Here is a 57,671-nt window from a genome sequence, read left to right on the forward strand (position 1 = left end):
TGCTGCCAGTCCAATAGCAGCCAGAAAGACCAAAATACTTTCTCCCCAAAACTGAAAGAAAAGCTGAGACTTGCCAGCGCCCAGGGTTTTTCTCATCCCTACTTCGCGAAGGCGCTGAGTACTTTTTGCTATGCTCATATTTACAAAATTCACCCCGGCAATTAAAATGATGAGTAGAGAAATTCCCAGTACCATATAAGGCCACATTTTTTTCGCAGTGATATCTCCATCACGTTCTCTCGCGAAGTGGACATCGTTAAAAGGAAATAGTCTAATTTCCTTGAAGTTTCCTGCAGCATCGGGTTGTGCCCCGTCACGCTCAAACCTGGCTATTTCATCTTTATAATGATTATTAGTAAAAGCATCAGTAGTCTGTTGAAATTTTTGCGGACTCAACCCAGAATTAAGCTGCATATAAACCTCATGGTTTTCTTTATCCCATCGGTCTACATTATCTGCATAGGAAAAGTCAGCCTGATTGGTGAAATCCAGAGCCAGGTCAAATTGGATACTACTGTTACTGGGCATATCTCGGACAATAGCTAATATTGTAAAAGGACGCTCTTCACCCTCTGTAATTACGGTGATTGATTTTCCCACAACATCTGAACTTCCGAATATCCTGTTGGCTGCATATTCTGAAACTGCCACACCAGACTTTTCTCCAATAGGATTGACTTTCTTCCCTTCTACCACGGGGAAGCTGAAAATAGAAAAGAAATCAGGATCTACATATGCGGCAGTCATTCGTAATTCCTTATCCTCATTTATTACCAGCACACCTTTTCCATTAAATCGGGTAATTTTTTTAACTCCTGGCACCTCTTCACGCAAGGCGTCAGCAAACGGAATAGGCTTGGAAGTGCTTGCTTGTGGCCCATCGGGCAATTGTTCGGTAGAATAAACCTGGTAAATACTATTCTTGTTTTCGTGAAAATCATCGTAAGAAAGCTCAAACAAAGCATACATACTCAAAAGAATAGCTACACTAAAAGCTACAGTAAGCCCAAGGATATTTAGAAACGTGAAGGTTCTATCCTTCCAAAGATTTCTAAGAGCGATTTTAAAATAGTTCTTTATCATCTCAATAGGAATTATTCGGTTCTTATATTCTTTACTGGATTGGCCATAGCAGCCCTTATAGATTGTAAACTAACAGTAATCAAAGCGATGATGAAGATTGACACACCAGAACCAGCAAAAATCCACCAATTCATCGTAGTTCTATAAATAAAGTTTTGTAACCAAAATTGCATTAAATACCAGGCTAAGGGTATAGCCGCAATACTGGAAATAAAAACCAGCTTCATAAAATCTTTAGACAAAAGCTTTGATATTTGAAGAATGGAGGCGCCCAAAACCTTGCGTATTCCAATTTCCCTTTTCTTCAATTGTGCTGAATAAGTGGTAAGCCCAAACAGTCCCAGGCAAGAAACAAAAATGGCTAAAATTGAAAATATCCTGAACAATTTACCGGTCCTAATATCATCACGATACATTTGTTCATAACGTTCATCTAGAAAAGAAAAGTTAAATGGATAGCCTTCATTATAATTACTCCATACTTTTTCTAAACCGGCAATACTTTCAGTCACGTCGCCGTTTGCAGTTTTAATATACATCACGTAAGGCTCTGGATCATAGAAGAGAACTGCAGGTTCTATTTTTTGCTTCAGGGATTCAAAATTAAAGTCTTTAACTACTCCTATAATGGTTCCTTTAGTTTCCCAGAGTTCAAAAGTTTTACCTAAAGGATTCTTTAATCCCATTTTTTCAACCGCAGTTTCATTTAAAATATAATGGCTGGAATCTGATGCTATTCCTGTAAAATTTTGTCCCTCTAGAAGTTCCATTTTCAGCATAGGAAGAAAGTCTTCATCAACACCTAAAGGAGCAACAATAAAACTGCTTTGTGGATTTTTACCTTCCCAATTGGTGTCTCCTGTAGTCCATCCATTATTAATTAGATTATTATTGGAAAAAGATACTTCTTGAATTCCAGGTAGCTTCTTAATTTGATTTTCAACGGCTTCACGATGTTCAATCATGGCATCGGTCATCGCGAAGCTAAGTACCTGCGCCCTGTCATAACCAGGATTCATGGTGTTTAAGAAATCTAGCTGTTTTCCAATTACTATAGTGCAGATTATTAAAATCACCGAAAACATAAATTGAATACATACTAAGACCTTCCTGAAATTAACCGCTCCAATACCCGGAGCAATATTTCCCTTAATCGCTTCTAAAGGTTTAAAGGAAGAAAGAAGAATTGCTGGATAGATGGAAGAAGCTGCAAGGGTTGCCACAAAGACTGTAAAAATGAGTTTCCATAAACCGATATCTAAAAGATTAAATGAAATTTCTTTTCCCGATATTGTATTATAAGAAGGCACTAAGATAAAAATGAGTGCTATGGACAAGGCAAGAGCAATTATAAAAAATATGCAAGACTCTATTATAAATTGTAAAAACAAATGTTTACGTTCTGCACCAATTAGTTTTCTCAAGCTAACTTCTTTTGCTCGTTGTATTGCCCTTGCGGTGTTTAGATTCACATAGTTTATACAGGCTATAGCAAGGATAAGAATGAGAACCAAACCAAAAATCCGTACAGTTTTTATATTGGTTGGATCTCCATTATAACCGTAAAGATTCATCTTTTTTATAGGCTGTAGGTAATATGCCGCTTTGCTTGAAGTTAATTCTCTATTTGGGTCGTTATCTTGATTTATCCTGGTTAATTTTTCGATGACTTTTTCGGAGGAAGCATTTTCTGCCAATTCCAGGTAAGTCACATAATTAAAGTTTCCCCAGTCGCTATCTATAGAATCCCAATAGGGATTATCTGTGTATCCACTCTCCAGCATTGACACCGGAAAGAAAAAATCAAAATCAATACTTGAGTTTTGAGGAAGATCTTTTAGTACCCCGACTATAGCGTAGCGATCCTCATGATCCCCAATAATTGTTTCTCCTAAAATATCGGTAGAACCAAAATATTTATTTGCAGCAGTTTCGGTTAAAACAATGGAGTTATTGCCAGAAAAAGGCTTGCTTTTATCTCCATGTAAAAATTCCGTATTAAAAATATCAAAAAACTCAGGATCAACATAAGCAGAAGAACCGGCTTCCAAATCTTTATCTTCAGTAGAATAAATACGGTAAGAATAATTATCCCTAACCCTGGTAGCATTCTTAACTTCAGGTACCTCCTTCTTTGCAAAATAGGCCACCGGTCCAACAGATCCACCCCAGGTCTGTTTGGAATCGCCGTCTCCAATAATACTCGAAACACGATAAATATTACCCGAATTATTTGAAACCTGGTTAAAACTTAATTCTGAATCAATCCATACGGCTATAAAAATCGCTACCGTTAGCCCCAGGGAAAGTCCTAATAAGCTTATCCCATTATAAAACTTTGTTTTCCAAAGATTTCGCCAGGCTGTTTTTAAAAGTATTCTGAACATAATTTTCGATTGATGAATGAAACTTATTGGTTATAATAATTACTCTGTTCTTAAACTTTTTACCGGGTTTACGATGGCAGCTTTAATGGCCTGGAAGCTTACGGTTAGTAAGGCAATTATTATGGCGCTTCCTCCGGCAAATACAAATATCCACGCTGAAATAGTTATTCTGTAAGCATAATCTTGTAGCCAGGTATGCATAATAAACCAAGCTAGTGGTATCGCAAAAAGAAGTGCAATAATTACTAATATTAAAAAATCTTTAGACAGTAATTTGACGATATTTAGAACACTAGAGCCTAAAACCTTACGTACACCTATTTCTTTTCTTCTTTGCTCAGCCATATAAGCAGAAAGTCCAAAAAGCCCCATGCACGAGATAATTATCGCTATTAAAGCAAAAATCTGAGATAAATTTCCTACTAGCTGTTCACTTTTAAATTTGGCATTAAAAGCATCATCAACAAACCTGTACTCGAAAGGAAAACCAGGATTCTGTGTTTTAAGAACTTCTTCCACGTTTTCTAAAACTTGGGTTGTTGATATACCTGGTTTTGGTTTTACATACATATAATCCGCACCTTCAGCTTGATGATAGAACATCACGGGATCGCTACTTCCATACATATCATCATATAAATAATCTTCAACTATTCCAGTAATAGTAAATTCTTCTTCCTGCCATTGTATTTTATTACCTATTGGGTTTTCAGTAATCATTAGTTTGGCGAAAGTTTCAGATATTAAAACATTATTACTATCAGCTGCCTGGGAATTACCAAACCCCCTTCCTTCTTTTAATTTCATTCCGGTAGCTTTTAAAAATTCAGGGGTAATAGTTCTAAAAGAGATCAGGATATCTTTATCATCAGGTCGTCCAGGCCAACTTACACTTGAAGTATTATTTCCGCCAGATAAAATTTGAGAATTCATAAGACCAGCGCTTTCAACCGTACCAGAAGACTTTAATTCTTGTACAATCGATTCAAAATTTTTGATGATTCCACCACCAGCAGCTGGAATTTCTATCAAATTTTCTTTTTGTAAACCTATATTTCGGTTTTTCACATGGTGAACTTGCTCATAAACTACGATCGTACTCACTATTAAAATTACAGAAATCGCAAACTGTCCCACAACCAGACATTTACGTATTAGGGAAGCACTTCCCGCTTTTTTGCGAGTCCCTTTCAAAACATCAATTGGTTTGAAGCTAGAAAGATAGAAAGCCGGATACAAACCCGCCAGTATCCCACAGGCAAGTGATATGCATAGCAATGAAAGAATATGTGAAGGAAGAATGAGGTTTAAACTTAGATTCTTATCTACCAGAGAATTAAATTCTGGAAATAATATGATAATCGCTACGATACTTAAAATTCCCGCTAGTACTGCGTTCAAAATAGCCTCGGTAGTAAATTGAAAAATTAACTGTTTTCTTCCTGAGCCAAGGGCTTTGCGCATACCCACTTCGCCAGCACGTTTTTCACTCCTGGCGGTTGCCAAATTCATGAAGTTGACACAGGCTATGATTAAAATGATTAGTGAAATAAAGCTAAACAAGCGTACATACTCAATTCGTCCGCCAGCTATTTTACCGTCTTTAAAATAGCCCCGCAGGTGCCAGTCTTTCGCCGAGAACAAAATTGCTTCAGTTTCTTTGTCACCAGTTTTAGCTGGAAGAACAGCCCTTACTTTTTTATCTACCTTTTCGACATTTGCTGTTGGATCTAATTTTACAAAAGTGTCCGTGAAATTGCTTCCATAATCCTGGGTCCATTCTTTACCATCGGTAAAATTTCTAAAAGGAACTAACCATGAAAATGAATAAGTAGTATTTTCAGGGAGATCTTCAATAATTCCAGTTATTGTATAATTAGTTTTTTGATCAACCTGTATTGTTTTACCCAGGACTTTTTCGCTACTTCCAAAAAGGATAGTTGCAAGCATTTGTGTTAATACAATTCCATTTTTATTTTTAAAGGCTTCATTTGGATTGCCCGTAATAAAATTAAGATCGAATATTTCGAGGAGATCCTCATCGGTATAAGCTCCTTTACTTTTTATGGCTTTATCCTCTACGCTAAAAAGAAAGTTTTCATCGCGAAGTCGGGCAGATTTTTTTATTTCCGGGATTTCCTCTTTTAAAACTGAAGCTAAGGGTCCCGGGGTTGCCATAAAAAAAGTACGCCACGCTCCATCATATTTCTGATTGGTAGGAACATTAAAGACTAAATTTTTATCTTTAATTCCCTCATCGAAATTTACCTCATCTTCTACCCAAAGCAAAATAAGACTTGCACAAGTTATTCCTATAGCTAATCCAAAAATATTTAGGGCACTATAGCCTTTATTTCTATAGATATTCCGCCATGCGATTTTAAAATAGTTCTTGATCATTTTAAAGATTTATTCTGTTCTTAAACTTTTTACCGGGTTTGCTATTGCGGCTTTAATGGCCTGGAAGCTTACAGTAACGATAGCAATAAAAATGACTAGCAGCGCTGAAAAGCCCAGGATTTTCCAGCCGATCTGGATGCGATATGAAAAGTCCTGAAGCCATATGCTCATAAAATACCATCCTAGAGGCAGGGAAAAAAGGGTCGAGATAATTACCAACTTAAGAAAGTCGGTAGTGAGACCTAAAGTGATCTGACTCACACTGGCACCTAAAACCTTTCGCACGCCAATTTCTTTTGTTCTTCTCTGAGCATTGAATGTTGCCAGAGCAAAAAGACCCAAACAGGCAATAAAAATGGAAAGACAGGTAAACACCATAAAAATGCTGCCCAGTCGACGTTCTTCCTTATAGGACGTTTCAAAAGCAGCGTCCATAAAACGATAATCGAAAGGCTGACCAGGCCCCATCTTTGCCCAAATATTTTCTATACTTGCAATCACGTCAGTAAGGTCGGCTGTCTTCAACTTGACAGCCATAGAGCCTGTAGATCGATCCATAAATAACCCCAGCGCACCTATTTCTTCCCTTAGCGATTCATAGTGAAAGTCTTTAACCACCCCTATTATATTATAATATAAAGGTTCACCCAATTCTACTTCCTGGGTGATTCTAACCCCTAATGCTTCTTCTGCATTCAAACCAAGGGTTGTGAGTGTGGATTCATTAATAATGACTGCCGTGGAGTCTGCAATGGAATGTCCATTGAAATTGCGACCACTGATAAGCTCAAGGTCAAGCGTATTGAGGTAATGATCATCCACTTTCCAAATCTGCGTTTGTATGGCATATTGTTGATCCATTTTTCCTTCCTGAAAAAAGGAAGTGCTGGACCGTGAAGATGGCACTGGCATAAAGCTACTTATGGTCGCATTTTGAACCGAACTTAAATTAAGTATTTCCTGTCTCAGTGCATCTATTTGCTCCCCGGCAGCGTAAGTATCATTGATAATTAGTACCTGTTCCTTATCAAATCCTAAATCTTTACTTTGTATAAATTGTAACTGTTGGAAAACTACTAGCGTCCCTACTATTAGGAATACAGCTACGCTGAATTGAAAAACTACTAAAAAACTACGGATGTTCCATTTACTAGTGCCTTGCGCTCTTATTCCTTTTAAGGTATCTACGGGAACAAATTTGGAAATAACAAATGCCGGGTAACTGCCCGAGATTAACCCTAGAATGATCGTTATCAAAATTAACCAGGCATAAAATATAGGTTCGTCAAAGGGAATGGATATACTACGACCAGCCAGGTCATTAAAAAATGGCATTGTTATGTAAGCCACGATCACAGCCAGTATCATAGATGCAAAAACCACTAGGCCAGACTCTGTCAAAAATTGAATAATTAGTTGTCTTCGACTGGAGCCAAGCGTTTTGCGTATCCCAACCTCTTTAGCTCTTTTGAGAGAGTTGGCCGTAGAGAGATTCATAAAATTTACACTGGCTAGAAAAATCAGGAAGAAACCTATGAACGATAGGATGTAAACGTTCTGTATGTTTCCTTTCTGAGACATCTCGATCTTATTATCAGAATGCAGGTGAATATCAGTTAGCGGTATGGTGTGGAATCTTATATAGTTTCCAGATGCGGCAAAGGATTCCGCAGTCATACCCGGAAAGGTTTTGACAGCCCAGGGAAGAACATATTTCTCTAATAATCCGTCCAGTTGAATTTGGAAGTTATCCAGGTTAGTACCTGACGATAGCTTTATAAATGTGAAGTAATTATGTCCACCCCAAATATCTTCGCGGGAAGCCACGTTACCCGCCATGGCCATGAATATGGAGTAATCCTTAAGAAAGGAATTTAAGGGCAAATCTTCCATAACACCAGTTACTAAATAAGTTTCTTTATTATTTAGGAGGAGTTTTTTACCCACAACGTCTACGCTACCAAAATGATTTTCTGCAGCCGTTCTGGTCATGACCAATGTGTTGGGTTTTTGTAGTGCAGACTCTTTATTGCCCTGAATGAGGTCTAAACCGAACATTTCAAAAAATGTGGAATCAGCATAAGTGGTATGGAGTTCCTTGATATTGTCTGTTTTTTTGACGTCTCTAAAAAGATTGCTCCCCAGTATTCTAAATCGGGTTGTATTCTCAACTTCAGGAAAATCGCGTTTTACCGCGCCAGCCAAAGGTGGAGCCGTTTCAGCGGATTTAATCTCTGCTCCACCAAATTTGATTTCCATATCGATTCTATGGATACGGTCAGAATCGGCAAACATCTTATCATAATTGAGTTCCTCATAAATGTAAAGTGCAATCAATAGTCCACCTGCCATTCCTATGGCAAGCCCTAAGGTATTGATAAGAGTAAAAAAGGTTTGGTTTTTTAAACCTCTTAATCCCATTTTAATATAATTCCGAATCATAATTGTCCGTTTATTGATTGATGAACTTCTACATTCATTTCTTTTCCCGCTTCAGGGGAGTTAGAGAGAGCTTTTTACACCAACACATTCTCTGTTACTTTCTCACCATCCAGCATCCTGATGATTCGATGGCTGAATTTAGCGTCGTGTTCGCTGTGTGTTACCATGATGATGGTGGTTCCCGCTTCGTTGAGTTCGGTTAGCAAATCCATCACTTCGTTCCCGTTGCTACTGTCCAGGTTTCCGGTAGGTTCATCTGCCAGGATCAGTTTAGGATTGTTAACCACAGCCCGGGCAACAGCCACCCTTTGCTGCTGTCCGCCCGATAGTTGCTGTGGAAAATGTTTCCTTCGGTGCATAATGCCCATTTTCTCCAAAACCTGGTGTACTCTTTCTTTGCGTTCTGTTGGTTTTACCCCAGTATAAATCAGCGGAAGTTCCACATTTTCAAAAACGCTTAGTTCGTCAATCAGATTAAAACTCTGGAATACAAACCCGATATTATGCTTTCTAAGTTGTGCCCTCTTTCTTTCGTTATAACCGGCCACTTCTATTCCATTAAACAAATAACTGCCGCCATCTGGATCGTCTAAAAGACCAAGGATATTTAAAAGGGTAGATTTCCCACAACCCGAAGGTCCCATTATGGCCGCGAACTCCCCTTCTTTTACTTCAAATGAAAGTTTATTAAGCGCTATGGTTTGAACCTCTTCGGTTTGATAGTATTTCTCGAGGTTAGTAATTTTTATCATTTTGATCAGATTTATCTTTTAATTTTATTTTTAATATTCTTACTCCAAAATCAATTCTTCAATATCACCAAAATTAGAATAACTGGAAGTAATTACCTTATCACCAGGTTCAATCCCTTCAAGGACTTCATAGTATTCGGTATTCTGACTCCCTAATTGAATGGGAGCTTTATACGCAGTTTTTCCATCCTCGCTCAATTTAAAAACCCAGTTCCCACCAGTTTGCTGGAAAAATCCTCCCTTAGGAATTAATATCGCTTCTTTTTCCTGGCTAAGCGCCAGCCTAATTTGAAACGTTTGTCCGCGGCGCAGTCCGTTCGGTTCTTCTTCCTTAAATTCCATATCTACCTGGAACCTGCCATTATTTACCTGGGTATATACTTTTTTGATCTCCAGTAGGGCTTCTTTACCGTTGCTCGTGAATGTTCCCTCCTGCCCGGTTACAATTCTTGAAATATAATGCTCGTCAATTTCAGCCCTAATTTTATACCCGCTTAGTACATCCAATTGCCCCAGGCGTTCTCCTTTAGTTTTAGATTCTCCAATTTCAGCATCTAATGATGTAAGCTGGCCATCTATTGGCGCTCTAACTACCAAATCCTCTACTTTTTTACGCATCAATTCGAGCGCCTTTTGGGTACGCTGGTAAGATTCCCTGCTTTGGTTAATTTCTTGTTTTGTAGCAATCGAATCTTGCTCCATAACCTCTTTTGCTAATTTCATCCTTTCTTTTTGATAGGTGTAATTATTTTGCGATTCCAGGTATTCCTGTTTTCCTATAGCTCCTTTTTCAAGTAAACGCGTATTTAATTTATAAACCCTTTCGGCCTCCTTTAAGCTATTTTCAACATCGGTCAATTGGTTTAATCGGTTAATAGTGTTTTGCCTGGCAGCGGTTTGCGAAATTTGCATTTGGGTAAGTAAATCATACACCGAAGTTTCTTGATTGACCAGGCTTAATTCCAAATCGGTATTCGAAAGCCTTAGAATGGGCTCTCCCTCCTTCATCATTGCTCCATCTTCCACAAATTTTTCTTCTACACGACCACCTTCAACGGCATCTAGATAAATGGTTTTTATTGGCAGTACAGCTCCGTTCACTGGTATATTTTCCTGGAAATTTCCTTTCTTTACTTCACTAATGCTTATCCTTTCTTTTTCAACATTCAATTTGGAATTTCCTGTAGAAGAAATTAATACGAACACGATTAGTGCAACGATTAAAACCGATCCTCCTATAATGGCGAACTTTTTAGTGGTAAAGCGTTTCTTTTTAAGCGGTATATCCATAAAATAATTTGTTTCCTCTTAGTTTATAGACAATACAGTGCCATAATTTTAAGCGATTGTAAATCATATATTTAGCGTTTTTCAATGAATAAAAAGTGTTCATTTTCGAACACCTTCTGTTCGCTTATAATACAATTTTGTTGTGGTGGTTTTTTGTCTTGTTGAAATTCTGAAGCTTTCTGATTAAATTGTAATATTGTAGCTATGCAACTTAAGAATGCCAAAATACTTATTATTGACGATGATCAGGACGTACTGACCGCGCTTCGCCTTTTGTTAAAACCTTTTGTTGCTCAAATTACTGTTGAAAAACAACCCGGAAATATAAATTCCCTTCTCACCTCATCCAGTTTTGATGTGGTGATTTTGGATATGAATTTCAACGGACTCGTAAATACGGGAAATGAAGGTATTTTTTGGCTTAAGCGAATTAAGGAAATTACTCCCGATACCGATGTTATTCTAATTACCGCATACGGTGATATTGATCTTGCCATACGATCTTTAAAAGAAGGCGCTTCAGATTTTATAGTTAAACCCTGGCAGAATAAAAAGGTAATCGAATCTTTGCAGGAAATGCTTCAAAACAGGAAAAGCAAAGGAAAATCGATAAAAACTAAAAGCGAAGGGTCTAAAATAGTTGGGGAAAGCGCAGAAATTCGTGAGGTTTTTCAGAAAATACAGAAAGTAGCGCCGACTGATGCAAATATTTTAATTCTAGGAGAAAACGGTACTGGAAAAGACCTCGTGGCTAGAGCCATTCACGACAACTCAAACAGAAAGAATAAAGCTTTTGTAAAAGTTGATGTGGGCGCGCTTACTTCCACCCTATTTGAAAGTGAATTGTTCGGATATAAAAAGGGTGCTTTTACCGATGCCAGAGAAGACCGGAAAGGTAGATTTGAAGCTGCTCAGGGCGGTACACTTTTTCTTGATGAAATAGGGAATATAAGTCTTAGCCAGCAAGCTAGGTTATTAACTGTACTTCAAAACCGGCAAATTAGTCCGCTTGGATCTAATGAAGTGATCCCGATAGATATTCGGCTGATTTGCGCCACCAACCTGGATATTTCAGAATTATCTAATGAAGCTAAATTCAGAAAAGATTTAATTTACCGCATAAATACGGTAGATATTATTGTGCCACCCCTAAGATTGCGCGGTACCGACATCACCTTACTCACCAAACATTTTTTGGAAGTTTATGCTGAAAAATATGCGAAAGGTCCGTTTAAATTAGACGCGGGGTTTTTGAGTAAATTGAAAAATCACAACTTCCCTGGTAACATCCGGGAATTGCAATTTGTAATTGAGCGTGCGGTTATCATGGCTGAAGGCACTTTGCTTGGTGCAAACGACCTTTCTTTTTCAGCAATAGAAAGTAAAATTGAGAATAGCGAAATTGAAGATACCCGCCTGGAAACTGTCGAAAAAAATACCATTTTAAAGGTTATCGATAAAAACAGGGGAAATATTTCCAAATCGGCTAAAGAACTGGGAATTACACGTGCCGCACTTTATAGAAGACTGGAGAAATATGACCTTTAAAACCTATCATACCGGGGTGTTTATTCGGATTTTTCTTTTGATTATCGTCATTGGGATTTTAGCATTTTCTGCTTTGGAAACCAATTATATGCTAGCCACAGCATCATTGGTTGTATTGATCCTGATTACTTATGAATTTTTCCGTTTCCTGAGTCGGCGTTTCAATATTATTGAAGATTTTTTTGAATCAATTAAATACCGTGATTTTTCCAGGCATTATCTAGAAAAGAACAAATTAGCAGATATCCAATCTTTATATCAAGGTTTTAATACCGTGAATAAAGTGGTACGGGAAATAAATTCAGAAAAAGAAACGCAATATCTGTATTTGCAAAAAATACTGGAACTTATTGATATTGGGATTATCGCTTACAATACAAAAAATGGCGAAGTCTTGTGGGCGAATGAAGCTTTTCAGGCTTCTTTAGATTTTCCTTCTTTTAAAAATATCAGTTTTGTTAAAAGTAGAAATAAAGAATTACACCAACTCCTTTTTGAAAATTTTTATTCCAAAGCAAACACCCTGGAAATGCCGATTAAAAAAGAGACCATTAAAGTCTTAATATCGAATGCCCTTTTCAATGTTGGAGAAAAATCATTTAAATTAATTGTGCTTCATAATATTGAAGATACGTTGAATAAAACTGAATCTGAAGCCTGGAAAAAGTTGCTGAGTGTAATGACGCACGAAATTATGAATTCCATCGCCCCAATTTCTTCATTGGCTGGTACACTGAAGTTTCAGGCAGAGATGCATGAGCAAAATCCGAAGGAAAATAGCCTGAATATTGAAGATCTTAATGCAGGCTTATCCAGCATTGAAAAACGAAGCGAAGGTTTGCTGAAATTTGCAAAAACCTATCGCAGTTTGAGTAAAGTAACCAAGATTGATAAAGAGCAAATTCAAATAAGTGAATTATTCAAAAATTTAGAAAACCTTTTAAAACCAGGAAAGGACAAAAATATTCTATTGGATTTTGAATTAAAAGACCCCAATTTGGAGGTGGAAGCTGATGCTTATTTGTTGGAACAGGTATTAATAAACCTTGTCTTGAACGCCATGGAAGCTTGTGAGAATATCCCAAATCCAAAAGTGAAGGTTTTTGCTGAAAAGAAATTTGACGGGCAGGTAGTGATTTCGGTCACCGATAATGGACCGGGAATTCCTGAGGAAATTAAAGACCAGATTTTCGTTCCTTTCTTCACTACAAAAAAAGAAGGCAGCGGCATTGGATTAAGTCTTTCCAAACAGATTATGACCCTACACGGCGGGAAAATTCAAGTTACCAGTAAGGAAAATAAAGGAACTTTAATTAGTTTGATATTTAAGTGGAATTCGTCTTAAACGAAATTATTCGGAAATAGATAGTTTGCTCAAATTTTTTAATAGAAATGGGATCTTGAACTTTTTTATTCAACTACTTTTAAAGCGTAGAAATTTAACAAAGATATTTTTCTAATTCATTCGATTTTAACCGATGACTTCTTTGGAGTAAAACTGGATAAAAATTAAAGAAAAATTAATTGCTATCGTCATTATAGCAATTTGAAAATGTCCCTATATCATTTTTAATATTACTAGCATTTGAATGGTGATCAATGATTAAAGATGCACGAATTCTGACTGTAAAATTATCTAACTCAAGTTTTGTTCCGTCAAAATATTTTGACCTGTTTTCTTTTGGCCCCAAAATAGAAATAAAAGTAATTTCTTGAAGTATTCAAATTTTTTACTATTTCGTAAGATCTATAGCTTAAGAATATCGAAATCATCTGAAATAAAATTTTCTTTGCCATTTTCTCTTATCTGATTTAAAGCTATATATCCACAATTCCCAATTGTATAAACTTCTATAATTGGTATTGTGGATACTTATTAATTGAAAAAAAAATGTGAGTTGAGGAATAAAAAAGCAACCACATTTTTGAGTCACAATGAATCATATATTATTATAAGCTGTAAGTAAATTTTACTCTTTATATAGAGAATTGGTTTTATATCAGAGAAAACAGGAAGTTACAGGTTTTGTACAATGCATTATAATAATTTTCTGGATCAAGATTATTATTTTTAAACCCAGAGAATTTTGAAATTAATACGAAAATTTCCTAGAAAACTAATCCTTCTTTATCGGCACCATAAAAACCGGCACTTCAGTTTTTTCTAAAACATTTGAAGCGACAGTTCCCATTAAAAGTTTTTCAAAAACAGAATGGCTATGGGTACCCATAACCACCAAATCGGCATTCCAGGTTTTTGAATATTCCAGGATAGCTGTTGCCGCATCGCCTTCAGATAAATGGGTTTCTACGTTCTCATCTTCAAGATTTTTCGCGGCAGTTTCCAGGAAATCTTCCACTACTTCCCTCATTTCCCTGGCGATATCAAGATTTACCGCCATTTCATCGTAACCGGAATAGCCCATAAAAGTAGGATAATCAATCCCGTAATAACTTAAATTTGCCATGACGTGAAGTAAACAAACTTTAGCATTCAACTGTTTTGCCAGCTTGTAACCAGCTTCAGCTACTTTCTCTGAAACTGGATGATAATCTATTGCAATTAATATACGCTTCATAAGAATGGATTTCTTATAAAGTTATTAAATGAATTTTAAAATGTAGAAATTAAATAAGGAATACTTTTATAAGTGAAAGTTGTTTTAAACTATTCCTTTACAACAATTAAACTGGCTTTGGCTCCTGTTAAAAGGTTCCATTCTTTGGAAGCTACAAGATTACCGTTCTCCTCTAAAACTTTTAACTGGGCCGTATTGGGACCAGAAGACCCCTGGTTTATTGCTTCAAATTCAATATTATTGAATCCGCTTTCAAGCGTAACTAATATAGGATGAAAACTACCACCAAGTACTACCCGTTCCACAAATTTACCATTTACGTAAACATTTACCTGGTCGCCATCTACAAATTGATGATCCCGACAATAAAGTTCAACAAATTTTCCAGTAGTTTTAAAATCGCCTAAGTATTGGTCTTCTCTATACTTTTCCAGAGCTTCTTTATCCTTTGTCCATTTTTCTTTTACAGCATCGCCCGCGGTTTTTAAGTTATTAGGCTTCTCTCTAAAATCTATTTCTTTAGGTTTTTCACGAAGATATTTACTTTCTTCATTAGATTCTTCAGCACGAAGTATAGGAAAGCCCGAGGAATTTGTTTCAGACTCAGCTTTTAAAATTCCTCCTGTCTTATTGGTAGCAGGTAGATCTATCTGTCCATAACTTAATATAGAAAAGCAAAAGAACAAAAATGTATAGATAAACTTCATAGAATGAATTCTTTAACCCAATTAATATCAAAAATACAGCCAAATTATCATATTGAAAAATATTTTGAGTATTAAACCTCAAATGTAATTTAATCCCAAAGGCATTCGAAAAACATTTACTTATCTTTACTTTACCAAGCGAGATAAAAAATCAAACATTAGTATGCAGATACATCATCTCTTAGAAGAAAATTCTATCGCCGGTAAATTTGTGGCGCAACTCAGGGATACTGAAATTCAAAAAGACCGAATGCGTTTCCGTAGGAATATTGAGCGCCTGGGTGAAATTTTAGGTTACGAACTGAGTAAAAAATTAAAATTTTCGGCTAAAAATATCAATACTCCCCTGGGCAATGCTGAAGTACAATTACCAGAAAATGAAATTGTGGTTTGCTCTATTTTACGTGCCGGACTTCCTTTACATAATGGATTACTGAATTATTTTGACGATGCTGAAAATTCATTTATTTCTGCTTATCGCCATCATCCAGATAACGATGAAAATTTTGAAATTGTAGTAGAATACCTTGCCTCTCCTTCTCTTGAAGGAAAAACACTAATTCTTGCCGATCCTATGCTTGCCACAGGCGGTTCTTTTGTAAATGTGATGAAGGCTTTAGAAAAAATGGGGAAACCCAAAGAAATTCATTTGGTTGCAGTAATTGGTGCCGAAGAAGGAATTGCTAATATAACCGCAGAGTTTCCGGAAGATGCTAAACTTTGGATCGCTACCATAGATAAAGAGTTAGACAGTCGCGGTTATATTCTACCTGGTCTTGGCGATGCCGGAGATCTTTGTTATGGCGGCAAATTGCAGCACTAATTAGCAAATACTATTATAATTTTCTTAAGTGCTGGGTGCAGGCTTCAATATTTCTTAAATTGAAATTTAAATATTCTCAAATTTAAAAATCAATTTATGAAGGCCATAGGAATAAAAAAATCACTCCCAATAGATCAGGAACATAGTTTTATTGAATTCAATACTGAAGAACCAAAACCGGGCGATTCAGACCTATTGGTGCGCATTAAAGCGATTTCAGTAAATCCCGTAGATTTTAAAGTGAGGCAAAATGCCGCAAAGGATAAGGAATTAGATAAGCCGAAGATCCTTGGCTGGGATGCTGCCGGAATTGTTGAAAGAGTTGGCAATAAAGTCACCAAATTTAAACAGGGAGACGAAGTCTTTTATGCCGGCGAAATAGATAGGCCCGGTTGTAATGCTGAATTTCAATTGGTAAATGAAAATATCACCGGCCACAAACCTAAAAACCTAAGCTTTGAAGAAGCTGCAGCGCTGCCGCTTACTTCCCTCACAGCCTGGGAATGTATTTTTGAACGCTTAAAGATCGAGGAGAATTCGGGTGAAAATCAGGATATTCTAATTATTGGTGGTGCCGGTGGGGTTGGTTCTATTGCGATCCAGCTTTTAAAGAAATTAACCAAATTTAATGTGATAGCAACAGCTTCCAGAAATGAAACCGAAGAATGGTGCCGAAATATGGGAGCCGATGTGATTATAAATCATAAAAACCTGGAAGAAGAAATGAAATCTAAAGGCTATGGTCAAGTTGATTTTATCCTGAATTTTGCTGATACCGATATGCATTGGGATGCCATGGCTGAACTCATAAAACCACAGGGAAATATTTGTTCCATTGTGGAAACAAAAAATCCGGTAGATCTAAATAAACTAAAAAATAAAAGTGCGGCTTTTCACTGGGAATTAATGTTTACCCGTGCAAAATTTCAAACCCCAGATTTGCACAAACAGCACGAGATCCTTGAGAGAATTTCGAAACTTTTAGAGGAAAAAACTATTGAAACCACCCTAAATAAAACTTTCAGCGGACTTAAAGCTGAAACATTTAAAGAAGTTCACAGTTTCCAGGAATCGGGGAAATCTATTGGTAAAAATGTGATTTCGCTTTAAGGAATAAAAAAGAGGTTGTTTGGAAAGTTTTTTTTCTCGTCACCCTGAACTGGTTTCAGGGTCTAACATGTTTAAAATCATAAACAAATTAGATGCTGGAACGAGTTCAGCATGACACGTGACAAGAAAATATTAACTCCAAACAACCTCTCAAACATTGCAATTAAACAGAATCTTTTAAGCTTCCTGCTTTCTTGCTTTAGCTTCATAATCTATATAACCTTTCTTGCCAGGAACATAGAAAGTATCTGAATCCCAGTCTGAAAGTGGAATATCTTCAGCAAAACGTTCTACTAAATCTGGATTTGAAATATACGGTTTCCCAAAAGCAACTAAATCGGCATTGCCTTCTTCAATAACTTTATTTCCAGATTCTTTATCGAAACCTGCATTAATCATTAGTGTCCCATTATACATTGGGCGGTATCTTTTTGCGATTTCAGCGACTGCATGCGGCACCTCGGAAACATCGTTAAATGGCTCAGATAAATGTAAATATGCAAGATCATATTCATTTAACTTCTTAATTATATAATCGAATGTTGGGATGGTTTCTTCATCCATCGTCATTCCAAAAATACCGTGAAGTGAAGGATTCAACCTTAACCCTATTTTATTTTCTGGCATTACTTCTTTTATCGCGTCTATAGTTTCAAAAAGAATTTTAGCACGATTTTCTATACTTCCGCCATATTCATCACTTCTTTTATTAGAAGTTCCATTAAAAAACTGGTGAAATAAATAACCATTTGAAGAGTGAATTTCAATCCCATCAAAATCGGCTTCCATAGCATTCTTTGCGCCATTTTTAAAATCCTGAATAGTTCTCTTTATATCTTCAATACTCATTTCCTTTGGTGTCACCGTGTCTTTAAAACCATCAGGAGTATAAGATTGTGCTTCAGGATTTATTGCTGAAGCAGATAAAGGTAAATCACCGTTATGAAAATCTGGATGAGACATTCTTCCTACGTGCCAAAGCTGAATGAACATTCGGCCATTGGCTTCGTGTACTTTTTTATTGACCATTCTCCACCCTTCAACCTGTTCCTTAGTGAAAATTCCCGGAGTATTTACGTAGCCTACAGCTTCTTTAGAAACCTGGGAACCTTCTGTAATGATAAGTCCGGCAGAAGCTCTTTGGGTGTAATAAACATCGTGAAGTCCTTCAGTAGGTTTGTTTTCAGGATTATCGGCGCGACTTCTTGTCATTGGTGCCATCACCACTCTATTTGGAAGTTCTAATCCGTTTAAATTATATGACTTTAATAAATTTTGTTCTTTGCTCATAAATATAATAGCTTAATATTATTAATCTTTCTCTTAGCAATTTTTTCAGAGTAAAATTAGAAGAACAGAAAGAGAAATTACTTGATGTATGTTAGTAAAGCCTGTTAAATATTGTTAAGCTAGAAGCTCTTTTCTAAGCCTACTTAAGCTTTCTGGTTTTATTCCAAGGTAATTTGCGATATGGTAATTAGCGACACGTTTTTCAATTTCGGGATAGGTATAACAAAATTCAAGATAACGTTCCTTATTACTTTTTTGAAGTGAAGAAAGAATTCTACTTCTAAGAGCTACAAAAGCATTGGTAGTTTTTATTCTGAAAAAACGTTCAAATTTAGGAATTCGTTTATATAAAGTTTCCAGGGTATCACGATGAATTCCCAACAGGACGGAATCTTCTATGGCCTCAACATATAATTGCGCGGGATTATTTCCAAAGAAAGCTTCAAAATCGCTTATCCACCAATCTTCTACAGCAAATTGGATTATGTGTTTATTGCCATCTTCATCTAAATAGAAAGCCTCTAAACAGCCTTTAACCACGTAATATTCACAGTCTACAGGCTGCCCAGGTTCAATTAAATATTGTTTTTTTGAAATCCTTTTCTCAGTAAGAATTCCCGTAAATTCCAACTGTTCATCTTTAGAAAGATCGATTTTTGAAGTAACGTGGTTTAGAATTTCAGCGTGCATATTTCAATAATAAATCAAGAACCCCGGAGCAAACCCACGAGGTATGAATCAGAAAATTTTTTCATTCGAGTCATCCCTAATCATCGGGACAGAAAATCAAATCCTCGGGACGGATTAAAACGGATATCCAATAGCAAAATTAAGCACAGGATTTGCATAATCAAACTCCCAACGCTGCCCTTCTTGTAATGAAGGATCATGCACCGGGGCGGCAAGATCTACACGAATTACAAAACTCTGTATATCTACTCTCAAGCCAAAGCCTGTACCAATACCTAATTCATTCATAAAATCATTGCTGAACTCCCCTCCGTCTAAATTACTGTTTTCTCCTGTATTCCAAACATTTCCTGCATCGGCAAAAACAGCACCGTATAAATATGGGAAAAGTGGGAATCGATATTCCAGGTTTGCTTCTAAACGAACATTACCCGCTTGGTCAAAAAATGCTCCTGTATCATCTTCCGGTGTATAAGTTCCCGGGCCAAGAGAGCGCGTGTTAAAAGCTCTGACACTATAAGGCCCTCCCGCAAAATATTGCTTGGTGAATGGTAATACGGTAGAATTTCCATAAGGCAATCCATAACCAGCAAATACTCTACTGGCAATTTTAGAATCATCGCCTACTTTTAGGTGATACCTAAAATCTACATCGGCTTTAGCATATTGCGCATATTCCAAGCCTAAAAATGTTTGTGGATCTTCTTCTCCATTACCACTAACAGCATCTATTAAATTACCCGCAATATCTAAGGTAGAATTCACAAAAAACTGGTGCCGTAGATTTTGATCTATCATCCCATTATAAGTAAAAGAATAGGTTAAACCAGCAATAAATTCCTGGTTAAAACTGCTTCTTAGAAAAGCATTATCTTCTAATATCGTATCAAACTCTGCACTGGTATTTGCCAGGTTTACATAATTTAAAGAAATTGGGTTAAACTCATGAGTTATAAAGCGATTAGCCCTCCAGGTATATCCAAATCTTGCAGATATTGAGGCCAGACTGAATAACTGACTTCTTTTTAAATAATTAACTCCTAAACTGGTTCTTGTTTTTGGAATAGAATAAGAAAACCAGTCTTCGTTTATGTCTATTGGAAATAATACCCTGGGGAAAATTAGCTCCCCTTCTGCTCCAATTTGAATACTATTTAAACCAGCTTGTGTGCCACCACCTGCCTGCACTTCATATCCAAAATCTCCTGTTAGGTTTAAAATTTCACCTCCCCGGAATAAATTTCGGTTGGTATAGCTAAGCGCCAAACTTGGTCCTGTAAAACCATTAGATTTCGTGACAGCCTGTAACTCTGCCCTTACTGATCTTTTCTTTAGAGGAGATAAATAAATATTTGTCTCCAAAACCCCCAAACTATCTGTAGATAGACTGTCTATTTCTTTGTAACTAATATTAATAAATTTATAGGCTCCAATTCCTCCTAATCTTCGGGAAGTATTGCTTGAAATTTGTGGATTATATAAATCTCCTTCGTTAATAAGCACGTAAGGTTCTAAATGTTTTGGTTTAAAAAACTCTTCATCCTGGTAAAAATTCTTTTCGGCATACCTGGTGTTAGTTGAAGAACTATCGGTACCTACCTCATAATTAGGATAAACGTTTACCTCCTGAATTCTATATGGAATAATACTTTCCTGGGGGACATCTTTTTTTAATCTCAAAAACAGATCAAATTTTTTCTGATCATATTGATTGGTATCGGCCTCAAAAACCAGGAAACCACTATTAAAGTTATAATATCCCTGTCTTTTTAAATTCTGATCAATTCGCTCTCTTTCTAATTTTAAAGCTGAAAGGTCAAACCGCATTCCTTTATTTATAGGTGATTCCGGTATTTGTACCTTTATATCTTTATAAACCTGCAATGAATCTGTATCCAGTTTATAGTTTTCAAGCAAATATGGCGTAGGAACATCTGCTGTATAACCTATGCTCATTTCCTTCTTCTCTTCCTTTCTATTTACCGAGGCTATAACACTACTATAGAAAAATCCCCTATTTTCTAATCGGTTTTTAAGTAAATCTTCAGTGCGAATTGGATCTACATCGCTACCATATACGGGCTCCTCACCTATTTGCTTATTAAGAAATTTATTGATAAATCCCGGTTTCTCCCGCTGGGCTTTATAATGAAAATAAAGTCCCGGCTGCATTCCTAAAAACTTACTATTTGGCTGCGGCCTTAATACCGAATTTAATTCGGTTTCTAAACCTGATTTGTTTTTTATGGTCGTGTCACTTTTTATTTCAATGCTAGCACCGGTATAGAGCAATTCATCTTCTGGCACAAACTTTTTTACATTACAGGATTGAGCTAAAACCAAGCCTATTAAGAGTAATATATATTTAAAATAGCTTTTCATTCCTTAATTTTCTTCTTCATTATTTTCAGCTGAAGTTTCCTCTTCTTTCAAAAAGAAGTTATCCCATAGCTCCTGAAATTCATTAAATTCCCGGGTGAAAATAAAGGCAATTCCACTTACTATAAGCTGGCCGTCTATAATATTTTCAAATTCATTTCTTCGAAAACCTTTTAACCTGAAACGTCCATTTTCAGTAAGTAAATATTCAATACTCACATTACCTATCACCGGGCTTGCTTCTTCATTTGGCCTTCTATCTCCCTGCACATCTACTTCACTACCCACACTAACAATTAATCTATCGTCTAATAATTTCTTTTGCGCTTCAATATCTACCTGGGTTCGCTCTGTAGCCGAATTTCCCTGATAATCGGTGTAGCTGTCCACCCCAAAATTAAGTTCAATCCCGGTGTCTCCCAATAATTTATCAGAAAACATATTTAGTTGGTCTGAAAGTGCCTGGTTTAAATTATCTCTGGCAATTGCCAGGTTTCCGCCGGCGCTACCATCACTTCCTGAAGTGGGATAAAAACGGTTAAGTACCAGTAGCGAAAACACCTGCTTGTTTAATTCAGCTTCCTGTGAATTCAATTGCTGAATCCTTCCATAAACCTGCCCCCCGGCAGCACCTTGTTCTTCATCGGGCATTTGTAGTCCAAAAGATAATTTGGGTTGCATAAGTTCCCCATCTACATTTAGATAAACTAAAAATGGTAGTTCCCGTCTAAACTGGTTAGTACCATCCTGGGCCATAAGTGAAGACGGTGAAGTCTCTACCCGGTAAATTGCACTAACGTCCAGGCTGGCATCAAAAGGATCGCCAGACCAGGTAATACGGCTTCCTTCTGCGATTTCAAAACGTCTTTTCACCAGGTTATATAAACTCATTTCATAATGGCCACTACTCATAGTGTAAGCTCCAGAAAGGTTCATCCTACCGTTAGGATTCATTTTAAAGTCAAGATCTCCTTCTCCTTTCACCCTGAAGTTATCTCCCGTTTGCTCGTCTATAATGATATTAAATGCGGCCGATTCCTCAATTTTGATTCGTGCGCTAATATCGTACCCGGCAAGGTTTGTAGATTCTTCTTCCTCGCCCCCGGTTAAAATATCATCGGGATTTTCTCTATTTGTAAAGATCACAATTCCATCCCTTTCTTGCATCGCCAATTCTTCTTCGGGCAGTACATAAGTAAAATCGGTTTTGGAGCCTATACTAATCTCCATATCCATTTTTGGGATATTTAGATCTCCGGTTAAAGTAGCATCAGCATCAAAAACGGCTGTCCCGTAAAACAACTCATTATCCTCTTTTGAAGCATTTAAAACCTGAAAATTTCTTGCCTTAAAGCTAAGATCGAATTCGGGATTTAGATAACTTTCGGTTAGCACTTCCCCATCTACAACAAAGCTATTTGAATTCTCATCTTCTACCTTAAATTGATTAAAATAGAGACCTTCATTATCAAATTTTAAAGTTTCTGAAGGGAAAGTAAACGGGGCATTTAGCATTGCTAAATTAAATTTAGCCTCATCAAACTGAAGCTCGCCAGAATATTCGGGGTTTGCTGTATCCCCTCCTAAACTTAAATTTCCGGATAAACTGCCTTCCCCGTTAGTAATTGCACCGGCAGAAAAAGCTTCCATGGTTTTCATATTAATTCTATTAATATTCATCTCCATATTTAAAGCGGTTGTAGAATCTAAGGCTTTAAAATCTCCGGTCAAATCCAGGTCTACATTTTCGCCTTTAATGGCCATTCCCACATCATATTGAAAATCGTCTTTAGGAGTAGAGTTTAAAGTAAGTTTTCCAAGTTCAACTTCCATAGCGTGTAGATCGTTAATTTCTAAACCAGCCAAAATTCCTATTTTTTGAAGCGGATCTTCTAAAATTAAATATCCATTTAGCTGGCCTGAAGCAAGTTTTTCTTCAGGATTAAGATAATTCACTAACGAAGCCAGTCTAAAATTGCTGAATTCCAGACCTACATGATTATCATTAGAATTAGGCAAATCACTGCTTATCCTTACTTCCTGATTGTTACGATTAAGTGAGAAGTTATTTGCTGTTATATTTTCTCCAGCAATTATAATTTCGTTTTCAGGAGAAAGCGACCATTCATTTTTATTTAAAATTAGATCTTCCGGATTTATATGAAAACGAAGACTATCGCCGGGTTTGCTTATTTCTGAAGCAATATGGATCAAACGTTCTTCTCCCTGGGTCGATGTAAAATCTAAAAATAATTTATCTTCAGATAGACTCCCATTAAAATCTGTTTCCTGGATTGCCAATGGACCTGAGTTTATGGCTTTAAAACCGAGATTAAAATCAAAATTTTCAGGATCTGAATTTAAGCTGAATTCAAGACTATCAATCTCACTACCCGCATAATTTATATAGGGAAGGCTTACTAAAGCGTTTAGTTTTCGCTCTTTCTCTATAAAATCGGCTTCAATATGAATGGTGTCTAATTGCTCAAGACTCGATAAAAACACTTCATTTAAAACCGGGGCATCTATTATTGTTCCGCGAAGCTTAAGATTTACCGGTTTTTGCACGGTATCCAGTGGATCTACATCTGTAAAATAAGATTCATAGTGCCGGTTAAGCGCCCTGGAGAAATCTACAGGATCGGCATTAGATTTTAGATCCAGCTCTAATATTTTATTACTTATTTGCAAAGAAGTAGAATCGGTTCTTACAAATGCGTGTGCATTTAAATCGCCGGGGAGATAAGTGTCATCATCGTATACCACCACCGCCTTGGTAAAATCGGCATAAGTTTCATATTCTTCAGCATTTCCTTCAAACCGGGCATTTAATTTAAAACCAAGTCGAATATCCCGGGAAGACAGCCCCATTTCCTGCAATCTTATCCCTTTTAAATCCAGGTTAAGATTTGCTTTTGGCTTAACTGAATCAAGTTCAACCTGGGAGTTTAGCGCTAAATCTATATTCTCATCTTTATAACTTGAACTTATATTACCGGTTCCGTTTTCTATATCACCATTTATATTAAGATCGGTAATTTCATAATCATTGTAGGAAAAAGAATTTATGGTAGCGTCTAATTTAGCATTTAGCGTATTTACAGTGCTTCCCCTACCTGAAGTTTTAATTTCAAGATTTAAAGCGCCCAGGCTTTCATTTTGCAAAAGATTTCCAAGTTGAAGTTCTTCAGAAGTCATATTGCCCTGAAACACAATCTCCTCCTGGTTGGCAAAATTCCCTTCCAAACGAATATTACCTTCAGAAGTTTGTAAAAAGGCTTTCGTGGTAATATCTTCAGCACTACCCTTAAGATTTCCGCTTAACTGAATATTCTTCGGAATACTTATTCCAAGGTCTTTTTCGCTTACAAAGCCGGTAAGATCAAATTTTCTTGATTTTGCATTAAATCGGGGAATATTAAATCGAATATTATCGGGATCGGTGGCGTTGTAAATATTTCCGTTAGCGGAAAATGACGTGTTTTTCCAATTAAAGTTAGCCCTGGAAATAGCAATCGCAGAAAGTTTTCCGGATGCTTGAAAGTTACCAGTAACCTTATTTTTGCTTAACTCCAACATATAAGGATTGGATTTTAGATCTGGTTGAAACCTAAAAGCATCTCTAACATCTACCGAGATTGTTGGAAAATTTAATGATACTTGAGCCGATTCAGCATTATCAATTAATTCCTGGATAGAATTATATTTCAAACTCGCTTCTCCTCCTAATTGATTCTCGTTGAGTGCCAGAGCCACATTTGAAAGATCAAGTTGTGTGTTTTCAAGATTAAGGTTAAAATTCAACTTTTTCAACTTAAGCCCGGAAGCTTCCTTAAAGTTTAGTGCTGCAATTTCAGCACCGGCCTTTTCGTCTTTTAAAAATAAAATATTCGCTTTAAAATCTAGAGAGTCAATCACAACGGAATTGGGATTAAACGCTCCTTTTTTAGGAGTTGCCCCGTCTACGAAATAACTTAGTTGATTATCAGAAAGGTCAATTTTATTCACATTAACTTTCCATTCGGGCCAGGAAAAAGGTTGAGTTTCGGTAGTTGTAGTATCCTGATCCTTTTCTAAAGTTTTCATCTCAACCTTAATATCAGATTTTTGAAGAGCAATTTTATTCACTTCTATTTCCTGGTTTTTTAGATCCATAAGTGGAACTTCAGCCAAAAATTCCCTGATATCCATATCTGCTTTAATTCCATCTGGACTGGAATTATAAGTAACCTGTACATTATCCAGATTAAAATTATCTATTACCAAATATGGCATTGGTGGCGGGTCTTCATTTTCCAGCTCAGGGAAAGCTTTGTTTTGAATGTATTTTATTCTTGTATTGGAGATACTTGCATTTTCAACCCTAAAGTCCATTTCCTCAAGATTGGTCTTTTGGAATTCCAGGTTAAGCTTACCGAGGGATACTTCGGTATCTATACCCATAACATCATCTTTAAAATTTATGTCAAAATCTTTAAAGTTGATATTACCTATATTTATTTCCTGTGTTGCACTAGTATCTTGAGAAGTTTGTTCCGGAGGGGCTTGTTGTGTAGAATCTGTAGCGAAAGCTTTCATTAAAAATTCGTAATTGAAACCTTCAACCGAATCTTTTCTTACAATATTTGCCTTTAAACCTTCCCAATCCAGTTGATCTACGCTTATTGCGTTCCCCTGAATAATTGGCCAAATAGGAATATCGGCCTCCAGCGATTTTGAATAAACCAGCGTATCACCGTGTTCATCTTCCAGGTAAAGCCCATCAAGTTGGATATTTCCTGAGAAGGTGATAAAAAGTTTGTCAAGGCTGATTTCAGTATCGGTTTTACTGGAAATATTCTTTACTACCTGGTTTTTAATAATATCCTGTCCCCAGGGACTTCTTATAAAAAGCAGCAATAATATTATAAAAATAAAGAGCCCCGCAAAGAATTTTGCGAGGATCTTTAATATTCGGTATTTATTTTTTTTCGTCTTCTTTTCTTTTTCCAAATCCCGTATTCGCTAGAAATTCAAATTTATTGCATTCCATAGATATTTTAAAGTATTTAAGCCTAAGATTAAGTTAATTAAGCTTAATCTGCGCTGTTCAATTCAATATTAGGAATAGTTGAAGGGGGTACGGTATCTTCTGGTTCAGAAGACGATTCCGGAATCGGAGCATTGGTAAATAAGTGTAATTCCAGAGCTTCAACATCCTCCAGATCCAGAATTCTTATATTCACCGAAGGAAGGTCTGAGGATGATCCAGCAGTCCTTTCGGCTACACTTAAAACTTCAAAAGCTACCAAGCCCAGGTTTTCTCCTTGTAAATTACCTTCAATAGGATCGTAATTAATACTAATATCACTGTCAAAAACTACGGCAATAATTGTTTGTCCTGTTAACATTGAAAGACCGGTAGCTCGCAGTGGTACTACATCAGGAACTTCGTCTAAAAGATCATCGCTTTCATTTTGTCCAAGTCCTGGTCCAGCCTGGAGGAAATTCCTTGCACCGCTTTCTGTCGGGCCGTCATCATACCAGGAAGCAAGAATACCGGTTAAGGCAAACCAACCTTCATCTCCGGTTTGACCCGTGTAAAGCGTTATTTCTTCTCCAGGATTCGTATTAAAAAATTCGAGCACCTGACGCTGCCCAACTTCAGAAATATTATCGTTCACATCAGACTCAGAAAAATCGTTGGGTTCATTTCCATTATCAATGCTTTCTTCATCTATTAAGATAAAAACGGCCAGGGCATCTGGGTCTGGTGTCCCATTACCGTCTCCATTTCCATTTGCATTATCCTCATCGTCACCATCGTCGTCAGATCCTCCATTTATATCATCGGTAAGATCGTCGGTAACGTCATCAATATCGTCTACATCATCATCATTACTACAAGCCGATAAACTAAAGACCAATAGCAAAGAAAAAAACAATAGGTAAAAAGCTTTTAAATTTTTCATAAGTCCCCTTTTAATAATTAGCATAGAAAATTACAAAAAAATTATACTTATAATACTGATATATAGTTATTTAACTTTTTATGTTTTATATTCATTTTGAATACAAATCAGTAATAAAGTGTGCATTTTTGCCACAGTTTTTCTAAAATTCCACAAAATTTAATTTCAAAAAATTTATTCCACAGTAATTATTTTAAAAATTAAATCTATGCTTTAAAATGTGCTAAAATGCATAGTATGAGCTGCTAAAAGATACCATAACATACAAAATACTTTAAATACAGAATTGAAATAATATGCCTTGGTACGATTCTCGCCCAGTTTAGGAAAGCCTTGCAACAACCAAATCTTAAAAATAAATAACAAAGGCTTAATTTAAAAATCCGAAATATGAAAAGAACAATCGCCGTAACTGTTTTAGCTGCAACAATGCTAAGCTCATGTGTTTCTAAGAAAAAATATGTGGCATTAGAGGACGAGTTAGATGATACTCAAAGCACATTGCAAAAAACTCAGGTAGAGAAAGAAGAAATTGAAGAAAAATATGCTCGTATAGAAGAGCGAGTAGCAGACTATAATTCTAAGATCAATTCTTTACGCCAGGAGAACGATAGCAAAATGGAAATGAACGATCTTACCGTAATGTCTAACAATAATAAGGACAAAATGCGGGCTACAATTGCAAAAATGGATCAGGATAAAGTGGCAGGTGCTGAAACTTTAGAAGATTCTATTAACCTCGCAATTTCTCACAATATAAAGAACAATATTTCTGAAGGAGCTGAAGACGAGGACATAAATATTACTGTTGATGAGACTGTAGTAATGATTAATGTTTCAGATAAATTATTATTTGGAACTGGAAGTTACAGAGTTTCCAGAGATGCACAGCCACTATTGAAAAAGCTTGCTGAAGTAATTAACTCTGAGCCAGCAATGGAAGTAATGATTGAAGGTCATACTGACGATCGTACTATGGTTGAAGGTTCATACATCCAGGATAACTGGGATTTAAGTGTAAGAAGAGCAACCTCAATCGTTCGTTTGCTTCAGGATAAGTACGATGTTGCACCAGAGAAACTTATTGCAGCAGGAAGAAGTAGCTACCAGCCTTTAGTAGATAATACTAATAATGATAACCGTGCAAAAAACAGAAGAACCAGAATTGTAATTATTCCAAATCTGGATAAATTTTTCGCTATGCTGGAATCAGAATAACCAACTAAATTCCAATTATTCTAAAAGGCCTGAAAGGATTAAAATCTTTTCAGGCCTTTTTATTTAACCAGATTTTAACCTGAAATTTCCGCTATTTTTTAAGCTATTTTTTAATTTGAAGAAAAATAATATTATGAGTAAAGAAGAAAAAAAGAAGAAATATAATCCTGATATTACTGCTGAAGACAAACAAGCCTTAAATAAAAAAGGACGAAGTATGAATAAAGGTCACGATAAGCAACTGGATAGAGATAAACCTGTAGATTTTACAGCAGATAATATGGATATTCCAGGTAGCAATCAAACTTCAAAAAATGATAAAGAAAAGTTGGTTGATGAAGAAAATTATCAGTTTAATAAAAAGGGAACTTCTAAAGAAAAGAAAAACTTAGATGATATCACTGATCCTGACACAAAGCAAGATAACTGATCTCTAATAAATAATAACTTAAATAAGCCTCCCGGATAAGATATAATATTTTTAGGAGGTTTTTTATTCTATTTCTTTATTCATTTCAGTGAATCTATTTCCGGCTTTTTCTATAAGTTTTTCTAAATTTATTCCTGTCAATTTTCCATCGTACTTCAGGATTTTCCCCTTAACCATGACCAGGTCTATATTTTCTGGTAAAGCAGACTCTATTAATAAATGATACGGTTTATTACCTGTAGAAAAATTAATATCATTCTTCTTTAACAAAACCAAATCGGCACTTTTCCCCGGGGTAAGAGAGCCTGTTTCTTTTTCTATTCCAAGATTTTTGGCCGCATTAATTGTAGCCATCTTTAAAACCTCTTTTGGATTAATGTAGAATTCATCTTTAGCATTAGCATTTCCCAAATTTTGCAGCATTTTCAAGGAATCCAATAAATGCGCGTTCCCTGTCAAAGCTGTTGTATCTATTCCTACACAACAATTTATAGTAGATTCGTTAAGTTCATTTATTTTAGGCAATCCATACCCAATACGCATTTCAGAATAAGGAGTCATGGTTAAACTCGCACCGGTACTTTCCAGAAATTTAATTTCTTCAGGGGTTATGGCATTTCCGTGGATAATGTTTACATCACTGTCTAAAAGATTTTTTCTAAAAAGTGAGGCTATCTGCCCTTTTTGACCTTCGTTGGAACTTGCGTGTATGGTAACTCTCAATCCTAAATCGCGGGCACGTTTCCAGTCTTCACTTATATTCTTGTAGTTAGCATAGCGAGAACCAAGACCTAAACTTATGCTATCGTATTTTGAATCTGATTCAATTAGCTTTTTTAAGCTTTTTATTCCTTTAAAATCTTTAGGATCATCTTCCGGCATATCCCGGTAAGTACCGTAACTAACGTGGCCGCGAATACCCATTTTGGCCATAGCATCAAAACTGGCTTTTACAAATTCCCAGTTTCTCGCATTATGATTGTAATCGCTAATACAGGTTATTCCGGAATGAACCGCTTCGGCAATAGCATAAGTTGCTGCCAGTTCCATATCTGCCGGGGAATAAAGTTTAGCAAACCTTGCAGTCATTTTAAAATAACCTTCATCAGGACTATCGCCAGACATACTTCTTAATAGGGAAGTCCATAAATGCCAATGGCAATCTATAAGGCCCGGAATTAAAATCCCACCTTCCGCATCAATGACCTCTATTCCCTGCGGAATATCAATATTTTCTCCTACCTCAGAAATTTTTCCACTTTCTACCAAAAGACTACCGGAAGTGAAATCGCCAATTTCTTCATCCATGCTCAAGATTTCGGCATTTTTAATCAGAAAGGTTTCCTGTTGAAAGTCTATAGCTTTCTCTTCTGAAAATATCGCAAACGGACTGATAAAACCGCCCAGACCTATGAGTCCACTTTTCTTTAGAAATTCCCGCCGATCTTTAGACATTATTTTTTATTTAATAAAAAGTAATCTAGTGAGTATCTGCCTGCACCCGCAAAATATAAAAGAAGATATCCACTCATATATAATAAAGGTAATTCCTGTCTTCCAAAGCCATCCGTCCAATGCACAATTAGTGCTGCAACAGCCATGGTAGCTACTAAAGGTAACACGGCTAATCTGGTACCTAAACCTAGGATCACTAAAATGGAACAGATAAATTCCGCGAATACGGCAAACCCAAGAGAAAACACCATTCCAAGTCCTATAGGGTCAGCAAATTGAATTTCATCACTGGTAAAGAAGGTAATTAGTTTAGGAATCCCGTGGGTTAGCATCAATCCAGAAATAGCTAACCGAAAAAGTAATAATCCGAAATCGGTTTTTTCAAGATTTAAAATTGTAGTGTAAGTATTCTTCATACGGCTTAAAAATTAGTTTGTTTCTTTTAATGAAGGCAAAGTAAGTTTATTCTTTTAAAAACTAACAATTATCCGCTTCGAAATAGGACCATAGTGTTTAGGTTATGTCAAACTTAACTAAAATCATTAAAAAATTGATTTACAATATAGTAGATCGAAAAACCATAAATGCAAAATCCAATCCTAAAATTAAATAGTGTATTTCATCGAATTTATTTGCCTTTTGGCGATTATATGAATAAAACTTTTGTAAATTTAAACTATGATAACAATGCAGAAGCAGTTGAGCGATGATAAAAAAATTCCTTTTTCTGATTTTCACTTTATTTTTAGGGATTAATCCGCTTTTTTCCCAGGCATCTGCTACAGCAAACTTTACTGCTTCTGCCAAAATCATTCAGCCAATAGGTATCACCACTACTAATAATATGCAGTTTGCCAATATAGATGCAAAAAATGGAGGCGCTGTAATTTTAACACCGGAAAATACCAGGATTACAAATGGAGACCTGGAGTTAGCCGAAGGAGGAAATATTTCTGCAGCCACTTTTGAGGTTACCGGGCAAACCGGTTTTGCTTTTGGAATTAGCCTACCTAAAGGAAGTCATCGTTTAACCAATGGTGGAGAAAGTATGCTAATCCAGGATTTCACCACTAATTACGACGGCAGTTCGCTTGCCGGAGATGGTAAAACAATTCGTGTGGGTGCCAGCCTAATAGTTAATCCAAACCAGGAGCCAGGGGACTATAAAACAAATAGTGATTTACAGGTTACCGTGAACTACAATTGAAAATTCTTCAATAAAAACTACTATATCGTTGTAGTTTTATCATAAATTTATCCAAACGTGCATTTCAACGAGTATTTTATTTTGGTTATCGAATAGTTTTCATTTGTATAGGGGTTTACCCCCATATTTGCACTGTTAAACTTTTGAACCCAAATCAAAACTAAAAATAATCAAAATGAAAAAAATTACTTTTATCCTACTTACAAGTCTTATTTCAGCAACTGCTTTTGCACAAGTTTCCGAATCTACGGCATCTGCTACAGCTAATGCAGCCGCAGATATTGTTAGTCCAATTGCAATTGAATCTAGCCAAGATTTAAACTTCGGAAAAGTTGCTAATAATGCTGCTGGAACAGTAGTTGTTGACACAGATAGTGATGTTAGTACATCCACTTTATCGCAGATTGGATCTATCACCCCGACAGCGGCAACATTTGATGTAACCGCAGCTGATGGTTTTAGTTATTCAATTGCATTACCAGAAACTGTTGATCTTTCAAACGGAACTGAAGAAATTACAGTAGATAATTTTAATCATAATGCTGAAGGAAATACTACGGGGTCAGGAAGTGCGCAGACTGTCGGTGTAGGAGCTACTTTAAATGTTGCAGCAAATCAAGCAACTGGAAACTACACTGGAACTTTTGAGGTAACTGTCACTTACGAATAGTAAAAATCAATTATATAATATAAAAAAACGCCGCCCCTTGTGGCGGCGTTTTTTAGTTTTGACCAGTATTTGTCTAACTGCTTTTACAAAAATCTCAATGAGAAATTATCTTTTCATTATATTTTTTAGCTTGATCGGGTTTAGTGCTTTGGCGCAAAATTCGGCCTCGGCTACCGTAAATAGCAGGGCTACGGTAATAGATCCCATCCAAATTGATAAAACGGTAGACTTAGATTTTGGCAATATTATTAGTGCCTACAATCCGGGTCAGGTAATTTTATCGCCAGATGGCTCCAGGGTTGCGTACGGGGTGCAAGTCTCCAATGCTATTCCCGGGACGGTAAATCCGGCAGAAGCCATAGTTACTCACGGGAATAATAATTATTCTATTACCTTACCAGACCAATTCACTTTATATAACCAGGAGAATCCTAACCAGGTTTTAATAATAGATCGTTTTACCGTACAACCACAGCAAGGGAATATTACCGATATTATAAAGATAGGGGGAACATTAAATCTTGAAGCTAATCAGACTTCCGGATTTTATACAAATTCCTCTGGTTTTAATGTGACCGTTTCTTATAATTAAATTTAGATTTCCTTAACAGGTAAATTCTTATTCATTATCTTTGAAACCAACGAAATAACAAAAATCCAGCCCCAAGGATATGATAAAAAAACTACTTAGCCCCCTACTCCTATTTTTCATTTTTATTTTCTCAGGACTTTCAACTTACGCACAGGGTGATCTTATGATTATGCCCAAACGTTTGGTATTTGACGGTTCTGAACGTTCTCAGGAAATAAATCTCGCCAATACCGGTAGCGATACTGCCGTTTATGCAATTTCTTTTGTGAACTACAAAATGACTGAAAAAGGGAATTTTGAACAGGTAGATGAACCTGAAAATGGACAGCGTTTTGCAGAAAATTTCCTAAGATATTTCCCAAGAAGGGTTGCTTTGGCTCCTAATGAAGCTCAAACTATTCGTGTTCAATTAACAAGAACCGGGAACCTGGAACAGGGTGAATATCGCTCGCATATGTATTTTCGCGCTGTAGAAGAGCAAACTGCTCTTGGCGCCGAAGAGACTGAAGAAAGCGAAGGAATTTCTATTAATATTAAAACAGTATTCGGGATAAGTATTCCAATAATTGTTCGCGAAGGAGAATCTACTACTAACATTGATCTAACCGATTTATCCTTAAATACCGCAGGTGAGAATCCAAAGCTATCCTTAGTGATTAATCGCTCTGGAAACATGTCGGTTTACGGAAATTTAAAAGCTACTCATATTGCCAAAAACGGCACCGAAACCGAGATTGGAATGGTAAAAGGAGTTTCAGTCTATACCCCAAATTCAAAAAGAAGTTTCAGCTTTGAGCTTAGAAATGCCTCTCAAGTAGATTTGAGCCAGGGAAAACTTAAGCTCCAATATTCTGAAGATAAAGGAGAAACTTTGGCTACCAAAGAAATCGATCTTTAAGTATTTCTAGTTTATGGAAATAAAATACCCGGGGATTTCTTCTTGCCTTAAACCAGGTTTATTTCTGGTGGTTTTTTTGTTTTTCGGGTTTAACGGGGAAGCGCAGCAAATATTAAATGTAGAGCCTAACTCAAATTCAGTCTGCCAGGGAGGGGATATTAATTTTCAATTTCTTGTTCGAAATGGACAGGGAGGAACAGTTGGCTTTGATACCGAAACAATATATACCGTTCAGATTGTTTATACTTTTCAATCAGGAAATACACTGTATTATACTCCGGTTAATTCCTTTGATTTCACCAACAAACCGGGTCCTCCAAAAAGAGTTTTTGAAGAAAGAATTATTAGTCATACCATTTCTATAGGTAGAGATATACCACCAAGAAATGATTATCAACTTTTAATTACTTCTACCAATCCTGGAGTTCCAGTAAGAACTGAAGGAATTTCTGCTCAAAACTTTCAAGTTAATACTAACTCTAATATAGTTTATACCGAAACAGAATCTGGCAACAACTCCTGGATAGGTCACGTTTACGACGGAACAAACCAAAACACAACTTTTGATCAAAATTTTAATAATTATATAGGAGGATATACAGAAAATCTAAGTTTTGATCAAAGCTTTGGCGGCAACACGAACAATTTTCAGTTAGGAACCGGTAGTTGTGCTCCTTCAGTTTACACCGAAACATTTGCTGTAAAATATAGAATGAATAGCAACCTTGAGGGTTTATATGCTTTAAATATAGGTTCCGATGATGGTAGTAGGTTAAGTGTAGATGGCGAACTAATTTATAATGACTGGAGTGATCACGCTTATAGAAGTAATAATATTCTATTAAGTTTATCAGGTAATAATGAATTAATTCTGGACTATTACGAAAATAGTGGAGGAAATCGTATTAGTGTGGGACAACCACAACTTCTTATAGAAAACATTTTATCTAACAATCTCAATCAAATACTTAATTCACAAAATTCTGGCCAGGCAATCACGGGAGACGAATTTAATAATCTTCCAAACGGGATGAGTCGATTTGGTAATGGTTATCAATGGGTTTATAGTAACATGGAAAATGGAGAAACCAACGAAATCCCGGGAGCTACAAATTCAAGTTTTACTCCAAATAGAAATCTAGCCCCATTTAATACTGAAGGTACTTACTATATTTATAGAATAGCTACTCTAACCAGTAGTAATAACCGACTGGGAAATGCCTATAGGGCTAGCATTACTTCTAATCCCGCTACTGTTATAATAGAAGAACCGATCAATATTATTGAACAACCTGGAAATATTACAACGTGCCAGGGTAATCAGGTTAATTTCATTGTAAATGCTGAAGGACAAAACCTTACCTACCAATGGCAAAGAAATGATGGAGGAAGCTCAGATAATTTTTTTAATATAGAGGCCAATAGTAGTTTCCAGAATGCTAGAACTTCAAGCTTGCAGGTTAACGCGAACGAAATTTGGTTGGATAATAAGAGGTTTAGAGTTGTAATTACTGATCAAAATGGAAATTCTATTATATCCAATTCAGCTTTATTACGGGTTAATCAAAGTCCTCGAGGCGTAAATACACAGCCTACCAATCAAGTGGTATGTGCAGGAAATGATGCATCCTTTCAAACCTATACTTCAAACGATAACCGGCAATGGCAGGTTAGTGAAGATAATGGCAATTCCTGGGTCGATCTTTCTAATAATGAATTCTATCGCAATGTGAATGAGCAAAGATTAGATATCATAAATGCGCCAGTAAGTTTTGATCAGAATTTATACCGAATAAAGATCTCCAATCAAAATTGTAGCGTATTTAGTAATCCTGCGAATTTGAAAGTCTATTTAGATCCTATTACAGAACAGCCCAGCGATGTTAGTGCTGAGTTTGGCAATAATGCAGTAATTGAAGCCGGTGTAAATGGAAACAATCTCTCCTACCAATGGCAAACATTCAGCTCTAATTGGTATAATATAGATAACAATGAAAACTATAGTGGTACCAGGACAAACAGATTAGAGCTTATAAATGTTGGCTATTTTCCAATAGATGGGTCACGTTATAGATTATTAGTTACAAACGAAAATGGGTGTGTTTCTGTTTCAGATACAGCTTTTCTCAACGTAGGAGAAAATCAGTGTCCTGAAGAACCTACAGTAGATTTAAATGTACCAACCATTGTTTGCAATGGACAGGTAAATATTAATGGAAATTTTACTGGTACAGGCCCCTGGAATATCCAGGCTTCGATTAATGGACAACCATTTAACTTAAGTATAAATGAAAGGGATTTTAATTACCCAATAAATATTCAGGAATCAACTACTATTGAGATATTAAATATTACCGATGGTAATGGATGTCAAAACAATTCGCCCAACACCTCAGTATCAATTAGCCTTATTGATGAAATAGAAAATAATACAATTGCCGGAAATCAAGAATCCTGTGGCAACTTTAACCCTAATTCGCTTACAGGTTCAGACTTAGGAAACGAGTATTCTTATACCTGGGAAGCCAGTACTACGAATGCAACTTCAGGATTTAGTCCCGCCCCTGGCAATAATGATCAATCAAATTATGATCCTGGCACGTCAGATCAGACTACATGGTACCGTAGAAAAGTAAATGTTCAAAATTGTACGGAAGCTGTTTCTAATGTTGTTGAGGTAACCGTCAATTCTGAAATCACAGACAATAATATTTCACTTTTCAACGGAAATACAAATACACTTCAAGCAACAGCAAATGAAAATGGAGATGTAAATCTAGAGGCGCCAGAAGGAACAGTTTTTACTTATGTAAATTTTGCCAGCTATGGAACTCCCGTTAATAACGTCGGGAACTTTAATATTAATGAAAATTGCCACGCCAACACCAGTCAGGCTGTTACAGAATCTTATTTATTAGGAGAAAATTCGGCTACTATTCCGGCGACTAACGGTGTTTTTACCGATCCCTGTGTAGGTACCGTTAAACAACTTTATATTAGCGCGACCTATTCTGAAGCATTTTGTACAGGAATTGATCCCGGCACCGTAACCGGTACAGAAATAGCTGGAAATAATATTTCCTATACCTGGCAATTGAGTACAGATGGGCCTGCTTCCGGTTTTGCTCCGGCCCCGGGCAATAATAATCAACAACATTATAATCCAGGAATTTTATACCAGGATATTTGGTTAAAACGAATTGTAAACTCCGGTAGTTGTACTAAAGAATCCCCTGTATTATATATTCCCGTAAAGGGAAAAAACACCTGGACAGGGACCGAAAACACTAACTGGAACAATACCGCTAATTGGAGTTGCAATACTTTACCAACCCTGGAAACCGATGTCTTGATTCCAGATAATTTAGCTTCCGGAAATTATCCTGAAATAAACACCGGAGCTAACGCCTTTGCTAAAGATCTTGTCATTGAAAATAATGCTTCAGTTAAAGTAAACGATAACTGGTTACGAATAGCAGGTAATCTTAACAATAACGGAATTCTAAATACTGAAACCGGAAGTATTTCATTCCAGGGTGCTTCAGCTCAAATAATTCCTGATGCGGCTTTTCAGAATAATCGTATTAGAAATTTGAGAATCGATAATACTTCGGGAGTAACTTCAGAAGCGATAATTGAAATTACCGGCACCTTAAAGGTAGAAAACGGAAATTTCAATACCGGAGATTACCTAACATTAATTTCTAATGAAAATCAAACCGCACTTATCGACGGTACAGGTAAAGGTGAAGTTATCGGTCTGGTAAATATGCAACGATATTTAGATAGAGCCTTTGGCTATAAATATTTCAGTTCTCCGTTTCAAAATTCAGTAGTTGAGGATTTTGCTCCCTATATGGATTTTCAGGATCCTGTAACCCAATTCCCAAACTTTTATCGTTATGATGAAAACCGAAATGTTGCTATAAACGATACGGTTCGAGATGCTACAGGTTGGACAGTTTATACAAATCCTGATAATATTCTGAATATAGCAGAAGGTTATGCACTTAATTTCGGAACTTTTACTGTTGCCCAAACCATAGAATTAATAGGTGAAGTAAATAATGGGGAAATTCCAGCAAAACAGTTATCAAATAATCATCGTGACTATACCCGCGGCTTCCATCTGGTAGGAAACCCCTACCCGTCTCCAATAGATTGGAATGCTTACCAGGGATGGACAAAAACCAATATTGATGACGGTATTTATTTTTTTACTGCCAGTGATAGCGATCAGTACACCGGAACTTATACTGCCTATGTAAACAATATTTCTACCGAAAATTTAATGGTAGACGGTCGGTCTTCTAACATTATTCCTTCTATGCAGGGCTTTTTTATAAAAGTAAGCGATTCGGAAACTCAGGATTTGGTCAACGGAAGTTTTGGAATGAATAATAATGTAAGGGTTACCGATTTCGAGCAAGAATTCTTCAGAACTCAAATGCCCGATCAAAAATCGTTAATTCGATTAGAGGCAGGATTTAAGGGAGCTAATAAAAAAGATCCTATGGTGATCTATTTCTCATCTTATGCCACGCCTAATTTTGAAAAAGAAATGGATGCGCATAAATTGATGAATACCGATCCAGCGGTACCAAGTTTTTACAATTTAACCGAAGACAAAAAAGAACTCTCTATTAATGCGATTCCATTTCCTGAAACCAGGAGTTATAAAAAAATTCCTTTAGGAATTAAAGCTGAAAAAAGCGGTGAAATGAAAATAAACCTCTCAGCAATAGATAATTTAAGTCCAAATTTCAATATTTATTTAATAGATCACACCAAAAGTATTGGTCAAAACCTGAGTAGAAGACCTGAGTACACATTCAATATTAAAGAAGGAACCCATAACTCACGATTTGAATTAATGTTTTCTGAAGAAGAGGTTACAAATCCTGCAATAGCATTTAATGAACCATTTGATGTTGAAGTAAGAGATGGCGAGGTAATCGTAAAAATGAATTTAGAAGAAGGTCAGCAAGGAGTTTTACGTGCCAGCACTATGACAGGGCAAATACTTCAGGTAAAACCAGGTGGCGGTAATGATACAGTGACTTTTGAAGGAATAACCAGCGATGGGGTTTATATTATTAATCTCCAGCTTGGGAAAGCCCAACACTCTAAAAAAATAGTAATCAAAAAATAAAAAACAATATGCATAATTTCGGTTTTTTCAGAAAATATATTTGGCTATTGTTATTTATATTTTCGACAGTAGAAATTAGCGCTCAGGAGAATCCTCCTATCCCAATAGAAGTTGAAGTTAGAACCTCCAGAAACCTTAATTTTGGCTCGTTTACTGCTGGAAACAGTGGTGGAAATGTTACGGTAAGTTTTGATGACCAACGAACCGTAGATGGTGATATTTTTGAATTGAATTTTGGCCAACCTGTATCTGCAGCACTATTTGATGTTTACGCAAATCCCGGTACAATTATTCAAATTGAAGATATGGGTTCATATCCATTAATAAATCAGGATACTGGTCTGGAAATTCGACTGCTGATTAACAGTTTTAGTACTGGGCAGCGCACCTTCGTAACCCAGGCGCCCAATTCACAAACCCCTAATGAAGTTTTTGTTGGCGGAACATTACAAATTCCTTCAGATAATTCTGGAAATCTTCCAGGCAACTATCTTGGTACCTTTACCCTTAATTTTATTCATCAATAGTAAGAAAGCTCGGCTTAATGCAAACCCTACTTCGCTTTTTTTCTATGGAGATTAATATAAAGCTATTTCCGGTAATTATAGTGATGCTCATTTCTCTTCAAGGAATGGCCCAGGAAGATTTTCCAGAATACGATGAATTAAGCGTAGAAATGAATGTGCCCGACCTTGGAACTATAGAAATCCCAATTGCTATAAAAGGTCAGGATGCTTTTATTCCAGTAAAAGAACTTTTCGATTATTTAAAGATAAAAAACGAAGAAACTACAAATGGAATAGCAGGTTTTATTATTAACCCCGATTCTACATACCAGATAAATCCTTCTGAAAACAGGATAATTTATAAAAATGAAGAATTTCCACTTTCTGAAGAGCAATACATACAAACCCCACTCAATCTTTATCTAAAATCGAATCTCTTTGGAGAAATCTTCGGTCTAAATACTAATTTTTCCTTTAGAAGTCTCTCGGTAACCATGAAAACTGAGAAAGATCTCCCTGTTATAAAGGAAATGCGACTTAAAAAAGTGAGGGAAAACCTGAATCGTGTAAGAGGTATTGTAGAGCCTGACACTAGCCTTGCCAGAAGTTATCCTTTTTTTAAAGGCGGTGCGTTAGATTGGGGCGTAGTCACCACACAACAAAGTGAATTCGAAAATGACAACCGCTTATCTTTAGGCCTTGGTACGATTTTTCTTGGAGGCGAAACCAATTTAATGCTAAATTACTCCACTCGGGTTCCCTTCGATTCCCGAAACCAGTTTTATCAATGGCGCTATGTAAATAATGAAAGCCGATTGTTTAAACAGGTTACCGCCGGTAGAATTTTCACGAGAGCCACTTCTTCCCTATTTGCCCCTGTAAGTGGTGTACAGGTAAGTAACAGTCCGTTTCAAAATCGAAGATCTTTTGGTACTTATTTGCTTAATGATTATACCGAACCCCGTTGGACGGTAGAGTTATACGTAAATAATATTTTAGTTGAATTTACCCAGGCTGATGCTTCAGGTTTTTACACTTTTGAGGTGCCGCTTATGTATGGTAATACAGCTGTAAGTTTAAGATTTTATGGTCCTTACGGCGAAGAACGTATAGAACAGCGGGTGATAAATATTCCCTACAATTTTGTTCCAAAAAATGAATTGGAATACACCCTTAGCGCGGGAATTGTAGAAAATGAAGATCTGGACCGCTTTTCACGCTTAAATTTTAACTACGGACTCAGCAATTCTATTACTATTGGGGGTGGTGCCGAGTATTTTACCGGGGTTTTAGACCAGGAAGTTATGCCATTTGTAAATTCCTCTATTCGTTTTGCTTCAAATTTTCTCTTTACGGGAGAATATATGCACGGGGTTAAAGGAGAAGGAATATTGAGTTATCGCACCCCAGGAAATATCCAGGTAGATCTTAATTATATAAAATACGATGAAGATCAAACCGCCATCAATTTTAATTATTTAGAGGAAAGAAAAGTGAGTTTTTCTGCACCAATTCGGTCTAAGAATTTCTCTATGTTCAGCAGGTTTAGTGTGAACCAGATCATTATGCCAACTACCGAATTTACTACTGCGCAATTATTACTTTCAGGGGCAATTATGGGCATTAGCACTAACCTAACTACTTATGGAATTTATAATGATAGGGTAAAACAGCCCACAATTTATACCTCGCTTTCTCAGAATTACCGACTTCCGAATAAATTTTTATTTTCTCCCCAGGTACAATATGATTTCAGCCGAAATCAATTCAATAACATTATCCTGGAAGTAGAACGCCCGATTTTTGAAAACGGATTTCTAAATGTCGCCTATGAAAATAATATGCTTAGAAATGCCCACATTTTTGAAGTTGGTCTAAGATATGCCTTCAATTTTGCGCAAACCTCGGTAACCTCTAGAATTGGAAACAGAAATAATTCCTTTGTACAATCTGCTCGTGGTAGTTTGTTGTTAGACGATAATACCGGCTATATTATGGCAAATAACCGTACTGCAATGTCCAGAGCTGCGCTAAGCATAATTCCATTTCTTGACTACAATTCCAATGGCAAAAGGGATCCTATGGAACCTAGTATAGCCGGCCTGGAACTAAAAAATACTTCTGGAAGGCTTTCTTATAACGAGGATCAAACGGTATTAAGAATTACCGAACTTCAGCCTTATATAGACATTATTCTTGAGGTTGATCCAAACAGCCTGGATAATATTGCCTGGAAAGTAAGGAACGAAAAGATAAAAGTGCACACGGTTCCTAATCAATTTCAGGAAATTGAAGTACCGATAGAGGTTTTAGGCGAAGTTGCAGGAATGGTCTATTTTAAAGAAGGAAACAGTCTTCGTGGCCAGGGTAGAATTACAGTAAATATTCTAGATAAAAATGGAAACCTTGTAAAAGAAATTTTAACCGAAGGAGATGGCTACTTTACTTATTTAGGATTAAAACCAGGCGAATATACTGCTGAGATAGACCCGGTGCAAATGCAGAAATTAGGTTATACATCCAGCAAATCAATCGAGTTTGAAATTCAGGTAGATGAATACGGCGATATTGTTGATACGCTAGAATTTACTATTGAAGCCGATTAAAAAAAAACGATTTCTTCGCAAAATATCTTCTAACTTACTATCGAAGATTCAAATCAAAAACCATAATAATAAAGAAACCAGCAAACCAACAATTGCGATGATGGTTGTCATCATAGACCAGGTTCTAAAAGTTTGTTTCTCGGTTAATCCCAAATATTGACCTACCAGCCAAAACCCGCTATCGTTAACGTGAGATAAAATTGAAGCTCCCGAGGCAATCGCAATCACTATAAGTGAAGTTTGCGCCATAGAATAATCTCCACTGGTTAAAGTTGGGGCGGTAATCCCTGCGGCAGTGATCATCGCAACCGTAGAAGAACCTTGTAAAACTCTTACCAGGGCGGCCACGATAAATCCGAACATTAAAGGATTAAACCACGCATGGTTCAGGGAATCGGCAATCATTTCTCCTGCCCCGGTATTGATAAGTATTTGTTTAAAAGCTCCACCGGCACCGGTTAGTAAAATAATTATTCCCGCTGCCTGGAATGACTTTGTAGCCACTTTCAGTAAAAATTCTTTTTGCATTCCCCGTCTTACTCCCAAAAAATACCAGGCAACAAGATTGGCAATTATTAAAGCCGAAAAAGGATGACCAATTAATTCTATGGTGTATAAAATTTCCGAAGAAATTGAAATACTATCAAACAAAGGACTTTGCACTAAAGTATTGGCTACAATAAGAAAAATAGGAATTAGAATAATAGAAATAATCAGTCCCGGTGAGGGCGCTTTTTCTTCATCATAGTCTATTTCTTCGGTAAAAGTCTTAGGTTCAATCTGGATTCTTTTAGAGATATATCGCGCGAAAATTGGTCCGCTGATTATTGCTGCAGGAATTCCTGCTAAAAAACCGAAAACAATTACCCAACCTAGATCTGCACCCAAAATATCGGCCACTGCAATAGGACCTGGAGTTGGCGGAATAAAGGCATGAGTTATCGCTAAGCCAGCAAGCAGCGGCAAAGCATAAAGCAACAGGGATTTTCCGGTACGTTTGCTCAACGCATAAGTTACCGGAACTAAAATTATAAAGGCCACATCAAAAAATACAGGAATCGCTACGGCAAAACCGGTTACCATCATGGCCCACGGTGCTTTTTTGTCTCCTGTTTTTTTCAATAAAAAAGATGCCAGACGTTGCGCCCCGCCAGATTGTTCTAAAACTCCGCCAAATAAAGCTCCTAAACCTACTACCGTTGCCACAAATCCCAAGGTACTGCCCATGCCATCTTTCATGGTATCCAGAATTTCAGTTGCAGGCATTCCCGCGAGAATTCCTAGGGCAATACAAACAATTAACAGCGATAAAAAAGCCTGAATTTTGAGTTTTAGAATAAGGAAAAGTAAAAGGGCAATTCCTGCGAAAACGGCAAAGAGTAATTGTAAATCCATTAATTATCGTTTTTCCATTGGGTATGAAAAAATTCTCCTCGAGGCTTATCGGTACGTTCATAAGTATGCGCCCCAAAATAATCCCTTTGCGCCTGTAGCATATTTGCAGCATTTTGCGCCGATGTAAAATTTAAAAGATAATTTGTCGCCGCCGATAAAACCGGCACCGCATAACCCGCTTGTAAAGCGACTGCCACTGTTTTACTCAGTGCAACCTGATTAAGCCTAATCTCTGAAATAATATTCTTATTCTTTAATAAGTGATTATCTGAATTCTTAAAAATATCTACCAAATCTTCCATCAAACCCGATCGAATAATGCAGCCGTTGGTCCAAACCCGGGAAATTTCCGATAAATTGAGCTTCCAGTTATATTCTGAAGAAGCCACCCGAAGCAGATCATAACCTATAGCGTGGTTAATGATACTACCACTTCTATATGCCTGAAATAAATCCTTTTTTACATCGTCAATATTGCCTGTTTGTATTTTATCCTGTTCATAAACCTTTTGAGCTTCCACACGCTGATCTTTCATTCCAGAAATATTCCTGGCTAAAACTGCTGCGGTAATTGTATCTAAAGGCACGCCAAGTTCTAAAGCTGTATTAGTAGACCAACCGCCGGTTCCTTTCTGTTTTGCTGTGTCTAGAATTTCATCGATCAGAAAACCTTCATTTTCTTTTTTCCGAAGAATATCTATAGAAATTTCTAACAAATAGCTCTTCATTTCCTTATTCCAGGATTCAAAAAGATCTGCAATTGTTTCAGGGTTTGAGTTGGTATAAAATCTCAGGAAGTGATAGATCTCTGCAATTAGTTGCATTTCGCCATATTCAATACCATTGTGCAGCATCTTTACGAAATGTCCAGCACCATCGGGGCCTATATGAGTGCAGCAAGGCTTTCCGTTTTTATCTTTCGCGGCAATTTTTTCCAAAAATGGCCCCGTTTGCATATAAGCTTCGGCAGAACCACCGGGCATAATCGAAGGACCCTTTAAGGCGCCTTCTTCCCCACCCGATATTCCGCAACCCATAAAATGAATTCCTTTTTCGCTTAAAGCCTGTTCGAGTCGTAAAGTATCTTTATAATGGGAATTTCCACCATCGGTAATGATATCGCCTTTTTGCAAATGAGGAAGTAAACTTTCAATAACAGCATCAACAGGAGCTCCGGCGTTTACCATTAATAATATTTTCCTGGGACGTTTTAGGGAGGAAACGAATTCCTTTAAATCATCAAAGCCCTGAAAACTATACTTTTCAGCATTTTGCTGAACAAAATCTTTAGCAACATTTTCTTCTTCTCCTGGAATATGCCGATTAAAAACAGAAACTTCAATATTTTTCGAAAGTAGGTTTAGGGCCAGGCTTTTACCCATAACTCCAAGACCTATAAGTCCCATTTCTGCTTTATGAACATTCAAATTTGTCATGATTGTTTTTAAAATATTTTCTTCAGAAGTGTTTACATTTATTTGTAATGCATTTTTGGGTTTTTCCAGGGTTTCAAATTGAGAATTAAGCATTTCAGACTTAAAATAATGGCCTTTTCTTGATTCTAATCGATTTAAAATCACTTCATAATCTGCTTGCAGGAAGATCCATTTTAAATCCTGCTTTGGAATTGAAGTTAGTTGCGTTCGGTATTTCTCCTTTAAAGCAGAACAGGCCAATACAGCGCCAGTATTTTTATTCCATTTTTTAATATTTTCAGCTAAAACTGTTAACCAACCTTTTCGGTCTTCATCCTGCAGCGGAGTTCCATTTTTCATTTTCTCCACATTTTCTGGCGGATGAAAATCGTCTGCATCATAAAAGGATAAATTCAACTCCTTAGCCAGCAATTTTCCAATAGTAGTTTTCCCAGATCCCGAAACACCCATCACAACATAAACGCTCATTAGTATGTGATTTTTAGGATTTCCAGTTTCCGCGTTTCTTCGCCTAATTTAAAATCAATTTTATCTCCCACTTTTTTGCCTGTAACCGCTTTGGCAATAGGTGCTACAAAAGCAATTTTTTGATTTTTAACATCGGCTTCATCTACCCCTACAATCTGGAATTTTTGATTTATATTATCCTGTGTAAATTCTACCACCGCTCCAAAACGAACTTCATCTTCTGGCTGATCTTTTGGATCTAACAATCTTGCAGTGCTAATTCGCTCTCTTAACAGTTTAAGATTACCATCTATAAACGCCTGAGCTCTTCTGCGTTCGGTATCATTTTCTTTATCGAGATTGGCACGTTCTTCTATAAGTTCTTCCTCTTCATTCTTTAACTCCTGTAATGCATGTGGAGTCACATAATTGGTTTCTCCCGCAGGTAAAGCCGCTCTTGGCGGAATTATAGGAGCTTCTTCCTGGTCGTCTTCTTTTACAAATCCTCTGCTCATATTTTTGTTTTAAACATCAAAGTAGTAATTATAATGACTCGATAAAAATAATCGGGATCTATTAAATCATAAATATTTCAGAAGAAGCTTTTAAACATCGCTTATTCACTTAATTTTATTTCATAAATTTAAGTAATGAGCATCGAGATAGCGATATTGTTTTTTATAATAATTGTGGTAATTGTTTTGTTTGCACTGGAAATATTTCCGGTAGATAAAATTGCTTTTTTTATTCTCGCAGCTTTATTGTTAACCAATATTGTAAGTCCGGAAGAAGCTATTTCAGGATTCTCGAGTCCCGCAACCATTACAGTTTTAGCATTAATGATTATCGCTATTGGATTAGAAACCAACGGCGTGATAGATTGGCTGGCCAGTGGTCTCAAGAATTTACGTATGCTCCCCATATTTATTATGGTTCCTGTTTTTATGTTTATTGCAGGGAGTATTTCAGCATTTATCAATACCACGGCAGTAGTGATCGTTTTTATAAAAATTATCACAGAGCTTTCTGCTAAATATGATATTCCCAATTCAAAATTGCTCCTCCCTATATCCTTTGCCGGAATAATTGGCGGAAGTTGTACCCTTATGGGAACTTCTACCAACCTTATTGTAAATGCTGTAGCTATAGAGCGTGGTGTAGAAAGATTTAGCTTTTTTGAATTCACCTGGTATGGAGTGATATTTATGATAATTACCATCGTAATTGTTAGCGCCCTGGTAAGTTTACTTCCAAGAGCAAAAAAGACCGAAATAAGCGAAGATTATAATCTTGATGAATATATAACCAAGGTTATTATTGCAAAAGATTCCAGCGTAATTGGAAAAAGTATAAGTGATAGTTTTCTCTATAATAATGAAGATATTGAAGTTTTGAGATTAAAGCGTAATGACATTATAAACGATCATCCGGGAAAATTCACCACGCTTAAAGAAGGGGATCAACTTTTATTGCGCTGCAATCTTGAAAATCTAATAAAACTAAAAGATGCTGAAGGATTTACCGTAATTAAAGAGGAAGACAATAAAAAACTAACGGCGCCAATTACAGATTCTGAAGAACTGGAAGAAAACGTACAGGTAGTTGAAATCTTAATGCTTCCAAATTCCCCTCTTATTGGTAAAAGTATTAAAACAGTGGGCTGGTATGATCTTCACGGCGCGGTACCACTGGCAATTAGGAAACGTAGAAATTTCAGAAACCCAAAACGACGAATTTTTAATCGTGGAAAAGATGAAATTGAATTAAGAGTTGGAGACCGCTTGCTGGTGGAAGTTAGTGAAAGCGCGCTGGACGAACTTCAAAAGATTGAAAATATAACAATTCTCCAACAACATAAGAATATAGAAGTTACCACAAAAACTAAACGATATGTTTCGCTGGGCATTTTAATACTTGTGATTGGGCTTTCGGCATTTTCAATTTTTCCCATTCTAAAGAGCGCAATTATTGGCTGCTTTTTAATGATTTTCACCAAATGTATAGACCTGGGGAAGATCTATGCACAGGTAAACTGGCAAATTATTTTTCTGCTCGCAGGAATGATTCCATTGGGCGTAGCGATGAGCAATACCGGGGCAGACCAATGGATTTCAGACCAATTATTACTCGTTTTTCAAAATCAAACCGATACTATTGTTATTGGAATTTTATTTCTTGTCACCATGATCTTAAGCGGATTTATCTCCAACAATGCAACGGCAATTATTATAACGCCTATCGCCATTAGTGTTGCTATGAGCATGCAAATGGATCCAAAACCTTTTATTCTTTCTGTACTATTTGCTTCTAATTTCAGCTTTTTTACCCCAGTGGGTTATCAAACCAATACCATTATTTATGGGATGGGAATTTATCGTTTCAGGCACTTTTTTATAATTGGCGGAATTGTTTCCCTGGTCCTTTGGGTTACTGCTTCCCTCCTGCTTTCGGCAAGTTTATAATTAGGAATCTGCTGTTATTTCAGGTATTTTTGAAAAAAAATTATGCCCAATTTACTTGTAATTGGCTGTGTTTGGCCTGAACCTAACTCTTCTGCCGCTGGTAGCCGAATGCTGCAATTACTTCAATTTTTCCTCGCTGAAAATTATAAAATCACTTTTGTAACTACGGCCGCAAGAAGTGCGTTCGCTGTAGATCTGGAAAAAATGAATATTGCTACAGAAGTTATTAAAATGAATCATCCTTCCTTTGATGATTTGCTAAAAAAAATCCAACCAAATCTGGTGCTTTTTGATCGGTTTATGACTGAAGAGCAATTTGGCTGGAGAGTAGATGAAACCTGTCCTGAAGCGATAAAAATCTTAGATACTGAAGATCTTCATTTTCTAAGAAAGACCAGAACCGAAGCTTTTAAAAAGAATATTCCTGCAGAAGAACTTTATTTTGATGCCGATATTACGAAAAGAGAGATTGCAAGTATTTACCGCTGTGACCTAAGCCTTATCATTTCTGAAGTTGAAGTGAAGTTGCTTCAAAATGAATTTAAGATTGACGAAAACCTGCTCCATTATCTCCCATTTCTATTAGAACCAATTTCAGAAGAAGAAAAGTTAAGTTTCCCAGCCTTTAAAATGCGAAAAGACTTTATTAGCATTGGTAATTTCTTACACGAACCCAACTGGAATGCGGTTTTATATTTAAAAGAAGAAATCTGGCCCTTGATAAAACAGGAACTTCCTGAAGCAAAACTTAATATTTACGGGGCTTATCCTTCGCAAAAAGTATGGAATCTTCATAATGAAAAAGAAGGATTTTTGGTAAAAGGACGAGCTGAGAATTTATGGGAAGTGATGCAAAATGCAAAAGTTTGTCTCGCACCAATACAATTTGGCGCCGGTTTAAAAGGGAAACTCATCCAGGCAATGCAATGTGGAACGCCTTCGGTAACCACAAGCATTGGCGCCGAAGGAGTCCCGGGAGAATTTAACTGGAACGGATTTATAGAAAATCAGCCTAAAGATTTTGCTCAAAAAGCCGTAGAGTTATATTCCGAAGAAAATCTGTGGAAAAATTCAGTTGAAAACGGATTTGAGATTATTAATTCAAGATTTAATAAAGAAGAGTTTCAGCAGGAACTTTCTGAAAAATTATCAGATCTACTTCAAAATATAAGTTTCTACAGGAAGAAGAATTTTATTGGGAAAATGCTACAGCATCATCAACATAGAAGTACTTATTTTATGTCCAAATTCATTGAGGAGAAAGAGAAAAATAAAAAAACCGCCGGTTAGCCTACCGGCGGTTCCACTACACAAAAGGAACAGTTGCCTGTTCACAAACAGAAATCAAACAAATTGAGGTACTTCTCGTTCCTCAAACAATTTATGGTTTAAACCCTGCAGGGTTTGTATCTTGTTTTTAGTATCTACCAGTAAAGAAATATTGTTGTCACTACCGCCGTAAGAAATCATTCTCACTGGAATATCATTTAATAATTCAAATAAGCGGCTTGTACTTTTATCTTCAATAAGGCCTTCACCCACAATACAGATAATACTATGTTCTTTTTCAACAGTGATTTCGCCATAAGCGTTTAATTCTTCCAGGATTACATCTAAATTTCTATCATCGTCTATAGTCAATGAAATCGCAATTTCTGAAGTGGTAATCATATCTATTGCCGTTTCATACTTATCGAAAACTTCGAAGATCTTTTTAAGAAAACCGTGAGCCATCAACATTCGGTTTGACTTAATTTTAATCGCAGTAATTCCGTCTTTTGCAGATATGGCTTTAAGTCCGCGGGAATGAATTTCTGCTGAAATTTTAGTTCCGGGAAACTCCGGCGTAAAGGTGTTTTTTAGAAATAATGGAATTTGTTTTTTAATTACCGGGGATATGGTTTGCGGATGCAGAATTTTTGCTCCAAAATAAGCAAGTTCGGCTGCTTCCTCAAAACTCAACTCGGCAATAGCGTGCGTGTTTTCAACATACCGTGGATCGTTATTATGAAATCCATCAATATCTGTCCAAATTTGAACTTCTTCGGCTTGCACGGCTGCAGCCAAAATCGTGGCGCTGTAATCGCTTCCTCCCCTTTTTAGCGTACTAATAGTATTATTAGCATCCAATCTCACGAACCCCTGGGTAATATAAAGTTCAGATGGCTCCAGGTTTTCTATGCTTTGCTGAAATAATTTTCCAACCAAATCCGTATCAGGGTTTTCCAGGTTGGAAACTTGCATAAATTCTTTGGCATTGAGAAAATTGTTTTGAATTCCTGAATTCGTTAAGAAAGTAGAGAAAATATAAGTAAGCATAGTTTCTCCAGTAGTAACAACCTCAGCATAAATGCTTTCTGAATATTTATTCCGGCTAATTTCCTGTAAACCTGCAAGAATTTTATTTACGAAATCTTTAGCCTGGGAATTTAAACGCGGTTCGTCTATAAGTTCATCTATGGTAGTTTCGTGCTTGTGTTTTAATTCAGCAATAATTGAATCTATGGCCGAATAATCTTCAGCCTTAATATTTTCGGTGATTTCAACCAGTTTATTAGTGACTCCTGCCATTGCAGATAGTACCAAAACCTTCTTCCCACTACGTGCAGCTAAAATGTTTTTTACATTCTTGATGCTCGCCACCGATCCTACAGAGGTACCTCCAAATTTTAATACTTTCATTGCTAAATTTTTACTCACTTTGTGAGACATTTTTTTAATTTAAATATGCTTTGCATAATTAAAATTTAAGCTTGCCCCGGCAAAAAATATCTCTCAATTTATATACATTTGCACAAAATGTACAATATTTAACAATGAAGACAATTACCACCTGTGTGCACGATATAATTAGACATCAACCTTTTCTAGATGATGCCATAGCCCGTGATATTGTAAACTTTAGTGGGCTGGCAGATGATATACAGCCACAGGTTGAAAAGGAAATGCGCAAACCGGTAAAACAAGGTTCAATAATAATGGCTTTAAGGCGATATGCGCCCCGTAGAACCAAAATAAATATGCAGCATTTGCGAGAACTTGGGGATATTGTGGTGAGATCTGGAATTACAGAATATACCTTTTTAAATTCCAATACCATTATTGCAAATAAAGCCAGGTTGCTGGATGCGGTTAAAGATCAAACCGGGGTTTACCTTAATTATTCAAGTAATTATCAGGAAAGCAATATTTTGGTTTCTTCCAGCTTAACAAACCTTGTGGAAGATTGTTTTAGAAATGAACGAAGAGTCTCTATAAAAGAGGAACTTTCTTCCATAACCATCGCCCTTCCTAAAAATAGTTCGCAGTTTGTAGGTTTGTATTTTTATCTATTTAAACTCCTTGCCTACGAAGGAATTCCAATTTTTGAAATGATTTCTACTTCCAATTATTTTGCATTTTTCCTGGAAAAGGAATATGTAAACCAGGCATTTCTATTGATTAATGAAATTAAAAAGTAAAAAAAATTCCCCACTTTTAAAAGAGGGGAATTTTTCAGCTTTTCTAAGAAAGATTGGTTAATACTACTATTTATTCTTAAGAATCTTCAAGTATTCGGTTTGGTTTTACAATTACCAAAACTCAAAGTAAAACCCGGAAATAACTACTCCAATAATTAGAATAATTAAAACTGTTAGTATAAAGCCAATTCCGAAATTGGTCTTTTTATTATCCTTTAAAATATAATCTTTGTCTTCTTTATCCTTTTGGAATTCCATCTGATTGATTTTAGTTCAAAAATAAAATTTCAGAAATATGAAATTGATAACTAAATCTTAAATTATTGCACTTGATACCACCAAACAGCGTTTTGGTGATTCATAGGTAAAACCAGCTGATTTTTTTCTGCATCAAAAAAGATATCCCCAGAGCTTTTCTCTGAAGTTAAAACTTCTGTTATTTTACCGTCTTTTGTTATAAGATGAATTTTTCCTGTAGCCCAGTCCGAAATATAAAAAGCATCCTCCCCAACAGGTTGAACTCCATCAAGATTTCCTATTCCTTCTTTTGATATTTTTTTAATTTCACGAGTTTCCATATCAATTTTCAGGAAATTGCCATCGGTATTTTCTCCCCAGGCGGCAGCGTAAAGGTCGTCATTTTGTGCGTAAAGGCCGTTTACATATTCTAACCTTGTGCTATTTAAATATTCAATAATTTCTCCTTTTTTATCATCAGGAATCATCATATTTGAAGCATCTCCGGGCATTAAATAAATAGCACTTTTCCCTGAATCTGAAATAAAAATGTTACCTACAGCATCTATAGTTATGTCGTTTAAAGATTTTGCTCCTTCAACTTCAATGCGTTTTGTTATTTTTGAATTCTCAATACTAATTTCAATAACTTCGGTATTATTGGTTACATAAACCTTATCCTCGTTTATTAGTAAGCCTTTTGGATCTTTTAAACCGTCTATCCATTTTAAATCAATAATTTCTCCATCTTCAGAAACTCTGGAAATAAAGCCATCTCCATCCTCATTATCGGCCATATTTGAAATATAATATTCCTTTTTAGCTTCATTAAAAACTACAGATTCAGGATGACTAAAACCTTCTACTTTTTTAATTAAAGTAGCCGAGGTACTCTGTGCGTAAACACCGCTAAAAATAAGCAGGCTAAAGAAAACGAGTGTAAGTGTATGTTTTTTCATAATTATCTTGTGTTAGTTTTTATAAAGATACAAAATAGAAACTTTTTACTTTTTAAGGCTTTGTTCTGAAATGCTACTAAATTTATGCTAATTCTAAATTTTAAAATCTGTTTTCATCTAAATTAGCTTTGACTTAACCTATAAACGAATTCATTATGAAAAATATAATCAGAGCTATTCTAGCTGGCTGGGGCGCTAAAAAACTTGGAGGAGGTTGTGGATGTATTGGAATTATAGTTGTTTTTATAATCCTTTGGATAGTCCTGGGTTATCTGGGCCTTGGTTAATTATTCATATTCACTCATTATAGTATTCCACTCCATAGATTTCATTACTCCAATAAGTACAGGGTTAATGGTATCTAATAATTTTGAGTTCTTCGGAAAACTATATCCGTAGTAATCTTTTTTAAGAGTTTTTGGGTGAATCTCAATTTCATTTTCAAGTCCCCGTCGGTTAATCTCATAACGTAATATGGGCTCATCGTAAACAAAAAGTTTGGTTTCTTCATTTTCAACCATACTTATCCCCTCCATTCCATTACTAGCAGCAGTATGTTTGATATTATAAAGATCCAGTAATTCCTGGGCACTACTACTCTTTACACTAGCAACTTCAAATTTAGAAAGATCCTGTACAGAATTTATTTCATCGTTCATGGTTTGTACCGTAAGCGAAGAAGCAATCCCGGCCGTTAAACTGGAAATAATAATAATGGCCATAAACATCCAGATAAGTGCAATTACACGCCCACCGGTTGTTCTGGGCGATTTATCTCCATAACCTACGGTGGTCATTGTCACCGCACTCCACCAAAATCCCTGAAGTATGCCGCGGGATCCATTTCCAAATTCTTCGGCATTCTTTTTTCGTTCAAAAATCCACACCAGGAATCCGAAAATAAAGATTACTGCCAGCAAGATTAATATAGCCGAAATAAAATTCCAGCTAAATAAGTTTCCTAAATAACTAAAAATTTGAGATTCACTTCGTTTGGCAACAGCAGTATGCGAAATAAAATATGGTTGTGAAAATTCCATTCTCTGCATACGGCTATTTGTAACTGTAACGGGATTGATGCTGAAATCTACTTCGTTATTTTCTATACCAGATAACAATTCGGCGAGTGAACCATATTGCTTAAACTCATATTCAAGATCAATTTCTTTATTTACTAACTCCCAGGCATCAATGCTTAAACCGGTAAATTCTCCATCTTCTTCTATAACAAATGGTGGGGTTGGTGTAACGCCTATCAGCAATTTATCGTTTGGAATTGAATCCTGCGCAGATAAATTTATACTACTTAGAGAAATAAAAAGGAGAAGTAAAAAGGAAAGCTGTTTCATTGCCATTTTTAATTAGATTTTCACAACATACATAATTTAAAATTATTAAAGAAATACATATTCAGAATTCTAATCTTATTTTAATTTATGAATACTATAAATTTCTGATATTTGAAACAATGAATATTCTGTTAGTTGAAGATGAGCCAAACGTGGCATCCCTACTTCATAAATGTTTGTCTGAGAAAAGCCACCGCATAGGGATTGCCACCAATGGCCAATTGGGTCTTGATTTAATACTTAGCCACAATTATGATCTGGTAATTTTGGATATTATGCTGCCCGAGAAATCTGGCCTGGAAATCCTTGAAGAACTTCAATGGATTAATAATCAAACTCCAATCATCTTATTAACAGCTCTGGATACCACAGAAACCGTGGTAAAAGGCTTAAATCTAGGCGCTGATGATTATATCGTAAAGCCCTTTAAAATAGACGAACTTTTAGCCAGGGTAAATGCAGTAAATCGCCGTAAATTAAAGGCTGATGTTCCAAAAGAAAAAAAAGAAGAAGTAATAATATACCAGAATATTATTATAGACGATGAAGCTAAAAAGGTTTCTAAAGATAAAATAGAAATAAAACTCACTGCTACTGAGTATAAATTGTTAAAGCTTCTTATTACTAATAACAACAAAGTACTTTCACGGGAACAGATCCTAGAAAAAGTATGGGGAGTTGAATATGATCTAGGTACCAATGTAGTAGACGTTTATATTAATTACCTTCGTAAAAAGTTAAAAGATAATTCAGAACCAAAACTTATTCAAACGGTAATTGGAATGGGTTATGTAGTAAGGTAATTTGAAGATTAAGTATAAAATAGCAGCAATTTTTTCTTTGATTTTCGCTTTGATAATCGGATTTGTATGCATTTTTATTTACACCAGAGTTGCAAATAACACCTATGAACAATTCAATAAACAACTCTTAGATCGTGCTTATACCGCTGCCGAATTTTTATTAGAAAAAGATGAATTAAGTTCTTCTAAATATGAGCGGGTAACCCGACAGTATCTAAGAAATTTACCTTACGAGGAGGAAACCTTTTTCAAGGTTGAGAACAATGAAGTCTTTAAAGAATCTGCAAATCAATTTTATTATAATGAAAAAGTTTTCTCAGAAAGTCTGGAAGGTGAACCTGTTTTTTTTGAAGTGAACGGCAAACAGGCCGTTAGCATTTTCTATCAGGACAATCAGGGAGATTATATTACAGTATTATCGGCTATAGATGAAGAAGGTAAAAATCAACTTTCCCATCTAATTAATGTTTTATTACTAACGTCTTTATTCAGTTTAATACTCATCCTGGCTATTTCCTTATTCTTTGCTTCTATTCTTTTAAATCCTATCAACACCATGATAACCCGGGTAGAGCAAATAACCGCCAGTAACCTGGAACTTAGATTGGATGAAGGATACGGAAAAGATGAAATATCCAGACTGGCCGCAACCTTTAATGCTATGCTAATTAGGCTAGAAACTTCCTTTTACTCTCAAAAAAAGTTTATAGAAAATGCTTCTCATGAGTTGCGAACACCCTTAACTATAATTCTCGGGGAAGCAGACTATGCGCTTCACTCTGAAAAGAAAGAAAATACGGCAGTTTCTTTGAACAAAATTTATGATGAAGCAATTCATTTAAATGAGTTATTTAGTAGCCTTTTACATCTCTCTGAAGTACAGGCACAACAGCCAAATAATGGTTTTGAAATATTTAGGGTAGATGAACTTATACAGCAAATAAGTATACGCCTAAATAAAATAAATCCCGGGAATCGAATACGTTTGGATTATCAGGAAATAGATAATTTAGAAGAAAACTCGTTTGAAATTTTAGGAAACAGGTTATGGATAGATATTGCTCTAAGTAATATTATTAAAAATGCGTTGAAATATTCCAACAATGAAATGGTTAATATTTCACTAGAGCATACTCCAAAATTCAGTGTGATTAAGATTCAGGATTTTGGTCCGGGTATATCAAAATCAGATTTAGATAAAATTTTTACAGCCTTCTATCGTGGGGAAAATAGTAAGAATAAAAAAGGGCATGGAATTGGTCTTGCACTAACTAAAGATATCGTTAAAATACATAAAGGCAGCATAGCACTTGAGACCAAAACAGATAAAGGTACCGTGGTGATCTTAAAATTCCCCTTACCTTAATTTTAATTTTATTCTAATTTCATTTTTAGTAGTCTCTAACCTGGAAAAGCGTTTTTTGTCAGAAATATAAAAAATATTAAATGACATCAAACCTTAAAGTTTGCCTCACCCTAACCTGTTTATTATGGGGAGTATTTAGCTATGCGCAAGAGGAAAGAAATGAAGAAGATCTCCCTCTAAAGCTTCAACATGCTGAACCGCTGTATATCGATTTAATTCGTGATCTGGGTGCCAGAAAAGGAGAAAAAGAATGGAACGTAGGTGCCGGAATCACAGATAACCTGGATTTTGATTCTTACGAATTTCTTGTGGAATATGAATGGGCAGTAGCAGATAGGCTTGGTTTGGAGGTTGAAGTTCCAGTAACCGTTTTCACCCCAAATTCTTTTAACCGAAGACCGCAAAATAGACCTGGAGATCGTATTGAAAGTTTAAAGCTTGCCGCTCAATATACTTTTTGGGTTTCAGATAAATTTCAAACCTCCATGGCACTGGGAAATATAGTAGAGTTTGAATTTACCGACCTCAATGCGATGTCTTTAAATAATTTAACACAGGGCGTGCTTTTCAATCCTTTTTTAGTTGCTGCAAAACGTTTTACACCACAATGGCATGGCTTGATTTATACTGGCCCCAGGTTTTTTAACGGCTGGAACAATCATGAGAACTATTTTGCTTACGAAATTAACTCAAACCTTCATTATATGATTCCTGGAACTGGAAATTTTATTGGTCTGGAAGTAAACCAATTGCTATTAGATGGAGAATTAAAAACTGTATTAAGACCTCAAATGCGGGTAGAAATTAAGGACTCATTAAAAGTAGGTATTGTACCAGGGATCTCACTTAACCGTGATGAGGAACGCTTTAGCTCATTTCTTAGGTTGATTTACGAACCTCATTTTTAATCTTCCAGGTTTTGGATGGAATCTTTAGGAACTTCAACATAGATCTTCAATTTTTTCCGTCCAAAATCTTTTGCTTTTTGAACGTCTTTATCCATATAGATATCTATTTTGTTTTTCCAGCGATAATGCATTTTATCTTTTACCAGGAAAACGCTATCAAAACCTTCAATTTTGACGCGGGTATTATGGTCCAGACCTCTTTTTATCAAATCCCTGGAAACTGCAATGGCATTTAAACCGGGTTTTAAAGTATCTCCCCAGGCCGTTATATTAGCACCCCCGGCTCCCGTTTGCCAGCTAAGGGAATTATAAGCAGATGCGGTAACTTCTAAGGTGTCCCAAACAGTATTGGATTCATCTGAATTACTATTAAAATTACAAGATGAAAAGCCGAAGTAAAAAATTACTAAGTATATTATCACACCGGCTTTCATATCTTTAAATCTTTAATTTCTTTTTCTAACTTAATTTCCAGCCATCGCGGTATTCTCTGCGCACAAACTGATTGGCTTCATCAAAATTGGTAACCCTCATATTTTCTGAATCCCAGAGCATTTTTATATCACGCCCGGGGTAATTGAAATAAGTATCACCATTATCGCGTCTTTTCTCATTTCTTACATCATAACCTCTAATAGCTAAATTAGCGATCAACAAAGTTTCAGTAAGCGGTCCAGCAATTT

The 57,671-nt window shown here is 36.2% G+C and carries 44 protein-coding genes (1 of these 44 running past the window's edge); 20 read left to right on the forward strand and 24 right to left on the reverse strand.

Annotation, left to right across the window (positions count from 1 at the left end; genetic code table 11):
• From FG27_RS00005 to FG27_RS00030, 6 genes are all read right to left on the reverse strand, one after another.
• The coding region (locus FG27_RS00005; protein ID WP_037321834.1) for an ABC transporter permease at window positions 1-1,083 on the reverse strand (1,083 nt) is incomplete at its 3' end.
• Between the two features lie 11 nt (window positions 1,084-1,094).
• The gene (locus FG27_RS00010) at window positions 1,095-3,470 is read right to left on the reverse strand and encodes an ABC transporter permease (RefSeq protein ID WP_037313930.1); all 2,376 of its coding nucleotides are present in this window, start codon (window positions 3,468-3,470) and stop codon (window positions 1,095-1,097) included.
• 39 nt (window positions 3,471-3,509) lie between these two features.
• The gene (locus tag FG27_RS00015; RefSeq protein ID WP_037313932.1) at window positions 3,510-5,870 is read right to left on the reverse strand and encodes an ABC transporter permease; all 2,361 of its coding nucleotides are present in this window, start codon (window positions 5,868-5,870) and stop codon (window positions 3,510-3,512) included.
• A 9-nt stretch (window positions 5,871-5,879) separates the two neighbouring features.
• The gene (locus FG27_RS00020) at window positions 5,880-8,312 is read right to left on the reverse strand and encodes an ABC transporter permease (protein WP_037313933.1); all 2,433 of its coding nucleotides are present in this window, start codon (window positions 8,310-8,312) and stop codon (window positions 5,880-5,882) included.
• Window positions 8,313-8,386: 74 nt separating this feature from the next.
• Window positions 8,387-9,064, reverse strand: coding sequence for an ABC transporter ATP-binding protein (locus tag FG27_RS00025; RefSeq protein WP_037313935.1), 678 nt, complete (start codon window positions 9,062-9,064; stop codon window positions 8,387-8,389).
• Window positions 9,065-9,103: 39 nt separating this feature from the next.
• On the reverse strand, window positions 9,104-10,354 hold the full coding sequence (locus tag FG27_RS00030; protein ID WP_037313937.1) for an efflux RND transporter periplasmic adaptor subunit: 1,251 nt from the start codon (window positions 10,352-10,354) through the stop codon (window positions 9,104-9,106).
• Window positions 10,355-10,558: 204 nt separating this feature from the next.
• Between FG27_RS00030 and FG27_RS00035 the strand changes: the two genes are divergently transcribed.
• Both FG27_RS00035 and FG27_RS00040 read left to right on the forward strand, forming a co-directional pair.
• A complete protein-coding gene (locus tag FG27_RS00035) occupies window positions 10,559-11,902 on the forward strand; it encodes a sigma-54 dependent transcriptional regulator (RefSeq protein WP_037313939.1) in 1,344 nt (447 codons plus the stop codon).
• A complete protein-coding gene (locus tag FG27_RS00040) occupies window positions 11,862-13,247 on the forward strand; it encodes a PAS domain-containing sensor histidine kinase (RefSeq protein WP_369794075.1) in 1,386 nt (461 codons plus the stop codon). Before FG27_RS00035 ends, FG27_RS00040 begins: the two co-directional genes overlap by 41 nt.
• A 772-nt stretch (window positions 13,248-14,019) precedes the next feature.
• On the opposite strand, the gene FG27_RS00045 is transcribed toward FG27_RS00040, so the two are convergent.
• A complete protein-coding gene (locus FG27_RS00045) occupies window positions 14,020-14,481 on the reverse strand; it encodes a universal stress protein (protein WP_037313945.1) in 462 nt (153 codons plus the stop codon).
• A gap of 89 nt (window positions 14,482-14,570) precedes the next feature.
• Window positions 14,571-15,188 carry a hypothetical protein gene (locus FG27_RS00050; protein ID WP_037313948.1) on the reverse strand — a complete coding sequence of 206 codons (618 nt, stop codon included), beginning with the start codon at window positions 15,186-15,188 and terminating at the stop codon, window positions 14,571-14,573.
• Window positions 15,189-15,351: 163 nt separating this feature from the next.
• Here FG27_RS00050 and upp point away from each other — a divergent pair, with 163 nt between their 5' ends.
• Complete coding sequence (upp, locus tag FG27_RS00055; protein WP_037313951.1) at window positions 15,352-16,011, forward strand: uracil phosphoribosyltransferase; 660 nt, start codon at window positions 15,352-15,354, stop codon at window positions 16,009-16,011.
• Between the two features lie 96 nt (window positions 16,012-16,107).
• Window positions 16,108-17,121, forward strand: a complete 1,014-nt coding sequence (locus FG27_RS00060) for a zinc-binding alcohol dehydrogenase family protein (RefSeq protein ID WP_037313954.1) — start codon at window positions 16,108-16,110, stop codon at window positions 17,119-17,121.
• 177 nt (window positions 17,122-17,298) lie between these two features.
• On the opposite strand, the gene FG27_RS00065 is transcribed toward FG27_RS00060, so the two are convergent.
• The 5 genes from FG27_RS00065 to FG27_RS00085 all read right to left on the reverse strand — a co-directional run bounded on the left by FG27_RS00065 (window position 17,299) and on the right by FG27_RS00085 (window position 27,431).
• The gene (locus FG27_RS00065; protein ID WP_037313957.1) at window positions 17,299-18,411 is read right to left on the reverse strand and encodes an alkene reductase; all 1,113 of its coding nucleotides are present in this window, start codon (window positions 18,409-18,411) and stop codon (window positions 17,299-17,301) included.
• A 114-nt stretch (window positions 18,412-18,525) separates the two neighbouring features.
• Entirely contained in the window at window positions 18,526-19,101 is a 576-nt protein-coding gene (locus FG27_RS00070; protein ID WP_037313960.1) for a Crp/Fnr family transcriptional regulator, read from the reverse strand.
• A gap of 114 nt (window positions 19,102-19,215) precedes the next feature.
• Window positions 19,216-21,483, reverse strand: coding sequence for a BamA/TamA family outer membrane protein (locus tag FG27_RS00075; RefSeq protein ID WP_037313963.1), 2,268 nt, complete (start codon window positions 21,481-21,483; stop codon window positions 19,216-19,218).
• A 3-nt stretch (window positions 21,484-21,486) separates the two neighbouring features.
• Window positions 21,487-26,472, reverse strand: a complete 4,986-nt coding sequence (locus tag FG27_RS00080; RefSeq protein WP_231563205.1) for a translocation/assembly module TamB — start codon at window positions 26,470-26,472, stop codon at window positions 21,487-21,489.
• Between the two features lie 83 nt (window positions 26,473-26,555).
• Window positions 26,556-27,431 (reverse strand): hypothetical protein, encoded by an 876-nt coding sequence (locus FG27_RS00085; protein ID WP_037321836.1) that lies wholly within the window; start codon window positions 27,429-27,431, stop codon window positions 26,556-26,558.
• A 390-nt stretch (window positions 27,432-27,821) separates the two neighbouring features.
• Between FG27_RS00085 and FG27_RS00090 the strand changes: the two genes are divergently transcribed.
• Together FG27_RS00090 and FG27_RS00095 are read left to right on the forward strand one after the other, a co-directional pair.
• Window positions 27,822-28,649: an OmpA family protein gene (locus tag FG27_RS00090; protein ID WP_037313967.1), complete on the forward strand. Its 828-nt coding sequence runs from the start codon at window positions 27,822-27,824 to the stop codon at window positions 28,647-28,649.
• Between the two features lie 133 nt (window positions 28,650-28,782).
• A complete protein-coding gene (locus FG27_RS00095; RefSeq protein ID WP_037313969.1) occupies window positions 28,783-29,079 on the forward strand; it encodes a hypothetical protein in 297 nt (98 codons plus the stop codon).
• A gap of 63 nt (window positions 29,080-29,142) precedes the next feature.
• Here FG27_RS00095 and FG27_RS00100 read toward each other — a convergent pair whose 3' ends face one another.
• Complete coding sequence (locus FG27_RS00100) at window positions 29,143-30,534, reverse strand: amidohydrolase family protein (protein WP_037313970.1); 1,392 nt, start codon at window positions 30,532-30,534, stop codon at window positions 29,143-29,145.
• Window positions 30,534-30,950: a DoxX family protein gene (locus FG27_RS00105; RefSeq protein WP_037313972.1), complete on the reverse strand. Its 417-nt coding sequence runs from the start codon at window positions 30,948-30,950 to the stop codon at window positions 30,534-30,536. The genes FG27_RS00100 and FG27_RS00105 overlap by 1 nt, the downstream gene beginning before the upstream one ends.
• A 290-nt stretch (window positions 30,951-31,240) precedes the next feature.
• Here FG27_RS00105 and FG27_RS00110 point away from each other — a divergent pair, with 290 nt between their 5' ends.
• The 7 genes from FG27_RS00110 to FG27_RS00140 all read left to right on the forward strand — a co-directional run bounded on the left by FG27_RS00110 (window position 31,241) and on the right by FG27_RS00140 (window position 42,165).
• Window positions 31,241-31,741, forward strand: a complete 501-nt coding sequence (locus FG27_RS00110; protein WP_051935710.1) for a DUF4402 domain-containing protein — start codon at window positions 31,241-31,243, stop codon at window positions 31,739-31,741.
• A gap of 175 nt (window positions 31,742-31,916) precedes the next feature.
• Entirely contained in the window at window positions 31,917-32,411 is a 495-nt protein-coding gene (locus tag FG27_RS00115) for a DUF4402 domain-containing protein (RefSeq protein WP_037313974.1), read from the forward strand.
• A gap of 97 nt (window positions 32,412-32,508) precedes the next feature.
• Window positions 32,509-33,003, forward strand: a complete 495-nt coding sequence (locus FG27_RS00120; protein WP_037313976.1) for a DUF4402 domain-containing protein — start codon at window positions 32,509-32,511, stop codon at window positions 33,001-33,003.
• A gap of 79 nt (window positions 33,004-33,082) precedes the next feature.
• Window positions 33,083-33,901, forward strand: coding sequence for a molecular chaperone (locus FG27_RS00125; RefSeq protein WP_037313979.1), 819 nt, complete (start codon window positions 33,083-33,085; stop codon window positions 33,899-33,901).
• A gap of 13 nt (window positions 33,902-33,914) precedes the next feature.
• Window positions 33,915-39,053, forward strand: coding sequence for a hypothetical protein (locus FG27_RS00130; RefSeq protein ID WP_037313982.1), 5,139 nt, complete (start codon window positions 33,915-33,917; stop codon window positions 39,051-39,053).
• Between the two features lie 47 nt (window positions 39,054-39,100).
• On the forward strand, window positions 39,101-39,580 hold the full coding sequence (locus tag FG27_RS00135) for a DUF4402 domain-containing protein (RefSeq protein WP_037313985.1): 480 nt from the start codon (window positions 39,101-39,103) through the stop codon (window positions 39,578-39,580).
• Window positions 39,581-39,597: 17 nt separating this feature from the next.
• Complete coding sequence (locus FG27_RS00140) at window positions 39,598-42,165, forward strand: carboxypeptidase-like regulatory domain-containing protein (protein WP_037313988.1); 2,568 nt, start codon at window positions 39,598-39,600, stop codon at window positions 42,163-42,165.
• Window positions 42,166-42,213: 48 nt separating this feature from the next.
• Here the strand turns inward: FG27_RS00140 and FG27_RS00145 are convergent, their stop codons facing one another.
• From FG27_RS00145 to FG27_RS00155, 3 genes are read right to left on the reverse strand one after another with little or no spacing between them, the layout of a single operon-like run.
• On the reverse strand, window positions 42,214-43,560 hold the full coding sequence (locus tag FG27_RS00145; RefSeq protein WP_037313990.1) for a GntP family permease: 1,347 nt from the start codon (window positions 43,558-43,560) through the stop codon (window positions 42,214-42,216).
• Window positions 43,560-45,464, reverse strand: a complete 1,905-nt coding sequence (gndA, locus tag FG27_RS00150) for an NADP-dependent phosphogluconate dehydrogenase (protein WP_037313992.1) — start codon at window positions 45,462-45,464, stop codon at window positions 43,560-43,562. The genes FG27_RS00145 and gndA overlap by 1 nt, the downstream gene beginning before the upstream one ends.
• On the reverse strand, window positions 45,464-45,958 hold the full coding sequence (locus FG27_RS00155) for a GreA/GreB family elongation factor (RefSeq protein WP_037313995.1): 495 nt from the start codon (window positions 45,956-45,958) through the stop codon (window positions 45,464-45,466). Before FG27_RS00155 ends, gndA begins: the two co-directional genes overlap by 1 nt.
• A gap of 135 nt (window positions 45,959-46,093) precedes the next feature.
• Here FG27_RS00155 and FG27_RS00160 point away from each other — a divergent pair, with 135 nt between their 5' ends.
• Together FG27_RS00160 and FG27_RS00165 are read left to right on the forward strand one after the other, a co-directional pair.
• Window positions 46,094-47,905 (forward strand): SLC13 family permease, encoded by a 1,812-nt coding sequence (locus FG27_RS00160; RefSeq protein ID WP_037313997.1) that lies wholly within the window; start codon window positions 46,094-46,096, stop codon window positions 47,903-47,905.
• A 42-nt stretch (window positions 47,906-47,947) separates the two neighbouring features.
• Complete coding sequence (locus tag FG27_RS00165) at window positions 47,948-49,195, forward strand: glycosyltransferase (RefSeq protein ID WP_037314000.1); 1,248 nt, start codon at window positions 47,948-47,950, stop codon at window positions 49,193-49,195.
• A gap of 54 nt (window positions 49,196-49,249) precedes the next feature.
• On the opposite strand, the gene FG27_RS00170 is transcribed toward FG27_RS00165, so the two are convergent.
• Window positions 49,250-50,587, reverse strand: coding sequence for an aspartate kinase (locus FG27_RS00170; protein ID WP_037321840.1), 1,338 nt, complete (start codon window positions 50,585-50,587; stop codon window positions 49,250-49,252).
• Between the two features lie 134 nt (window positions 50,588-50,721).
• Here FG27_RS00170 and FG27_RS00175 point away from each other — a divergent pair, with 134 nt between their 5' ends.
• Window positions 50,722-51,366 (forward strand): hypothetical protein, encoded by a 645-nt coding sequence (locus FG27_RS00175; protein ID WP_037314003.1) that lies wholly within the window; start codon window positions 50,722-50,724, stop codon window positions 51,364-51,366.
• Window positions 51,367-51,477: 111 nt separating this feature from the next.
• On the opposite strand, the gene FG27_RS19175 is transcribed toward FG27_RS00175, so the two are convergent.
• On the reverse strand, window positions 51,478-51,624 hold the full coding sequence (locus FG27_RS19175) for a hypothetical protein (RefSeq protein ID WP_197051646.1): 147 nt from the start codon (window positions 51,622-51,624) through the stop codon (window positions 51,478-51,480).
• A 62-nt stretch (window positions 51,625-51,686) separates the two neighbouring features.
• Entirely contained in the window at window positions 51,687-52,562 is an 876-nt protein-coding gene (locus FG27_RS18550; RefSeq protein ID WP_051935711.1) for a hypothetical protein, read from the reverse strand.
• Between the two features lie 155 nt (window positions 52,563-52,717).
• Here FG27_RS18550 and FG27_RS19490 point away from each other — a divergent pair, with 155 nt between their 5' ends.
• Window positions 52,718-52,849 carry a hypothetical protein gene (locus FG27_RS19490; RefSeq protein ID WP_037314006.1) on the forward strand — a complete coding sequence of 44 codons (132 nt, stop codon included), beginning with the start codon at window positions 52,718-52,720 and terminating at the stop codon, window positions 52,847-52,849.
• Here the strand turns inward: FG27_RS19490 and FG27_RS00190 are convergent, their stop codons facing one another.
• Window positions 52,850-53,917 carry a transporter substrate-binding domain-containing protein gene (locus FG27_RS00190; protein ID WP_231563207.1) on the reverse strand — a complete coding sequence of 356 codons (1,068 nt, stop codon included), beginning with the start codon at window positions 53,915-53,917 and terminating at the stop codon, window positions 52,850-52,852.
• 113 nt (window positions 53,918-54,030) lie between these two features.
• Between FG27_RS00190 and FG27_RS00195 the strand changes: the two genes are divergently transcribed.
• From FG27_RS00195 to FG27_RS00205, 3 genes are all read left to right on the forward strand, one after another.
• Window positions 54,031-54,714: a response regulator transcription factor gene (locus FG27_RS00195; RefSeq protein WP_037314009.1), complete on the forward strand. Its 684-nt coding sequence runs from the start codon at window positions 54,031-54,033 to the stop codon at window positions 54,712-54,714.
• 49 nt (window positions 54,715-54,763) lie between these two features.
• On the forward strand, window positions 54,764-56,080 hold the full coding sequence (locus FG27_RS00200; protein ID WP_197051647.1) for a HAMP domain-containing sensor histidine kinase: 1,317 nt from the start codon (window positions 54,764-54,766) through the stop codon (window positions 56,078-56,080).
• An 80-nt stretch (window positions 56,081-56,160) separates the two neighbouring features.
• Window positions 56,161-56,988, forward strand: a complete 828-nt coding sequence (locus tag FG27_RS00205; RefSeq protein ID WP_037314020.1) for an HAEPLYID family protein — start codon at window positions 56,161-56,163, stop codon at window positions 56,986-56,988.
• Here FG27_RS00205 and FG27_RS00210 read toward each other — a convergent pair.
• Together FG27_RS00210 and FG27_RS00215 are read right to left on the reverse strand one after the other, a co-directional pair.
• Window positions 56,985-57,422, reverse strand: coding sequence for a 3D domain-containing protein (locus tag FG27_RS00210; protein ID WP_037314022.1), 438 nt, complete (start codon window positions 57,420-57,422; stop codon window positions 56,985-56,987). The genes FG27_RS00205 and FG27_RS00210 overlap by 4 nt on opposite strands.
• A 25-nt stretch (window positions 57,423-57,447) precedes the next feature.
• Window positions 57,448-57,671: the 3' end of a Gfo/Idh/MocA family protein gene (locus FG27_RS00215; protein ID WP_037314023.1), read on the reverse strand. It continues 1,243 nt past the right edge of the window; the window shows 224 of its 1,467 coding nt (coding positions 1,244-1,467); its start codon lies off the right edge, out of view; the stop codon is at window positions 57,448-57,450.

The organism is Salegentibacter sp. Hel_I_6 (assembly GCF_000745315.1).
Lineage (GTDB): Bacteria > Bacteroidota > Bacteroidia > Flavobacteriales > Flavobacteriaceae > Salegentibacter.

Coding starts and splice junctions, on each gene's coding strand:
- FG27_RS00130 (WP_037313982.1), top strand. CDS start 33,915: ATGGAAATAAAATACCCGGGGATTTCTTCTTGCCTTAAACCAGGTTTA.
- FG27_RS18550 (WP_051935711.1), bottom strand. CDS start 52,562: ATGAAAAAACATACACTTACACTCGTTTTCTTTAGCCTGCTTATTTTT.
- FG27_RS00175 (WP_037314003.1), top strand. CDS start 50,722: ATGAAGACAATTACCACCTGTGTGCACGATATAATTAGACATCAACCT.
- FG27_RS00060 (WP_037313954.1), top strand. CDS start 16,108: ATGAAGGCCATAGGAATAAAAAAATCACTCCCAATAGATCAGGAACAT.
- FG27_RS00160 (WP_037313997.1), top strand. CDS start 46,094: ATGAGCATCGAGATAGCGATATTGTTTTTTATAATAATTGTGGTAATT.
- FG27_RS00195 (WP_037314009.1), top strand. CDS start 54,031: ATGAATATTCTGTTAGTTGAAGATGAGCCAAACGTGGCATCCCTACTT.
- FG27_RS00190 (WP_231563207.1), bottom strand. CDS start 53,917: ATGGCAATGAAACAGCTTTCCTTTTTACTTCTCCTTTTTATTTCTCTA.
- FG27_RS00105 (WP_037313972.1), bottom strand. CDS start 30,950: ATGAAGAATACTTACACTACAATTTTAAATCTTGAAAAAACCGATTTC.
- FG27_RS00085 (WP_037321836.1), bottom strand. CDS start 27,431: ATGAAAAATTTAAAAGCTTTTTACCTATTGTTTTTTTCTTTGCTATTG.
- FG27_RS00120 (WP_037313976.1), top strand. CDS start 32,509: ATGAGAAATTATCTTTTCATTATATTTTTTAGCTTGATCGGGTTTAGT.
- FG27_RS00035 (WP_037313939.1), top strand. CDS start 10,559: ATGCAACTTAAGAATGCCAAAATACTTATTATTGACGATGATCAGGAC.
- FG27_RS00165 (WP_037314000.1), top strand. CDS start 47,948: ATGCCCAATTTACTTGTAATTGGCTGTGTTTGGCCTGAACCTAACTCT.
- FG27_RS00045 (WP_037313945.1), bottom strand. CDS start 14,481: ATGAAGCGTATATTAATTGCAATAGATTATCATCCAGTTTCAGAGAAA.
- FG27_RS00015 (WP_037313932.1), bottom strand. CDS start 5,870: ATGATCAAGAACTATTTTAAAATCGCATGGCGGAATATCTATAGAAAT.
- FG27_RS00050 (WP_037313948.1), bottom strand. CDS start 15,188: ATGAAGTTTATCTATACATTTTTGTTCTTTTGCTTTTCTATATTAAGT.
- FG27_RS00210 (WP_037314022.1), bottom strand. CDS start 57,422: ATGAAAGCCGGTGTGATAATATACTTAGTAATTTTTTACTTCGGCTTT.
- FG27_RS00025 (WP_037313935.1), bottom strand. CDS start 9,064: ATGATAAAAATTACTAACCTCGAGAAATACTATCAAACCGAAGAGGTT.
- FG27_RS00065 (WP_037313957.1), bottom strand. CDS start 18,411: ATGAGCAAAGAACAAAATTTATTAAAGTCATATAATTTAAACGGATTA.
- FG27_RS00020 (WP_037313933.1), bottom strand. CDS start 8,312: ATGATTCGGAATTATATTAAAATGGGATTAAGAGGTTTAAAAAACCAA.
- FG27_RS00205 (WP_037314020.1), top strand. CDS start 56,161: ATGACATCAAACCTTAAAGTTTGCCTCACCCTAACCTGTTTATTATGG.
- FG27_RS00095 (WP_037313969.1), top strand. CDS start 28,783: ATGAGTAAAGAAGAAAAAAAGAAGAAATATAATCCTGATATTACTGCT.
- FG27_RS00140 (WP_037313988.1), top strand. CDS start 39,598: ATGCAAACCCTACTTCGCTTTTTTTCTATGGAGATTAATATAAAGCTA.
- FG27_RS00170 (WP_037321840.1), bottom strand. CDS start 50,587: ATGAAAGTATTAAAATTTGGAGGTACCTCTGTAGGATCGGTGGCGAGC.
- FG27_RS00010 (WP_037313930.1), bottom strand. CDS start 3,470: ATGTTCAGAATACTTTTAAAAACAGCCTGGCGAAATCTTTGGAAAACA.
- FG27_RS00110 (WP_051935710.1), top strand. CDS start 31,241: ATGATAAAAAAATTCCTTTTTCTGATTTTCACTTTATTTTTAGGGATT.
- FG27_RS00090 (WP_037313967.1), top strand. CDS start 27,822: ATGAAAAGAACAATCGCCGTAACTGTTTTAGCTGCAACAATGCTAAGC.
- upp (WP_037313951.1), top strand. CDS start 15,352: ATGCAGATACATCATCTCTTAGAAGAAAATTCTATCGCCGGTAAATTT.
- FG27_RS00115 (WP_037313974.1), top strand. CDS start 31,917: ATGAAAAAAATTACTTTTATCCTACTTACAAGTCTTATTTCAGCAACT.
- FG27_RS00125 (WP_037313979.1), top strand. CDS start 33,083: ATGATAAAAAAACTACTTAGCCCCCTACTCCTATTTTTCATTTTTATT.
- FG27_RS19175 (WP_197051646.1), bottom strand. CDS start 51,624: ATGGAATTCCAAAAGGATAAAGAAGACAAAGATTATATTTTAAAGGAT.
- FG27_RS00145 (WP_037313990.1), bottom strand. CDS start 43,560: ATGGATTTACAATTACTCTTTGCCGTTTTCGCAGGAATTGCCCTTTTA.
- FG27_RS00155 (WP_037313995.1), bottom strand. CDS start 45,958: ATGAGCAGAGGATTTGTAAAAGAAGACGACCAGGAAGAAGCTCCTATA.
- gndA (WP_037313992.1), bottom strand. CDS start 45,464: ATGAGCGTTTATGTTGTGATGGGTGTTTCGGGATCTGGGAAAACTACT.
- FG27_RS00075 (WP_037313963.1), bottom strand. CDS start 21,483: ATGAAAAGCTATTTTAAATATATATTACTCTTAATAGGCTTGGTTTTA.
- FG27_RS19490 (WP_037314006.1), top strand. CDS start 52,718: ATGAAAAATATAATCAGAGCTATTCTAGCTGGCTGGGGCGCTAAAAAA.
- FG27_RS00070 (WP_037313960.1), bottom strand. CDS start 19,101: ATGCACGCTGAAATTCTAAACCACGTTACTTCAAAAATCGATCTTTCT.
- FG27_RS00030 (WP_037313937.1), bottom strand. CDS start 10,354: ATGGATATACCGCTTAAAAAGAAACGCTTTACCACTAAAAAGTTCGCC.
- FG27_RS00100 (WP_037313970.1), bottom strand. CDS start 30,534: ATGTCTAAAGATCGGCGGGAATTTCTAAAGAAAAGTGGACTCATAGGT.